This window comes from Caballeronia choica (genome assembly GCF_001544535.1).
GTDB classification, from domain to species: Bacteria; Pseudomonadota; Gammaproteobacteria; order Burkholderiales; family Burkholderiaceae; genus Caballeronia; species Caballeronia choica.
Genome location: NZ_FCON02000008.1, coordinates 56,594 through 112,711, shown reverse-complemented (window position 1 = coordinate 112,711; position 56,118 = coordinate 56,594). Strand labels below are relative to the sequence as shown.

The 56,118-nt window shown below is 63.2% G+C and carries 54 protein-coding genes and 1 tRNA gene (2 of these 55 only partly in view); 28 read left to right on the top strand and 27 right to left on the bottom strand.

Going from position 1 to position 56,118, the window contains the following annotated elements:
* The 3 genes in view from AWB68_RS05795 to AWB68_RS05785 are tightly spaced (at most 26 nt apart) and all read left to right on the top strand, a layout consistent with a single transcriptional unit that may run on beyond the window.
* Positions 1–584 carry the 3' portion of a fumarylacetoacetate hydrolase family protein gene (locus AWB68_RS05795; RefSeq protein WP_087643395.1) on the top strand. 115 nt of this gene lie to the left of the window's left edge, so only the last 584 of its 699 coding nucleotides appear in the window; the start codon falls outside the window, past its left edge; its stop codon occupies positions 582–584.
* A gap of 26 nt (positions 585–610) precedes the next feature.
* Positions 611–1,255 (top strand): maleylacetoacetate isomerase, encoded by a 645-nt coding sequence (gene maiA / locus AWB68_RS05790; RefSeq protein WP_087643394.1) that lies wholly within the window; start codon positions 611–613, stop codon positions 1,253–1,255.
* Complete coding sequence (locus AWB68_RS05785; protein WP_087643393.1) at positions 1,252–1,872, top strand: LysE/ArgO family amino acid transporter; 621 nt, start codon at positions 1,252–1,254, stop codon at positions 1,870–1,872. Before maiA ends, AWB68_RS05785 begins: the two co-directional genes overlap by 4 nt.
* Positions 1,873–1,956: 84 nt before the next feature.
* On the opposite strand, the gene ftsY is transcribed toward AWB68_RS05785, so the two are convergent.
* Positions 1,957–3,198: a signal recognition particle-docking protein FtsY gene (gene ftsY, locus AWB68_RS05780; protein ID WP_087643392.1), complete on the bottom strand. Its 1,242-nt coding sequence runs from the start codon at positions 3,196–3,198 to the stop codon at positions 1,957–1,959.
* Positions 3,199–3,490: 292 nt separating this feature from the next.
* Here ftsY and rsmD point away from each other — a divergent pair, with 292 nt between their 5' ends.
* The 3 genes from rsmD to AWB68_RS05765 all read left to right on the top strand — a co-directional run bounded on the left by rsmD (position 3,491) and on the right by AWB68_RS05765 (position 5,059).
* On the top strand, positions 3,491–4,129 hold the full coding sequence (gene rsmD, locus AWB68_RS05775) for a 16S rRNA (guanine(966)-N(2))-methyltransferase RsmD (protein ID WP_087643391.1): 639 nt from the start codon (positions 3,491–3,493) through the stop codon (positions 4,127–4,129).
* Positions 4,130–4,216: 87 nt separating this feature from the next.
* Entirely contained in the window at positions 4,217–4,720 is a 504-nt protein-coding gene (gene coaD / locus AWB68_RS05770) for a pantetheine-phosphate adenylyltransferase (protein WP_087643390.1), read from the top strand.
* Positions 4,721–4,801: 81 nt separating this feature from the next.
* Positions 4,802–5,059, top strand: a complete 258-nt coding sequence (locus AWB68_RS05765) for a YfhL family 4Fe-4S dicluster ferredoxin (RefSeq protein WP_087643389.1) — start codon at positions 4,802–4,804, stop codon at positions 5,057–5,059.
* Positions 5,060–5,066: 7 nt separating this feature from the next.
* Here AWB68_RS05765 and hisC read toward each other — a convergent pair whose 3' ends face one another.
* The 8 genes from hisC to AWB68_RS05725 form a co-directional block, all read right to left on the bottom strand.
* Complete coding sequence (gene hisC, locus AWB68_RS05760) at positions 5,067–6,137, bottom strand: histidinol-phosphate transaminase (RefSeq protein ID WP_087643388.1); 1,071 nt, start codon at positions 6,135–6,137, stop codon at positions 5,067–5,069.
* A gap of 21 nt (positions 6,138–6,158) precedes the next feature.
* The gene (gene pth / locus AWB68_RS05755) at positions 6,159–6,761 is read right to left on the bottom strand and encodes an aminoacyl-tRNA hydrolase (protein WP_087643387.1); all 603 of its coding nucleotides are present in this window, start codon (positions 6,759–6,761) and stop codon (positions 6,159–6,161) included.
* A gap of 133 nt (positions 6,762–6,894) precedes the next feature.
* Positions 6,895–7,518: a 50S ribosomal protein L25/general stress protein Ctc gene (locus AWB68_RS05750; RefSeq protein ID WP_087643386.1), complete on the bottom strand. Its 624-nt coding sequence runs from the start codon at positions 7,516–7,518 to the stop codon at positions 6,895–6,897.
* Between the two features lie 172 nt (positions 7,519–7,690).
* Positions 7,691–8,644 (bottom strand): ribose-phosphate pyrophosphokinase, encoded by a 954-nt coding sequence (locus AWB68_RS05745; RefSeq protein ID WP_087643385.1) that lies wholly within the window; start codon positions 8,642–8,644, stop codon positions 7,691–7,693.
* Between the two features lie 48 nt (positions 8,645–8,692).
* A tRNA-Gln gene (locus tag AWB68_RS05740) sits at positions 8,693–8,769 on the bottom strand.
* A gap of 54 nt (positions 8,770–8,823) precedes the next feature.
* Positions 8,824–9,705 (bottom strand): 4-(cytidine 5'-diphospho)-2-C-methyl-D-erythritol kinase, encoded by an 882-nt coding sequence (gene ispE, locus AWB68_RS05735; RefSeq protein ID WP_087643384.1) that lies wholly within the window; start codon positions 9,703–9,705, stop codon positions 8,824–8,826.
* A 21-nt stretch (positions 9,706–9,726) separates the two neighbouring features.
* On the bottom strand, positions 9,727–10,353 hold the full coding sequence (gene lolB, locus AWB68_RS05730) for a lipoprotein insertase outer membrane protein LolB (RefSeq protein WP_087643383.1): 627 nt from the start codon (positions 10,351–10,353) through the stop codon (positions 9,727–9,729).
* On the bottom strand, positions 10,353–12,233 hold the full coding sequence (locus tag AWB68_RS05725; protein ID WP_087643382.1) for a tetratricopeptide repeat protein: 1,881 nt from the start codon (positions 12,231–12,233) through the stop codon (positions 10,353–10,355). The genes lolB and AWB68_RS05725 overlap by 1 nt, the downstream gene beginning before the upstream one ends.
* Positions 12,234–12,318: 85 nt before the next feature.
* Here AWB68_RS05725 and mutM point away from each other — a divergent pair, with 85 nt between their 5' ends.
* Positions 12,319–13,149, top strand: coding sequence for a bifunctional DNA-formamidopyrimidine glycosylase/DNA-(apurinic or apyrimidinic site) lyase (mutM, locus tag AWB68_RS05720; RefSeq protein ID WP_087643381.1), 831 nt, complete (start codon positions 12,319–12,321; stop codon positions 13,147–13,149).
* 8 nt (positions 13,150–13,157) lie between these two features.
* A complete protein-coding gene (gene mutY, locus AWB68_RS05715; RefSeq protein ID WP_087643380.1) occupies positions 13,158–14,219 on the top strand; it encodes an A/G-specific adenine glycosylase in 1,062 nt (353 codons plus the stop codon).
* Here mutY and AWB68_RS05710 read toward each other — a convergent pair.
* The 11 genes from AWB68_RS05710 to kdsD all read right to left on the bottom strand — a co-directional run bounded on the left by AWB68_RS05710 (position 14,216) and on the right by kdsD (position 23,697).
* Positions 14,216–14,848 carry an LON peptidase substrate-binding domain-containing protein gene (locus AWB68_RS05710; protein WP_087643379.1) on the bottom strand — a complete coding sequence of 211 codons (633 nt, stop codon included), beginning with the start codon at positions 14,846–14,848 and terminating at the stop codon, positions 14,216–14,218. The genes mutY and AWB68_RS05710 overlap by 4 nt on opposite strands.
* A 37-nt stretch (positions 14,849–14,885) precedes the next feature.
* Positions 14,886–15,782, bottom strand: coding sequence for an RNase adapter RapZ (rapZ, locus tag AWB68_RS05705; protein WP_087643378.1), 897 nt, complete (start codon positions 15,780–15,782; stop codon positions 14,886–14,888).
* A gap of 75 nt (positions 15,783–15,857) precedes the next feature.
* Positions 15,858–16,826, bottom strand: coding sequence for an HPr(Ser) kinase/phosphatase (hprK, locus tag AWB68_RS05700; RefSeq protein WP_087643377.1), 969 nt, complete (start codon positions 16,824–16,826; stop codon positions 15,858–15,860).
* A gap of 165 nt (positions 16,827–16,991) precedes the next feature.
* On the bottom strand, positions 16,992–17,447 hold the full coding sequence (gene ptsN, locus AWB68_RS05695; protein WP_087643376.1) for a PTS IIA-like nitrogen regulatory protein PtsN: 456 nt from the start codon (positions 17,445–17,447) through the stop codon (positions 16,992–16,994).
* 376 nt (positions 17,448–17,823) lie between these two features.
* A complete protein-coding gene (gene hpf / locus AWB68_RS05690; protein WP_087643375.1) occupies positions 17,824–18,183 on the bottom strand; it encodes a ribosome hibernation-promoting factor, HPF/YfiA family in 360 nt (119 codons plus the stop codon).
* Positions 18,184–18,368: 185 nt separating this feature from the next.
* Positions 18,369–19,886, bottom strand: a complete 1,518-nt coding sequence (locus AWB68_RS05685) for an RNA polymerase factor sigma-54 (protein WP_087643374.1) — start codon at positions 19,884–19,886, stop codon at positions 18,369–18,371.
* A 154-nt stretch (positions 19,887–20,040) separates the two neighbouring features.
* The gene (lptB, locus tag AWB68_RS05680) at positions 20,041–20,808 is read right to left on the bottom strand and encodes an LPS export ABC transporter ATP-binding protein (RefSeq protein WP_200828639.1); all 768 of its coding nucleotides are present in this window, start codon (positions 20,806–20,808) and stop codon (positions 20,041–20,043) included.
* Between the two features lie 11 nt (positions 20,809–20,819).
* Positions 20,820–21,509, bottom strand: coding sequence for a lipopolysaccharide transport periplasmic protein LptA (lptA, locus tag AWB68_RS05675; protein WP_087643372.1), 690 nt, complete (start codon positions 21,507–21,509; stop codon positions 20,820–20,822).
* A 30-nt stretch (positions 21,510–21,539) separates the two neighbouring features.
* Positions 21,540–22,142, bottom strand: a complete 603-nt coding sequence (gene lptC, locus AWB68_RS05670; protein WP_087643371.1) for an LPS export ABC transporter periplasmic protein LptC — start codon at positions 22,140–22,142, stop codon at positions 21,540–21,542.
* Positions 22,143–22,144: 2 nt separating this feature from the next.
* Positions 22,145–22,681 (bottom strand): KdsC family phosphatase, encoded by a 537-nt coding sequence (locus AWB68_RS05665; protein WP_087643425.1) that lies wholly within the window; start codon positions 22,679–22,681, stop codon positions 22,145–22,147.
* Positions 22,682–22,713: 32 nt separating this feature from the next.
* Positions 22,714–23,697: an arabinose 5-phosphate isomerase KdsD gene (gene kdsD, locus AWB68_RS05660; RefSeq protein WP_087643370.1), complete on the bottom strand. Its 984-nt coding sequence runs from the start codon at positions 23,695–23,697 to the stop codon at positions 22,714–22,716.
* 160 nt (positions 23,698–23,857) lie between these two features.
* Between kdsD and AWB68_RS05655 the strand changes: the two genes are divergently transcribed.
* The 5 genes from AWB68_RS05655 (at position 23,858) to purU (ending at position 28,980) form a co-directional block, all read left to right on the top strand.
* A complete protein-coding gene (locus AWB68_RS05655; RefSeq protein ID WP_087643369.1) occupies positions 23,858–25,852 on the top strand; it encodes a monovalent cation:proton antiporter family protein in 1,995 nt (664 codons plus the stop codon).
* Between the two features lie 101 nt (positions 25,853–25,953).
* Positions 25,954–26,520, top strand: a complete 567-nt coding sequence (locus AWB68_RS05650; RefSeq protein ID WP_087643368.1) for an adenine phosphoribosyltransferase — start codon at positions 25,954–25,956, stop codon at positions 26,518–26,520.
* Positions 26,521–26,534: 14 nt separating this feature from the next.
* Entirely contained in the window at positions 26,535–27,149 is a 615-nt protein-coding gene (locus tag AWB68_RS05645; RefSeq protein WP_087643367.1) for a LysE family translocator, read from the top strand.
* Positions 27,150–27,238: 89 nt separating this feature from the next.
* Positions 27,239–28,084 (top strand): NUDIX hydrolase, encoded by an 846-nt coding sequence (locus tag AWB68_RS05640; RefSeq protein WP_087643366.1) that lies wholly within the window; start codon positions 27,239–27,241, stop codon positions 28,082–28,084.
* 26 nt (positions 28,085–28,110) lie between these two features.
* On the top strand, positions 28,111–28,980 hold the full coding sequence (purU, locus tag AWB68_RS05635; RefSeq protein ID WP_087643365.1) for a formyltetrahydrofolate deformylase: 870 nt from the start codon (positions 28,111–28,113) through the stop codon (positions 28,978–28,980).
* Between the two features lie 62 nt (positions 28,981–29,042).
* On the opposite strand, the gene AWB68_RS05630 is transcribed toward purU, so the two are convergent.
* Together AWB68_RS05630 and uvrA are read right to left on the bottom strand one after the other, a co-directional pair.
* Positions 29,043–30,128: an AI-2E family transporter gene (locus AWB68_RS05630; protein ID WP_087643364.1), complete on the bottom strand. Its 1,086-nt coding sequence runs from the start codon at positions 30,126–30,128 to the stop codon at positions 29,043–29,045.
* A gap of 124 nt (positions 30,129–30,252) precedes the next feature.
* On the bottom strand, positions 30,253–33,126 hold the full coding sequence (gene uvrA, locus AWB68_RS05625) for an excinuclease ABC subunit UvrA (protein ID WP_087643363.1): 2,874 nt from the start codon (positions 33,124–33,126) through the stop codon (positions 30,253–30,255).
* A 258-nt stretch (positions 33,127–33,384) separates the two neighbouring features.
* Between uvrA and AWB68_RS05620 the strand changes: the two genes are divergently transcribed.
* From AWB68_RS05620 to AWB68_RS05590, 7 genes are all read left to right on the top strand, one after another.
* Complete coding sequence (locus AWB68_RS05620) at positions 33,385–34,587, top strand: MFS transporter (RefSeq protein ID WP_087643362.1); 1,203 nt, start codon at positions 33,385–33,387, stop codon at positions 34,585–34,587.
* Between the two features lie 104 nt (positions 34,588–34,691).
* Positions 34,692–35,219, top strand: coding sequence for a single-stranded DNA-binding protein (locus AWB68_RS05615; RefSeq protein WP_087643361.1), 528 nt, complete (start codon positions 34,692–34,694; stop codon positions 35,217–35,219).
* 537 nt (positions 35,220–35,756) lie between these two features.
* On the top strand, positions 35,757–36,404 hold the full coding sequence (locus tag AWB68_RS05610) for a response regulator (protein ID WP_087643360.1): 648 nt from the start codon (positions 35,757–35,759) through the stop codon (positions 36,402–36,404).
* Positions 36,405–36,564: 160 nt separating this feature from the next.
* Complete coding sequence (locus AWB68_RS05605) at positions 36,565–37,236, top strand: response regulator (protein WP_087643359.1); 672 nt, start codon at positions 36,565–36,567, stop codon at positions 37,234–37,236.
* Between the two features lie 87 nt (positions 37,237–37,323).
* Positions 37,324–37,968 carry a response regulator gene (locus AWB68_RS05600; protein ID WP_087643358.1) on the top strand — a complete coding sequence of 215 codons (645 nt, stop codon included), beginning with the start codon at positions 37,324–37,326 and terminating at the stop codon, positions 37,966–37,968.
* A gap of 150 nt (positions 37,969–38,118) precedes the next feature.
* On the top strand, positions 38,119–38,886 hold the full coding sequence (locus tag AWB68_RS05595; protein WP_087643424.1) for an MIP family channel protein: 768 nt from the start codon (positions 38,119–38,121) through the stop codon (positions 38,884–38,886).
* Positions 38,887–38,910: 24 nt separating this feature from the next.
* The gene (locus AWB68_RS05590; RefSeq protein ID WP_087643423.1) at positions 38,911–43,320 is read left to right on the top strand and encodes an ATP-binding protein; all 4,410 of its coding nucleotides are present in this window, start codon (positions 38,911–38,913) and stop codon (positions 43,318–43,320) included.
* A 66-nt stretch (positions 43,321–43,386) separates the two neighbouring features.
* Here the strand turns inward: AWB68_RS05590 and AWB68_RS05585 are convergent, their stop codons facing one another.
* Positions 43,387–44,322, bottom strand: coding sequence for a LysR family transcriptional regulator (locus AWB68_RS05585; RefSeq protein WP_087643357.1), 936 nt, complete (start codon positions 44,320–44,322; stop codon positions 43,387–43,389).
* A 456-nt stretch (positions 44,323–44,778) separates the two neighbouring features.
* Between AWB68_RS05585 and AWB68_RS05580 the strand changes: the two genes are divergently transcribed.
* The 3 genes from AWB68_RS05580 (at position 44,779) to AWB68_RS05570 (ending at position 47,549) form a co-directional block, all read left to right on the top strand.
* Positions 44,779–45,933: a porin gene (locus AWB68_RS05580; RefSeq protein WP_087643356.1), complete on the top strand. Its 1,155-nt coding sequence runs from the start codon at positions 44,779–44,781 to the stop codon at positions 45,931–45,933.
* Positions 45,934–46,106: 173 nt separating this feature from the next.
* Positions 46,107–46,553 (top strand): CHRD domain-containing protein, encoded by a 447-nt coding sequence (locus AWB68_RS05575; protein WP_087643355.1) that lies wholly within the window; start codon positions 46,107–46,109, stop codon positions 46,551–46,553.
* 48 nt (positions 46,554–46,601) lie between these two features.
* Positions 46,602–47,549 (top strand): alpha/beta hydrolase, encoded by a 948-nt coding sequence (locus AWB68_RS05570; protein ID WP_087643354.1) that lies wholly within the window; start codon positions 46,602–46,604, stop codon positions 47,547–47,549.
* Here AWB68_RS05570 and AWB68_RS05565 read toward each other — a convergent pair.
* Complete coding sequence (locus tag AWB68_RS05565; protein WP_087643353.1) at positions 47,519–48,367, bottom strand: EcsC family protein; 849 nt, start codon at positions 48,365–48,367, stop codon at positions 47,519–47,521. The genes AWB68_RS05570 and AWB68_RS05565 overlap by 31 nt on opposite strands.
* Before the next feature lie 107 nt (positions 48,368–48,474).
* Between AWB68_RS05565 and AWB68_RS05560 the strand changes: the two genes are divergently transcribed.
* Positions 48,475–50,070, top strand: coding sequence for an MDR family MFS transporter (locus tag AWB68_RS05560; protein WP_087643352.1), 1,596 nt, complete (start codon positions 48,475–48,477; stop codon positions 50,068–50,070).
* 17 nt (positions 50,071–50,087) lie between these two features.
* The gene (locus tag AWB68_RS05555; RefSeq protein ID WP_087643351.1) at positions 50,088–50,558 is read left to right on the top strand and encodes a MarR family winged helix-turn-helix transcriptional regulator; all 471 of its coding nucleotides are present in this window, start codon (positions 50,088–50,090) and stop codon (positions 50,556–50,558) included.
* On the opposite strand, the gene AWB68_RS05550 is transcribed toward AWB68_RS05555, so the two are convergent.
* A complete protein-coding gene (locus AWB68_RS05550) occupies positions 50,555–51,829 on the bottom strand; it encodes an amino acid deaminase (protein ID WP_087643350.1) in 1,275 nt (424 codons plus the stop codon). The two genes, AWB68_RS05555 and AWB68_RS05550, sit on opposite strands and share 4 nt — an antisense overlap.
* A 131-nt stretch (positions 51,830–51,960) precedes the next feature.
* Here AWB68_RS05550 and AWB68_RS05545 point away from each other — a divergent pair, with 131 nt between their 5' ends.
* From AWB68_RS05545 to AWB68_RS05535, 3 genes are read left to right on the top strand one after another with little or no spacing between them, the layout of a single operon-like run.
* Entirely contained in the window at positions 51,961–52,848 is an 888-nt protein-coding gene (locus tag AWB68_RS05545) for a MurR/RpiR family transcriptional regulator (protein WP_087643349.1), read from the top strand.
* A 2-nt stretch (positions 52,849–52,850) separates the two neighbouring features.
* Positions 52,851–54,353: an N-acyl-D-amino-acid deacylase family protein gene (locus tag AWB68_RS05540; RefSeq protein ID WP_087643348.1), complete on the top strand. Its 1,503-nt coding sequence runs from the start codon at positions 52,851–52,853 to the stop codon at positions 54,351–54,353.
* A 33-nt stretch (positions 54,354–54,386) separates the two neighbouring features.
* On the top strand, positions 54,387–54,773 hold the full coding sequence (locus AWB68_RS05535; RefSeq protein ID WP_087643347.1) for a RidA family protein: 387 nt from the start codon (positions 54,387–54,389) through the stop codon (positions 54,771–54,773).
* Positions 54,774–54,839: 66 nt separating this feature from the next.
* Here AWB68_RS05535 and queF read toward each other — a convergent pair whose 3' ends face one another.
* Both queF and AWB68_RS05525 read right to left on the bottom strand, forming a co-directional pair.
* Positions 54,840–55,664, bottom strand: coding sequence for an NADPH-dependent 7-cyano-7-deazaguanine reductase QueF (queF, locus tag AWB68_RS05530; RefSeq protein ID WP_087643346.1), 825 nt, complete (start codon positions 55,662–55,664; stop codon positions 54,840–54,842).
* Positions 55,661–56,118 carry the 3' portion of a 5'-nucleotidase gene (locus AWB68_RS05525; RefSeq protein WP_087643345.1) on the bottom strand. The gene runs 448 nt beyond the window's last position, so 458 of the gene's 906 nt are visible here — the last part of the coding sequence; the start codon falls outside the window, past its right edge; the stop codon is at positions 55,661–55,663. Before AWB68_RS05525 ends, queF begins: the two co-directional genes overlap by 4 nt.

Sequence of the window (56,118 nt, the reverse complement as noted above, 5' to 3'; positions counted from 1 at the left end):
GTGAAATGGGTCACGATCCGGACCGCGAACCGCCGTTCTTCTTCAGCAAGCCGGCCGATGCGGTCCTGTATGTCGCGCCCGGTGCAACCGGCGAGTTCGACTATCCGTCGCAGTCGAAGAACGTGCACTTCGAGATGGAACTAGTCGCCGCGATCGGCAAGCAGGGCCGCGACATTCCCGCCGACCAGGCGCTCGATCACGTCTACGGGTACGCGCTCGGCCTCGACATGACGCGCCGCGACCTGCAAGCCGAAGCGAAAAAGCTCGGCCGTCCGTGGGATACCGCCAAAGGCTTCGATCATTCGGCGCCGCTCGGGCCGATCCATCCGGTGTCGAAGGTCGGGCATCTGGAAAAGAGCGCGATCTGGCTGATGGTCAACGGCCAACAAAAGCAGCGCTCCGACATCTCGCAACTGATCTGGTCGGTCGGCGAGACGATCGCGTATCTGTCGACGCTCTTCGAACTCTTCCCCGGCGACCTGATTTTCACCGGCACGCCGGAAGGCGTCGGCGCGGTCGCGAAGGGCGACCTGATGACGGGCGGCGTGGACGGCATCGGCGAGTTTTCAGTGCGTGTGGTCTGAGCATCGAACAAAAAAGAGGAGACACCTTGAAGCTTTACAGCTATTTCCGCAGTTCGGCGGCGTATCGGGTGCGCATCGCGTTGAATTTGAAGGGGCTCGACTACGAGTACGCGCCCGTTCATCTGCTGCGCGACGGCGGGCAGCAGCTCAAGCCGGAATATCGCGCGTTGAATCCGGATGGCATCGTGCCGACGCTCGTCGACGGCGACGAAGTTCTGAACCAGTCACTCGCGATCATCGAGTATCTGGAGGAAACGCATCCCGAGCCGCCGCTGCTGCCGCGCGCGCCGACTGATCGCGCGTTCGTGCGTGCGATCGCGTTGCAGGTCGCCTGCGAAATCCATCCGCTCGACAACCTGCGCGTGCTCAAGTACCTGAAGCATCAGGTCAAGACGCCTGAAGACGTGAAAGACGCGTGGTATGCCCATTGGGTCGAGATGGGTTTTACGTCGCTGGAAAAGCGGCTCGCCGGCGACCCACGCGTCGGCGCGCTCTGTTTCGGCGATACGCCGACCGTCGCCGATCTTTGTCTCGTGCCGCAGGTGTTCAACGCGCGGCGCTTCAAGATCGACATGAGCCGCTTTCCGACGCTCGAACGCATCGCCGATCACGCCGACCAGATCGACGCCTTCCAGCGCGCCGCGCCCGCGCAACAACCGGACGCTGAATGACGTTTCCCTATTTATCGAGTTACTTGTCCGGCGCCGGGCTCGGCGCCAGCCTGATCATCGCGATCGGCGCGCAGAACGCGTACGTGTTGCGGCAGGGATTGAAGCGCAGGCATGTGGGACTGGTCGTCGCGATCTGCGCGGCGATCGATGTGCTGCTGATCGGGCTCGGGATCGGCGGGATGGGCGCGCTGATCGCGCGGGCGCCGTTCCTGCTCGACGTGATCCGCTGGGCCGGCGCGATCTTCGTGTTCCTGTACGGCGCGCGCGCGTTTCTCGCGGCGTGGCGCGGGCCGGGGCACCTCGATGCCTCCGACGGCGAAACGCAGACGGCGCTCGGCGCGGCATCGACGGTGCTCGCGTTGTCGCTGCTCAATCCGCATGTCTATCTCGATACGGTGGTGCTGCTCGGCGGTATCGGCGCGCGTTACGGGTGGCCGCGCAACGCGTGGTTCGCGGCGGGGGCGATGTGCGCGTCGATCGTCTGGTTCACGACGCTCGGCTACGGTGCGCGCCTCTTGCAGCCGTGGTTCGAGAAAGATGTCGCGTGGCGCGTGCTGGACGTGATCGTCGGCTGCGTGATGTGGTGGATTGCGGCCGCGCTGGTGCTTTCGCACTGACTCAGTCGTACTGACTCGACGTATGTCGAAAGCGAAAAAAAATGGGCGCCCCGCAGGACGCCCATTTTTGTATCGACGCTCGGTTTACCCGAGCAATGCGTCGGCGAATTCGTCCGCGCTGAACGGCTGCAAATCCTCCACCTTCTCGCCGACACCGATGAAATACACGGGAATCGGCCGTTGCCGCGCGATCGCGGCAAGAATGCCGCCCTTCGCGGTGCCGTCGAGCTTGGTCACGATCAGGCCGGTGAGGCCGAGCGCATCGTCGAATGCCTTGACTTGCGCGAGCGCGTTCTGGCCGGTGTTCGCGTCGATCACGAGCAACACTTCGTGCGGCGCATCCGGCATCGCCTTCGCGATCACGCGGCGCACCTTGCGCAGTTCTTCCATCAAATGCAATTGCGTCGGCAGACGGCCGGCCGTGTCGGCCATCATCACGTCGATCTTGCGCGCACGCGCGGCGCCCACCGCGTCGAAGATCACGGCGGCGGCGTCGCCACTTTCTTGCGACATCACCGTCACGTTGTTGCGCTCGCCCCAGACCGTGAGCTGTTCGCGGGCGGCGGCGCGGAACGTGTCGCCGGCGGCGAGCAGCACCGACTGCTCGAAGCGCTGCAAGTGCTTCGCCAGCTTGCCGATGCTGGTCGTCTTTCCCGCGCCGTTCACACCCGTGATCATCATCACGAGCGGTTGGGCACGGCCGAGCATCAGCGATTTTTCGAGCGGCTTCAACAAGTCGACGAGCAGTGAGCGCAGCGCGATCTTGACCTGCATCGCATCGGTCAGGCGTTCGGCGCGCACTTTTTCGCGCAGCGCTTCGAGCAGGAATTCGGTTGCATCGACGCCCGCGTCGGACATCAGCAGGGCGGTTTCGAGTTCCTCGTACAGATCCTCGTCGATTTTCGCGCCGACGAAAATGCCGGTCAGGCTCGAGCTTGTCTTCGACAAACCGTGCTTCAGCCGCGAAATCCACGATTTCTTCGCGCTGGAATCCGGCGCGGGCGGCGGAATGATTTCATCGAGTTCTTCCGCGAGCGGCTCACGCTTCCATTGCGACGGCGTGCGGCCTTGCCAGTAGGCTTTCGGCTCGGACGCCTGCGTCGCCGGTTGTGCGCTCGCTTGCTCGACGGGAGCGGCCGGCGCCGATGGTTCCGGCTCGACCGGCTGCGCGGGTGTCACCGGCGTCGTTGCATGCCGCAGCGGTTCCGTTGGCGCGTGTGGAAGTTCCGGCGCCTCGACGACGGTGTCGGCGGCTTCGTCCGCCTGACTTTCAACCGGGGTATCGGTATCGGCCGGTTTTTTGAATCGTTTGAAAAAGCTGAACATGGTCTGCAAGGGTGGGTAGTGCGCGCGTTCTTCGGATGACGCCGGGCGCTCGACATCGGGGAGTCATGCAGCGAGCGCGGAAGGCGCGTATTTTATCAGGCGGCGCCTATGGCAGTCGCGAGCCTTTGGTGACAAGGCTCGCGGCTGTGGTAACGTTGGCTTTCATTGGGTCGGGTTCCGGCGTAATCGTGTCGGACTGGCGAAAGCCCCGCCCACGCGGGCGCTCCGAACCGGCGCCCGTACCTCAATTCATTGCGCTCACATGTCCCGTTCGTCGATTACCCGCTCGCCCATGTCAGCCACGTCAGCCGCGCCCGGCCGCGCGCCCGCCAAAGTACGGGAGCCACTGCCGTCGCGTGGCGGCAAGCCGCACACGATCCGCATCATCGGCGGCGACTGGAAGCGCACGCCGCTGCCGGTGCTGGATCTCGACGGCCTGCGCCCCACGCCCGATCGCGTCCGCGAGACGCTCTTCAACTGGCTCGGCCAGCAGCTCGACGGCCAGCGCTGTCTCGACCTGTTCGCCGGCAGCGGCGCGCTCGGTTTCGAGGCTGCGTCGCGCGGGGCGGCGCGTGTCCTGATGGTCGAACGCAGCGGCCGCGCGGTCGCGCAGCTGAAGGCGAACCAGGCGCGGCTCGCGGCGAAGAATATTGAAATCGCCGAAGCCGATGCATTGCGCCTCGCCGCAAACATGGCACCGAATTCCTTCGACGTCGTCTTCCTCGACCCGCCTTTCGGCGACAAACCGATGCTCGAACGCGCGCTGGACCTTTCCGTGCCGTTGCTTGCGCCAGGCGGCGCGCTTTACGTCGAATCGGGCGATGCACTGGACGTGTCCGCGATACCCGCGCTGGCAGGCTGGCGAATCGTGCGCGAAGGCAAGGCGGGCGCGGTCCGTTATCATTTGCTGCGTCGCGAAAATGAGGAATAATGCGCGTTCCAAAAATAACGCATCGGGCGCAATGACAGTTGCCGATGCGGCCGAGCGGCCCAATGTCACCATAAGAGGAGAAGGCCCATGGTAGTCGCCGTGTACCCGGGAACGTTCGACCCGCTGACGCGCGGACATGAAGATCTTGTCCGGCGGGCGTCGAGCATTTTCGACACGCTGGTCGTCGGAGTCGCCGACAGCCGCGCGAAGAAGCCGTTTTTCGACCTGCAGGAGCGGCTGGACATCGCACACGACGTGCTAGGTCACTATCCGAACGTGCAGGTGATGAGTTTCAAGGGGCTATTGAAGGATTTCGTGCGCAAGAACAACGCGCGCGTGATCGTGCGCGGCCTGCGGGCCGTCTCCGATTTCGAGTACGAGTTTCAGATGGCGGGCATGAACCGCTATCTGCTGCCGGACGTGGAAACGATGTTCATGACGCCGTCCGACCAGTATCAGTTCATCTCGGGCACGATCGTGCGCGAGATCGCGCAATTGGGCGGCGATGTGAGCAAGTTCGTGTTTCCGTCCGTCGAGAAGCGCCTGATCGACAAGGTCGGCCCGATCCCGCGGGACACCGCGGTGCCTTGAGCGCCGGGCGCGCGCGGCGCTGATGATCCTCACGGCGCGCGCGTTTAGTGCCGGTTTCGAACCGGCGGAAGAGAGTAAAGCATGTCTTTGATCATTACCGACGAGTGCATCAACTGCGACGTCTGCGAGCCCGAGTGTCCGAACGACGCCATCTCGATGGGCACGGAAATCTACGTCATCGACCCGAAGAAGTGCACCGAATGCGTCGGCCACTTCGACGAGCCGCAATGCCAGCAGGTGTGTCCCGTCGAATGTATTCCGCGTGATCCGGCGCATGTCGAGACGCCGGACCAGTTGATGCAGAAGTACCACGCGTTGATGGCCGCCAAAGGGCAATAAGCCCGATTTACGCGGCGATCAGCGCGCGCAACGCATCGATGAGCGCATCGCATTCGGCATCGGTGCCGATGGAGATGCGCAGATGCTGGTCGATGCGCGGCAGCTTGAAGTGCCGCACGAAAATCTCTTTCTCTTTCAGCGACGCGGCGAGCGTCGCGGCATCGTGCGCCGGATGGCGCGCGAATACGAAGTTCGCCGCCGACGGCACGATCTCGAAGCCGAGCGCCTTCAGTTTGTCCGCGAGCCGCTCGCGACTCGCGACCACCTTCGCGCAACTCTCCTGAAACCACGCATCGTCCTCGTAAGCCGCGATGGCTGCCGCCTGCGCCAGCCGATCCAGCGGATACGAGTTGAAGCTGTCCTTCACGCGCGTGAGCGCTTCGATCAGCGCGGCATCGCCGAACGCGAAGCCCACGCGCATTCCCGCCAGCGAGCGTGCCTTCGACACCGTCTGCACGACGAGCATGTTCGGGTACCTGTCGATCAGCTTGACTGCCGATTCCGCGCCAAAGTCGACATACGCTTCGTCGATCACGACCGGCGAGTCCGGGTTCGCCTTCAGCAACGCTTCGATTTCGGCGAGCCTTAGCGCCCGGCCCGTCGGCGCGTTCGGGTTCGGCAGGAGCACGCCGCCGCTCGGCGCCCGATAGTCGTCGACGTCGATGCCGAACGCGTCGTCGAGCGGGATCGCGTCGAACGCGACGCCGTACAACTGCGCGTAGACCGGATAGAAGCTGTACGTGATGTCGGGGAAGCGGATCGGCTTGTCGTGCTTCAGGAGCGCCTGGAACACGTGGGCGAGCACTTCGTCGGAGCCATTGCCCGCGAACACCTGCTCGATGCGCAGTCCGTGATGGGCGGCCACCGTCGCGCGCAGAGCGCGGGCGGTCGGGTCCGGATATTTGCGAAGCGTCTCGCCTTCATCGCCGAGTTCGCGCCGGATCGCCTCGACGACGCGCGGCGACGGCGGATACGGATTTTCGTTCGTGTTCAGCTTGATCGGGTGCGCCAGCGCGGGCTGCTCGCCCGGGACATACGGCGTCAGTCGATGAACGATGTCGCTCCAGAAACGGCTCACGTGCGGCTCTCCACGTTGATGTCAGGCATTGCGATGCAGGTTCATCATCGCGCGCTCCGTCTCGCCGGCGACGACGAATGGCATCACCGCGAGCGCGCGTTCGATCGACTGGTCGATCGGCTCCTGCTCTTCGCGACGCGGCGGTTTCAGCACGAAATTGGCGACGTCCGGCTTGGCGCCCGCGCGCGCGCCTTCGGGAATCAGGTCGCGCGGATGCCCGATGCCGATGCGCAAACGCCAGTACTGTTGCGATGACAGATGTGCGGAAATGTCCTTCAGCCCGTTGTGCCCGCCGCTGCCGCCGCCGAGCTTCATCTTGACGGTGCCGGGCGGCAGGTCGAGTTCGTCATGCGCGACAAGAATTTCGTCGGGCAGGATCTTGAAGAACTGCGCGACGGCCACCACCGATTGTCCCGATCGATTCATGAACGTCTGCGGTTCGAGCAAGTGGACCTCGTGGCCGTTCAAACGGCCCTTTCCATAATGACCGTGGAAGCGGCGCTCGTCGCGCAGGCTCGCGCCGGCGTCGCGGGCGAATTGATCCGCGAACCAGAAGCCGGCGTTGTGTCGCGTCGCGGTGTACTCGGCGCCCGGATTGCCGAGGCCGACAATCAGCTTGATCATGTCGAGTCGTCGCGAGCGGCAGGCGCCCGCGCAAATTAAAGCGAAAAAAAACCCGCCGGAGCGTCAGCACCGGCGGGTCACGTCGTCCCGTTCTTGCGAACGGTTCGAGAGGATAGGCTTATGTCAGCGAATCTTACGCTGCGGGCGTTTCGCCTTCGCCGGTAGCGGTGGTGGTCGAAGCATCCGACACCACTGCGGCCGGGATCGTCGCCGAAGCGATGACCGGGTTTTCCGCGTCGACGTGAGCGACGAGCGCGACGCCCTTCGGCAGAACGATATCCTTCGCGTGCATCGTCTGGCCGGCTTCGATGTTGGCCAGGTCGATTTCGAGGAATTCCGGCAGGTCGCCCGGCAGGCATTCCACTTCGAGTTCGTTGATGACGTGGCTGATCACGGCGCCCGACAGCTTGACCGCCGGATTCGTTTCCTGATTCATGAAGTGCAGCGGCACCTTGGTGTGCAGCTTCTTCTTCGAATCGACGCGCTGGAAGTCCACGTGCAGAACCATCTGCTTGAACGGGTGGTATTGCACGTCGCGCAGGAGGACCTGCTGCGCCTTGCCGCCCACTTCCAGGTCGAGAATCGACGAATGGAACACTTCTTTCTTCAGCGCGTGCCAAAGGGCATTGTGGTCGAGTTCGACCAGTTGTACGTCTTTGTCGGCGCCATATACGATGCCCGGGGTCTTGCCCGAGTTACGCAGGCGGCGGCTCGCACCCGTACCTTGCAAATTACGCTCGAAAGCGACTACTTTCATGATTCAACTCCATATGCTGCCCGCGACCAGGCAGTGAAAAAGGGGCTTTCCGTTATAGATCGGCCATTATCAAACAGCCGCGTCAGCCCCGAGAGCAACGGCACGAACCTTCGTCCGTTCGTACCGATCACGCAAAAACGCGAAGCTGGAGCTTCGCGTTTTGCCAATTCCTTTAACTTTCGGCGAAGAGCGACATCACCGAGTCGCCGCGCCGGATTCGCGAGAACGTCTCCGCGAGCAAACCTGCGCTCGACAGCAGGCGAATTTTCTTGCACGCCAGCGATTCCGCGGAGAGCGGGATCGTATCGGTGACGACGAGTTCGTCGAGTTCCGACGCCGCGATCCGTTCCCCCGCGCCACCCGACAGAACCGGGTGCGTTGCGTACGCGAAAACCTGGGTCGCGCCGCGTTGCTTCAAAACCTGTGCTGCCTTGCAAAGTGTGCCGGCGGTGTCGACCATGTCGTCCATGATCACGCAGGTCCGGCCCTCCACTTCACCGATGATGTTCATCACTTCAGCGACATTCGCCTTCGGGCGACGCTTGTCGATGATCGCGAGATCGGTGTTCAGTTGCTTCGCCAGTGCGCGCGCGCGGATCACGCCGCCCACGTCCGGCGACACCACCAGCAGATTCTCGTGATTCTGCTTGCGCAGGTCGCCGAGCAGCACGGGCGTTGCATAAATGTTATCGACCGGGATGTCGAAGAAACCTTGAATCTGGTCGGCGTGCAGATCCATCGTGATGACGCGATCGACGCCGGCGATTTCCAGCATGTTCGCCACGACCTTGGCCGAGATTGCGACGCGCGCCGAGCGCGGACGGCGATCCTGACGGGCATAACCAAAGTAGGGAATTGCCGCGGTGATCCGGCCTGCTGACGCGCGCTTGAGCGCATCGACCATGATCATCAATTCCATCAGGTTGTCGTTCGTCGGAGCGCAGGTGGATTGCAGAACGAACGCGTCCTTGCCTCGGACGTTTTCCTGAATCTCGACCATGATTTCGCCGTCGGAGAAACGGCTGACCATCGCTTTGCCGAGCGGGATTCCAAGGATCTTGACGACTTCCTGTGCAAGCGCGGGATTCGCGTTGCCAGTAAAAACCATCAGGCCGTCACTGCTCATCGTGCACCTGTTTCGGGCTGGGGGCGAGAGGAAAAACGCGAGAAATTATGGCAGGGGAGGAAGGACTCGAACCCTCGCATGCCGGAATCAAAATCCGGTGCCTTGACCAACTTGGCGACTCCCCTACACTAACCTTGAGTTTTGCCGGGAGGCGTAGGACAACCCGTCAAAACAAAACCTTATGACGCGAAAGCGAAGAGAGGATGAGAATCCAGGCTGGCTGTCACCACGCTTTTCCAGCTTGCCGGGAGTTTGGCTTGCGCCATCTCAGCTTCGGCTTTGCTACGAAAAGCAGCGAACACGCTTGCTCCAGATCCGGTCATTCGCGCCGGTGCAAGATTAGAGAACCACTCAAGCACCGTTGCTACTTCCGCGTACTTTTCCGCAACAACCGCCTGCATGTCATTTCGGCCGAAGCTGTCAGGCCAATCTGTGTCAGAACTATGTTGTGCAAGAAAGTCCGTCATTGTGAGGACTTTTGAGTCCCTTGTCAACGCTTTCTCAGAAAAAATCGCAGCCGTGGGGACGTGGACCGCAGGAGTCACCACCAGGAAATAGCGTTTCGGCAGGTCGACTGCTTCGAGCGCTTCTCCCACTCCTTCTGCGAATGCATTTTGCCCGAAAACAAAAAACGGGACGTCCGCACCCAGTTGCAGGGCGAGATTTTGCAGTGTCGCGCGCGGGAGGTCAACGCCCCAGAGGCGATTCAACGCCAAAAGTGTCGTTGCGGCGTCAGAACTTCCGCCACCGACGCCCGCGCCCATCGGAAGCCGCTTGTCGATTTCGATTTCGACGCCGTATTTGCTTCCCGTGTGGCTTTGTAGCAGCCTCGCAGCGCGCACGACGAGGTCGTCGGCTTCCGGGACGCCCGGAACGTCGCTCTTGCGCGTGATCGTGCCGTCGTCGCGACGGGTGAAGTTCAGAACGTCGCCCCAATCGAGCAGTTGAAACACCGTCTGGAGCGCGTGATACCCGTCCGGACGACGGCCGGTGATGTGCAGAAAGAGGTTCAGCTTCGCGGGTGCGAGGCAGTCGCGTAGCGACTCGTTCGATAAGGACATGCGTTCGGCGTTGAGCGGCGGTTATTGGTCGATCACGAGCTTGATGTCGAGCGGCGGATCTTCGCGGGTGAGATTCACGCGCTTCACGCCCGCAGCGGGTGCGTCGGCGTAGGCGAGATAGTCGATCGTCCAGCCGTCCTGCTTGATCTCCTTGAGCCGCCCGTTGCCGGACGATGCATCCATCGTCGTCTTGGCGCGCGAGGTCGGGGCCGCCGATGGCTGCAGCCAGTACCGCAGGCCTTCGACCGGCAATGCAAAGCCGAGCGTGCTCTGCATCAGCGTGGAGACGTTGTCGGCGTTGAGCGGCTGGCGATTCGGCAATTCGAGCGTCGCCGACGATGGCGACGACGTCACGATCGCAAGCGTCTGTCCGAGCGGGTTGCGCAGTTGCAGCGTGACGGTATCGCCCGTTTCCTGCCATTCGAAATTGCCGTACGCGTTGCGTGGCTGGCCGTTCTGGTCGTTGTACTGGATGGCGAAGCGTCCGTGATACGCGCGGCTTGTCTGCGTGGTGATCGAGGTCGCCGCGTTCGACGTGTTCGGCACGTTCGGCTTCGTGGCGCACCCCGAGAGGACGACGGCGGCGGTGGCCGCCAGCGCAAGCGCGCCGCGGCGAAGCGGCGCGCCGGCGTTAAGGTTGAATGCCATCAAAGATCGTTCACCTGAAGTCGTTTGAGCGTTTTGACGAGCGTGTCGTTGTCCGGTTCAAGCTTTTGCGCCTGCCGCCACGTCGCGCGCGCCTGGTCCTGCTGGCCCGACTTCCATTGGACCTCGCCGAGATGCGCGCCGATTTCAGCGTTCGGCTGCAGGTCGTACGCTTGTTTCAGGATCTTGGCGGCTTCCGCGGAATTGCCCTGGCGGAATTTGGCCCAGCCGAGGCTGTCCATGATGAACGCGTCGTTGGGCGCGAGCGCGACGGCCTTTTCGATCAGCTTCTCGGCTTCGTCGACGCGTTGATTGCGATCGACGAGTGAATAGCCGAGCGCGTTATAGGCCTGCGGATTGTCGGGCTGCGTGCGCATCAGGTTGCGCAACTGCGCTTCCATCACGTCGTAGTGGCCGTTCTTTTCGGCGGCCATCGCGTAGTCGTAGGTGATATCGGGGTCGTCGGGGAACGCGGCCGCGGCCTTCGCCAGATTCGCTTCGGCCTCCGGATAGCGTTTGGCTTCAAAGAGCAGCGCGGCATCCGTGCGGGCCAGCAACGCGATGTCGTGCGGATCGGAGCTTTGCAGGCTCGCGAGCAACTGGCGCGCTTCGTCGAGCTTGCCCTGCTTGGCCATCAACTGCGCGCGCGTGATCTGCGCGGGCAGATACTGCTGGCTCGTGCGTGGAATTTTGTCGAGCCACTGGCTGGCAGCGGCATCGTTTTTCTGTTCCAGCGACAACTGCGCGAGATAGATGTAAGCCTGACCCGGATCGGCGCCCGGCGTGCTTTCGGCGGCCTTCGCGTACTGGTTCAGGTAGTCCTGCGCCTTGTCGAACTGCTTCTTCTGGATATTGATGAGCGCGAGCGCCATCAGCGGCGTCAGGTCTTTCGGATCGTTCTTGCGCATGATTTCGAACTGCTTTTGCGCATCATCGAGTCGGTCCGACGACAAATACAACTGCGCGAGCGCGAGCCGTGCGTCGTGCGACTTCGGATTCTTCTCGACGTATTTCTCGAACGACGCGATGCCTTCCTTGCGTTCCTCCGGTCCCATGCGCGCGAGCGTCAGCGCGGCCGGCAGGTAGTCGGGCTTCAGTTGCAGCGCCTTTTCGAGCGATGCCTTCGCGCCCGGCTGATCGTCGGCGATGAGTTGCTGGCGGGCGATGGCGAGTTGCGTCTCGGGACGCTGCAAGTCGTTCTTCGTCAGGTCCTTGAGCACGTTCAGCGCGCCGACGCGGTTCGGCCCGCGTGACAGCAGCGATTGCAGCGACAGGATCGCGTCGCCGCGCTGGGCTTCGGGCACTTTGGCGAGTTCTTTCGCGAGCGTCGGCGCGGCCTCGTCGGGCTTGCCGGACACGATCAGCAGCGACGCGCTCAATTGCGCCGCGCGATCCGAATTCGGCGAGAACTGCTGCCACAACTGGACGGCGGTGAGCGCGTCGTTCGGGCTCTGCGCCGCGATCGCGATTTCCGTCGCGCGCTGGGCGAAGCGCGGATCGTGCGTGTCGCGGGCGAGCGCCAGATACGTCTGGTAGGCGGGCGCCGGCTGGCCGCGTTGCAGCGCGACTTCGGCTGCCAGGACCTGAAACACGATCTGGCTGGACAGCGCGACATCCGGAAGATCCTGCGATTCCTTGCCGGTGGGCGGCGCGGTCAGCAGGTCGGAGGCGTTGACGGCGGACTGATCGTCGGGCGCCGGGACGGGGCTTTGCGCGGGCGTTTGCGCGGGCCCTGGCGCGGAGACCTGCGCGCAGGCCGGCACGAACGCGAACACTGCCGTCGCCAGCGCGACTGCGGCCGCGATGCGCGACACCGGCGTCCCGCAACCTTGTGCGAGCGCGGTCATTCGCTTGGAAAACAGCTTCATGACGAACAAGTTCATGGAATTCCGATTGATGTTTCGGTCGATTGTAACGCGGTCGCTACAATACCGGCACATCGCCCAGCAAGTTGCAGACCATCGAAATATGCCAGAGTTACCGGAAGTAGAAGTCACGCGCCGCGGCATCGAGCCTTATGTGGCGGGGAGGCGCGTCGAACGCGTCGACGTGCGCACGCCCGCGCTGCGCTGGCCGGTGCCGGCGAATCTGGCGAAGACGCTCGGGCATCTGAAAATCGAGAAGGTGGAGCGGCGCGGCAAGTATCTGCTGTTCGAAACCGTCGACGGCTGGCTCATCGTGCATCTCGGCATGACGGGTACGCTGCGCGTATTGCGCAATGTGCCGCGTCCGCCCGACGCCGCGAAGCACGATCACATCGATCTCGTCTTCGACGAATTCATCCTGCGTTTTCGCGACCCGCGCCGCTTCGGAGCGGTGCTCTGGCACGCACGCGAAGACGGCGATGTGCTCGATCATCCGCTGCTCGCGAGTCTCGGCGTCGAGCCGTTCACGCCGGAGTTCTCGGGCGCGCTGCTGTTTCGCAAGACGCGCGGGCGCAAGGTCTCGGTGAAGCAGGCGCTGCTTGCGGGCGAGATCGTCGTGGGCGTGGGGAATATCTATGCGTCGGAGAGCCTGTTTCGCGCGGGCATCCGGCCGACCACCGCCGCGGGCCGCGTCTCGCTCGTGCGCTACGACCTGCTGGCGGACGCCGTGCGCACCACGCTCGCGGCGGCGATCGAAAAGGGCGGCAGCACGTTGCGCGATTTCGTCGGCAGCGACGGCAAGTCGGGCTACTTCCAGCTCGACTATTTCGTCTATGATCGCGCGGGCCTGCCGTGCCACGTGTGCGGCACGGCGATCAAACAAATCGTCCAGGGACAGCGTTCGACGTATTTCTGTCCGCGCTGCCAACGCTAATTTCTCCGATGCTCGCACTCGCCGATTTCTCCACGCGCCTGATCGCGTGGCAACGCGTCCACGGCCGGCACGACCTGCCGTGGCAGAACACGCGCGATCCGTACTGGATCTGGCTGTCGGAAATCATGCTGCAGCAGACGCAGGTGTCGACGGTGATTCCGTACTACGCGCGTTTTCTCGCGCGCTTTCCCGACGTGAACGCACTCGCCGCCGCGCCGCTCGACGACGTCATGACGCTCTGGGCCGGCCTCGGCTATTACTCGCGCGCGCGCAACCTGCATCGCTGCGCGCAGGTCGTATCGGCGGGGTACGGCGGTCATTTTCCGCGAACGGTCGATGAACTCGCGCAATTGCCGGGCATCGGCCGCTCGACGGCGGCGGCGATCGCGTCGTTTGCATTCGGCGCGCGGGCGACGATCCTCGACGGCAACGTCAAGCGCGTGCTCGCGCGCGTGTTCGGCGTAGACGGTTTTCCGGGCGAAAAGCGCGTGGAAACCGCGCTGTGGACACTGGCGGAATCGCTCCTGCCGGACGCTGCCCATGAAGACGACGTCACCGCCTACACGCAGGGCTTGATGGACCTCGGCGCGACGCTTTGCGTGCGCGGCAAGCCCGACTGCGGGCGCTGTCCGTTCGCGGCGGATTGCGTGGCGAACGTCACCGGAAGACAGCGCGCACTGCCGGCGGCACGGCCGAAAAAGACGGTGCCGACGAAGAAGACATGGATGCTGGTGCTGACCGCCGGCGATGCGGTCCTGCTCGAAAAACGTCCGCCGACGGGGATCTGGGGCGGACTCTGGAGCTTGCCGGAAGCCGCCGATGAAGATGCGCTCGCGGCCGTCGCGCACAGTTTTGGCGGTGCGGAGCAACTGCAGCGGCTCGCGCCGTTTACGCACACGTTCACGCATTTCAAGCTGGATATCGAACCGCGTCTCGCCGTGTCGCGCGGTTCGCACGCCCAGGCCGCGGACGCCGAAACCGCCTGGGTTCCCCTCGCCGACATCGATTCGTTCGGGCTTCCCGCGCCGGTGCGGAAACTCCTGGGCGCGCTGCAGGGCTCGCTGATCTAAAGCAGTTGATGGTGCTGCATATAGTGATGCACGACATCGATGCGGGCTGCCGCATCGTCGAGTTCCATCAGCTTTTGCCGCGCGCGCATCGGAATCGGCAAGATTTCGGACAGACGGTTGGACACCCACGACGGGTCGTCGAAGAGAAACGGTTCGGCAAACGGAAGGTTCTGCGGGTCGCGCGCCTTGATCGTATCGATGATGCGCTCCAGCACCTCAGCGCATGCGCCGAACTTCGCGAGCGCCTCGACGCCCTGCAGCGGCTGATCCTCGCCGATGGTTTCCGCCATCCCGACGAGCAGGTTGCTCGGCTCGACGCGATGCGAAAGCAGCCGGAAGCGCTCGGTTCCGCGCGCCTGCACGAGCAGGAGACCATACGTATCGACATCGCATTCGGTGATCTCGGCCAGACACCCGACGCTCTCCGGCACCGACGGATCGCCCGGCGATGCAATCTCGTGACCGCTTTTCAGAAGACAAACGCCGAACGGCGTTTTTTCGCGCAGGCACTCGCGCGCCATGTCGAGATAGCGCGCTTCGAAAATCTTGAGCGGCAGCAGGCCGCCGGGAAACAGCACGGTGTGCAGCGGAAACAGCGGCAAGTCGGCGATGACGGGATTGGCAGACATATCGCGCGCCTCCAGTTTTGACCGCCCGGCGCGGCGATCAGGTTGGCATGTGCGCCGCGTTGCCATCGAAAGCGATGGGCGCGTCGCGATGCCGCACGATCACATTTGCCTGGTCGCCGAAGCGCGCGGCGAGCGCCTGGGCGATGAATACCGACCGATGCTGGCCGCCCGTGCAGCCGATCGCGACGGTCAAATAGCTACGGTTGTCGTCGCGAAATTGCGGCAGCCACTTGGCGATGAAGGTGCCGACGTCGTCGATCATCTGATGCACCATCGGCTGCGCCGACAGGAATTCGATGACCGGCTGGTCGAGTCCCGTCAGCGGGCGCAGTTCGCGGTCGTAATACGGATTCGGCAGCGTGCGGACGTCGAAGACGAAATCGGCGTCGAGCGGCACGCCGCGCTTGAATCCGAACGACTCGAACATCAGCGTGAGCCCCGCCGACTCCTGTTCGATGAAGCTCTTCACCCAGGCGCGCAAGACGTTCGCGCGCAGGTTGCTGGTGTCGATCTGATGGCCGAATTCGGCGAGGCCCGCGACCAGTTCTCGTTCCTGCTCGATGGCTTCGGCGAGCGACGTGAGAAGGCCGACGTCCGCGTCGTGCACGGGCGAGCCCGACAGCGGATGGCGGCGGCGCGTCTCCGAAAAGCGCTGGATCAGCGACTGCGTGCTCGCGTTGAGGAACAGCACGCGCAGGTCGTGGGCGCTCGAAAGGTCGTGGATGATCGCCGGGACTTCGTCGAGCGACGCGCTCGAGCGCGCATCGATCGCGACCGCGAGTTGCGCCTGGCCTTCGCTTGCGAGATACGCGGCGAGTTCCGGCAGGAAGCGCGGCGGCAGGTTGTCGACGCAGTAGTAGCCGCCGTCTTCGAGCGCGTTCAGCGCGACGGACTTGCCGGAACCGGAAATGCCGGTGATCAGGATGATGCGCATGGAATTCGACTCGTTCGCTTTATCTTAGCACCTGCAATTGTGCGCGGATTTGCCGCAGAGCCGCGCGCGTGACGGTCAGATCAGCTTGCCGGGAAACTGGCTGTCGGGGTCCTGCATCGCAAGCCGTTGACGATCCATGAAGTCCCGCAACGTATCGATCCCGCGCAGTTGCAGGATCGTGTTGCGCACCGCGGCCTCGACCAGCACCGCGAGATTTCGGCCGGCCGCGACCTGGATCGTGACCTTGCTGATCGGCAGGCCGAGCACGTCGACGGTCTGGCTTTCGAGCGGCAGCCGCTGGAATTCGCCATCGGGCCGGCGCACGAGCTGCACGATCAGCTTCAGCTTCATCTTCCGCCGTACGGCGGTTTCACCGAAGATCGTCTTGATGTCCAGCAGCCCCAGGCCGCGCACTTCCAGCAGGTTCTGCAGAAGCGGCGGGCAGCGCCCTTCGACGAAATCCGGACCGAGGCGCACGAAATCGACGGCGTCGTCGGCCACCAGCCCGTGGCCGCGGCTGATCAGTTCCAGTCCGAGTTCACTTTTGCCGAGGCCGGAGTCGCCGGTGAGCAGCACGCCCATGCCGAGGATGTCGAGGAACACGCCGTGCAGCGTGGCGCGCGGCGCCAGGATGCGCGACATGTAGAGCCGCAGACTGTCGATCACAGCCGCCGCCGACATGCGCGTGGTGAAGAGCGGCGTGGACGAGCGCGTGCAGCGCAGGACGAGTTCCGGCGGCGCGCCGACTTCGCCGGCCACCACGAGAAACGGCGGCTCGAGCGCGATCAGTTCGGCCATGTTGCGCGAACGGTCTTCGTCGGATTGGCGCTGGTAGTAGTTGATCTCGGCGTCGCCGAGAACCTGGATACGGTTCGGGTGAATCAGGTTCAAGTGGCCGACGAGATCGGCACTCGATGTCGCGTTCGCGACTGTCTCGGTCGAAAAACCGCGTTCCCAGCCTTCGTGACCCGTGAGCCAGCTGAGTTTCAGCGCGGCTGCGTTATCGTCGAAAATGCTTTGGGCGTTGATGCTGGACGTATCCATGAGACCGGAACTCCGTTGGAAGCCGGGAGCGGACTGGGGTTTGCGGGCCCGGCGCCCGAGCCCATCGCGTTCCGCTCCATCGAACCGATTGTGCCCCAGAAGCACGTGCCTTGCGAGCAGGCGGCCGGCCACCCGTTCACGCCATGTGTGCTTCTCGAACTAGTTTTACGGCTGCCACTGTGTGAGCACCTGATAAAGCGCTTCACGATTCTCTTCTTTGTTCAGGCGCTCGCGCGCCTGGGTGTCGGACAGCAACTGGGCGATCTCCGACAGAATTTCGAGATGCTGCTGGGTTGCCTGCTCGGGCACGAGCAGGAAGATGAGCAGCGAAACGGGCTGGCCGTCCGGCGATTCGAACGCGATCGGCTCCGCGAGTCGCACGAAGGCGGCGAGCGGCTGCTTCAGACCCTTGATGCGTCCGTGAGGAATGGCGACGCCTTCGCCGAGACCGGTCGAGCCGAGGCGCTCGCGCGCGAAAAGATTGTCGGTGACGGTGCTGCGGGCGATGCCGTTCTGGTTCTCGAAGATCAGGCCCGCTTGCTCGAATACGCGCTTCTTGCTGGTGACGGTCAGTCCGAGCACGACGTTTTCGAGGGGAAGAAATTTGGCTAAACGATTCATGTTGGCAGGCTGATGCGTGGCCTGAATTCTCCTCATCGTGGCGACTGGTCGAAAAGCGCTCACGGCGATGTTGGAAGGGAACGCGCCCACCGGCGCAGTCCGATGTGGAATTCGATAATAACCGGTTCATTATATGACAGCGCAACCGGCGATGGTGCAGCGCGACATCGGTTTCCGCAACAATCTGCGGCTGCCAAACTATCTCTAAATCAACGACTTGAATCCAATTTGCAACAAAAAAGCCGCCTGAATTCAGGCGGCTCGTGCCGGGCTTGCACCTTGTCGCGGCCGGTTCGCGAATTTCGAGTGATTCCTCGAATCACCGCTGTCGCCAGGGCGAAGCTGACAAATCAGCCGAACGCCAGACCGGGTCAGTTCACGGCGACGGTGCTTCCAGTTCCTGCGTTTCGGCGCGGTACTTCATTGCATCGTGGGCATGGCCCTGGATCTTGTCCTTGTGCTTGATGACCTGCCGATCCAGCTTGTCCACCATCAAATCGATCGCCGCGTACATATCAACGTCACAACTCTCGATGAAAATGTCTTTGCCCTTTAGATGCAAGTTGATTTCGACCTTCTGACGCTTGTCCTTTTCTCTATGATTGTCGACCGAGAGGACCACATTGCCGTCGATCACTTGATCGAAATGACGGAGCACCCTGTCGAGTTTGGTGATCACATACTCGCGCAACGCGGGCGTCAATTCGAGGTGGTGTCCACTGATCTTCAGATTCATAGTTGCTCTCCAAGCTAGTGGCCGTAGAAGCGCGGCAACGCGGCTGATACCGGTCGGCTCTGCGTCCCGTTGCTACGCCGTCCGGGCGTACGTGAAAAACGGGTCGCATCGGCCGGCTCGTCCGCGCTTCCCGCGATGCGGCCGGTAAAGGCCCGCTGCGAAATGCAACGGGCTACAGAGACGGGTCATAGAGACTTGCGCAGATTCACTGCGGGGATCTTCAGCGCTTCGCGATACTTCGCGACGGTACGCCGCGCGACCACGAAGCCCTGTTCTGCCAGCAGTTCGGCGATGCGGCTGTCTGAAAGAGGAGTTTTGGGGTCTTCCGCTCCTATCAGTTGCTTGATGAGGGCCCGGATCGCCGTTGACGATGCCGCGCCTCCTGTGTCAGTCGAAACGTGCGATCCAAAGAAGTACTTAAATTCAAGCGTCCCGAACGGGGTGAGCATGTACTTGCCGGTCGTCACACGTGAAACCGTCGACTCGTGTAAACCCAGCGTATCAGCAATCTCCCGCAAAACCAAGGGCCGCATGGCAATTTCGCCATGTGCGAAAAAGTTCTTCTGGCGCTCCACAATTGCCTGCGCAACACGCAGAATCGTCTCAAACCTCTGCTGAATATTCTTGATCAGCCAGCGCGCCTCCTGAAGCTGCTGACGCAGCGATCCGCTGCCCGGATCGCCACGGTTGTTGCGAAGAATGTTCGCGTAGAGATGATTGATCCGAAGACGCGGGACGATCTCCGGATTCAGTTCCGCGGTCCATCCGCCGGCGCTCTTGCGCACGAGAATGTCCGGGACGACGTAGTCCGCCTCGCTCTTGCCATACGCGGCGCCCGGGAACGGCTCCAGCGACTTGATCAGCGCGTGCGCGTCGCGCAGGGCGTCGTCGCTGGCCTTGAGCTGTTTGCGCAAACGCGTGAAATCGCGTGCCGCGAGCAGTTCCAGGTGATGCGTGACGATGTCGAGCGCGAGCGTGCGGGTCGGCGATCCATCGAGCCGCAGCAACTGCAGCTTCAGACATTCCGATGCCGAACGCCCGCCGACGCCCGGCGGATCGAAGCTCTGCAGCAACGCCAGCGCGGCGCTCAGTTCATCGACATCGACTTCGAGTTCCTCGGGCAAATCGGCCTGCACTTCCTCCAGCGACGACGTGAGATAGCCGTCCTCGTCGAGCGATTCGATCAGGAACGTGATCAGCGCGCGGTCGCGTTGATTCGCCTGGGTCATGCGCAACTGCGCGGTCAGGTGGTCGCGAAGGGTGGTGGTCGATTCGTGGATTTGCAGCGGCGGGAGATCGTCGTCGTCGGAACCGGTGTTCGAGCGGCCGTAGTCTTCCAGATTCCATGAGTTCGAATCCGCGCCGCCGTCCGCGCCGAGGCCGTTGTATTCGTCGACGCCCTGCGGCTCGCCGCTTTCCGAACGCTCGGTGGTGGATGTGCTGCTTGTCGAGCCGTTGTTCATCAACGGCTCGGGCGGCGCGCTGGATGTATTCGCCGACGTGATGAGCGAACCGTCGGCGGCGACGCGCAGCGGACTGGCGATCCAGTCGTCCTCGTTTTCGAGGAGCGGATTCTGCGCGACCGCCATCGCGACCTCTTGTTGCAGTTCGAGCGTAGACAACTGCAGCAGCCGGATGGACTGCTGCAGTTGCGGGGTCAACGCAAGATGCTGCGATAGGCGGAGTTGGAGGCTGGCTTTCATGGCAAAGTTTTATTTCATTGTAGAGAGTTTGCCACGCGCGCGAAACCTCGCGGGGATTCACAAAAACAGTCGTGCCGCCTCGCGGGCGGCACGTAAGAATTGCAGCTCCGGCATGTCGCAGCGCAGTATAAAAGTGGCGCCCGCGCCGAACCGGTCACATGCGGAAGTGCTCGCCGAGATAGACGCGGCGAACGCTCTCGTTCTCGATGATCTCGCCCGGTGCGCCCGCCGCGAGCACGCTGCCGTCGCTGATGATGTAAGCATGATCGCAGATGCCGAGTGTCTCGCGCACGTTGTGGTCCGTGATCAGCACGCCAATGTTGCGCTGCTTCAAAAACTTCACGATTTTCTGGATTTCCAGCACCGCGATCGGATCGACCCCCGCAAACGGCTCGTCGAGCAGGATGAAGGCCGGATTGGTCGCGAGCGCGCGGGCGATTTCGACGCGCCGTCGCTCGCCGCCCGACAGCGACAGCGCCGGGTTTTCCCTCAAGTGAGCGATCTGGAGTTCGTCGAGCAGCGCTTCGGCGCGCTCGGTGATGGCGTCTTTTGAAAGCCGCTTGCCGGACTCGCTCGTTTGCAGTTCCAGCACGGCGCGGATGTTCTGCTCGACCGTGAGCTTGCGGAATACCGACGCTTCCTGCGGCAGGTACGACAGCCCGAGTGTCGCGCGCTGGTGGATCGGCAGCAGGCTGATCGAGGTCCCGTCGAGGGCGATTTCGCCGGCATCGAGCGGCACGAGGCCGACGATCATGTAGAACGACGTCGTCTTGCCCGCGCCGTTCGGACCGAGCAGCCCGACGACTTCGCCGCTCTTCACGTCGAGCGACACGTCCTTCACGACCGTGCGCGAGCCGTAGCGCTTCTTCAGATTGCGGACGGCGAGCGAGCTCGTTTCACCGGCCGGCTTTCGGTGGGGCATGGCGGGTGAGTTCACTGCTGCGGCGTTCCTTGAATGGTGGTGGACGGGACCAGGGTGGCCGAGCCGCCGTTGAGCGGCGCGGCGTTGCCGTTGCGCGGCGACAGCATCGCGCGCACGCGGCCGGTCGGGTTGCCCGGCCCGGCGACGTCCGCGCCGGCCTTCGCGGTGTAGAAGTCCTTCTGGCCGTCATAGGTGATGACGCTGCCGTGCACTTCGTCCTGGATCTTCGTCAGGCCCACGAGGCGGCGCACGACCGCGCGCGTCGTAAGCGTGGTGAGGTCCTGCTTGCCGTCGTAGTCGATGCGCACCGCATTGCCTTCGATGTATTCGTCGACGCCATCGCGCTTCTGGCGGAAATACGACAGGTTCTTGCCCGTCGACGTGCCGGTCGCGTACTGATAGCCCTGCGGGTCCTGGGTCACTTCGACGCGATCGGCCCTGATGATGATCGTGCCTTTGGTCGCGACGACGTGGCCGATGAAGATGTTCTTCTGCTTCAGGTCGTCGTAGGACATGTTGTCCGCTTCGATATTGAGCGGCTTGTCGCGGTCGGCGCGTTCCGCGTGCGCTGCCGGGGCGAAGCCCGCGAGCGGCAGCGCGACGAGTGCGGCCGCGAGCCCGAGTTGCACGGCGCGTGCGACGCGGCGCGAATGCGCTCTGCACAGACAGCCGGAATCGGGACGAGGGAACGTTTCGTTCATGCAGTCACACTTGGGATGGGATTACCGGGATTATTTGGAAGAGCCGCCGTTGATATCGGACGAGGCGATCGCGCCGCGCACGTTACCAAAGAGCTTCATTTCCCGGGTCACGTTGTTGTAGTTCATGCCGTTGGCCGTCATCACGGACGGACCGCGCTGAAGTTTAACCGGCTTTTCCGTTTCGATGACATCGTCGTTCACGAGGATCCGGAAATGCTCGGAATCGGCCTGCATCTGCGGATCGCCGAAGCCCGCGGCCCGCAGGATGCGCGCGTTGTCGTATAGATCGACGATCGAGACATCGCCGTTCACCGTCCCGCGCTCGCTCGTCCCGGTGACCTGCGGCTTCTGCGGCTGGAACATGCGCATCGCGGGAAGCGTGAGGTCGCTGTTCTCGTCGTCCTCGTAGTGGACCATCGACTTCGCCGTCAGGCGGTACTGCGTCGTGCCGGTGGTATCGAGTTCGGAAACGGAGAAGTTCTCGGCGAAATAGTCGGCGGTGTGCCGTTTCGGTTGCTCGGGTGCGACGGGCGCCGACGGCAACGTGGCCTGCAACAGCCAGTAGGTGACGCCGGCGAGCGCCGCCATCGCGACCAGCGGCAGGAGCGAAGTGAGGCGGGCAGGGCGCGCCATCGTCAGGCTCCCATTGCGGCGGCGAGCATTTCGTCGTAGCGATGCTGCGCGCGCACGATCGCGTCGCACACTTCGCGCACGGCGCCATGGCCGCCGCGCGATTCGGCGACCCAATGCACGCGGCGGATCACTTCCGGATGCGCGTTGGCGGGCGCGGCCGCGAAACCGGCGAGGCGCATGACCGCGAGATCGGGCCAGTCGTCGCCCATGTAGCCGCATTCGGACGCCGCGATGCCGGTTTTCTGCAGCAACTCGGCGAGCGCGACGGTCTTGTCGTCCACGCCCTGATAGAGATGCGTGATCGCGAGTTCCCGTGCGCGCGCCGCGACGATGCCGGACTGGCGCCCGGTGATGATCGCCGTCTGCACGCCGATCGACGCGAGCAGCTTCACGCCGTAGCCGTCGAGCGAATTGAACGACTTCATCGTGTCGCCTTCGGCGGTGAAGAAGAGGCTGCCGTCGGTGAACACGCCGTCGACGTCGAAAATCATCAGCTTGATGCGGCTCGCGCGCTCGGCTGCGCTGCCTGCGGCAGGCATCTCTGCGTGCGCGGCGGAAGGCTTCTGCGCCATCAAATTACCTTCTTGGAGAAAAGGTCGTGCATGTTCAGGGCGCCGATCAGCGTCGCGTTCTCGTCGACGACCAGCATCTGATTGATGCGATGGCGCTCCATCAGTTCCACCGCTTCGACCGCGAGATGGTCCGGCCCGATCGTGCGCGGGTGGTGCGTCATGACTTCGGCGAGCGGGAGCGTCCGGAAATCGCCGTCGCGCTGCAGCACGCGGCGCAGGTCGCCGTCGGTGAAAATGCCTTCGACGTGACCGTCCGCGCTCACCACCGCCGTCATGCCCATGCGCTTGTCGGTGATCTGGAACAGCGCGTCGGCGACGGTGGCGCCGAGCGGCACTTGCGGCACTTCGTCCCCCGTGCGCATCACGTCGCGTACATAAGTGAGCAGGCGCCGGCCGAGCGCGCCGCCCGGATGCGAGCGCGCGAAGTCGTCGGGGCCGAAGCCGCGGGCGTCGAGCACCGCGACGGCGAGCGCATCGCCGAGCGCCATCGCGGCGGTCGTGCTGGCCGTCGGCGCGAGGTTCAGCGGGCAGGCTTCCTTTTCGACGCGGGCGTTCAGGTGCACATCGGCGAGTTGCGCGAGACTCGATTCGGGGCGGCCGGTGATCGCGATCAGCTTGGCGCCGAGGCGCTTGATGAGCGGCAGGATCGCAACGAGTTCCTCTGTCTCTCCGGAGTTCGACATGGCGATGAAGATGTCGTCGGCGGTGACCATGCCGAGGTCGCCGTGGCTCGCTTCGGCCGGATGCACGAAGAACGCCGGCGTGCCGGTGCTCGCGAGCGTCGCCGCGAACTTGCGCGCAACGTGTCCCGACTTGCCGATGCCGGATACCACCACCCGCCCGCGGCAGCCGAGCAGGAATTCGACGGCGCCGCTGAAGTTGTGGTCGAGGAGATCGGCAAGCCCGCGCACGGCGTCGGCTTCGATGTCGAGTACGTTGCGAGCCAGCGCGAGTGCCCTGTCGCCATTGATTTTCGCTATCATGCGCGGAGTATAACAAAGGCGTTTCTTCGCCGCGCCGGACTACCGGCGGTTCCCCGCCGCTCATCCGCCCCCCGAAAGGCCTGCCGCAGAAGGCCATCCACGGGAACGACGCGCGCTTCTGGCGCGAGCCGTTCCGCCGACGAACGAGGACGCTAGCCGGATGACATCGCCGCTCGAAATGACTCTGTTGTTGCTGCTGTGCTCAGTGGCGGGAGTCGTCGTGTTCCGGTTTTTGAACCTGCCGCCGATGCTCGGCTACCTGGCGGTCGGTATCGTCGTCGGGCCGCACGCGGCGCGCATCGTGCCGGACAGCGCGGGGGCGCAGCATCTCGCCGAATTTGGCGTCGTGTTCCTGATGTTTTCCATCGGGCTCGAGTTCTCGTTGTCGAAGCTGCGTTCGATGCGGCGCATCGTGTTCGGCCTGGGCGCGAGCCAGGTCGCGGGGACGATCGCGTTCGCGCTGCTATTCGGCTGGGTTGCGAGCTTCTGGATGCAGATGTCGTGGCAGACGAGCTTTGCGCTCGGCGGCGCGCTCTCGATGTCGTCGACGGCGATCGTCAGCAAGCTGCTCGCCGAGCGGCTCGAACTCGAATCGGAGCATGGCCGCAACATCTTCGGCGTGCTGCTGTTCCAGGATCTGGCCGTCGTGCCGCTGCTGATCATCATCGCGGCGTTCGGCAACGGCAACTCGTCGCAACTCGCGATGTGGCTCGGCATCGCGGCGGTGAAGATCGTCGTCGCGTTGACGGTGCTGCTCTTCATCGGCCAGAAGTTCATGACGCGCTGGTTCGATCTCGTCGCGCGGCGCCGCTCGCAAGAGCTGTTCATGCTGAACCTGCTGCTCGTCACGCTGGGCGCTGCGTTCATCACCGACAAATTCGGGCTGTCGCTTGCGCTCGGTGCGTTCATCGCAGGCATGCTGATCGCCGAGACGCCGTACCGGCATCAGGTGGAGGAGGACATCAAGCCGTTTCGCGACGTGCTGCTCGGCCTCTTCTTCGTGACGACCGGCATGCTCCTCAACCCGCGCGTGATCTGGGAACATCCGCTGCTCGTGCTCGGCTTCCTCGTCGTGCCGATCGTTCTGAAGGCCGTGATGATCACCGGCCTCGCACGGCTGTTCGGCGCACCGCCGGGCGTGGCGATGCGCACGGGCCTGAATCTCGCGCAGGCGGGCGAGTTCGGTTTCGTGCTGCTGAACCTGATCCTCGATTCGCATCTCGTCTATCCCGTGCTGCTGCAGGCGATTCTCTCCGCGATGCTGCTCTCGATGCTCGCCGCGCCGTTCATCATCCAGAACGCCGACCGCATCGTGCTGCGGCTCTCGTCGACGGAATGGATGCTGCAATCGCTGCAGATGACCCGGATCGCGACGCAGAGCCTGAAGCAAAGCGGCCACGTGATCATCTGCGGCTATGGGCGCGCCGGGCAGAATCTCGCGCGGATGCTGGAGCATGAAGGCATCTCATACGTGGCGCTCGACCTCGACCCGGATCGCGTCGCGGCGGCCGCGGCGGCGGGCGAATCGGTCGTGTTCGGCGATGCCGGGCGGCGCGAGTCGCTGCTCGCGGCGGGCCTGCATCGCGCGGCTACGATTGCGATCACCTACGCGAACACACCCTCGGCCATGCGCGTGCTGCACAACATCCACGAGCTTCAGCCGACCTTGCCGGTGATCGTGCGCACCGTCGACGACGCCGATCTCGAGAAGCTGATCGCCGCGGGCGCGACGGAAGTGATTCCCGAGATCGTCGAGGGCAGCCTGATGCTGGCGTCGCATACGCTGGTGCTGATGGGCGTGCCGATGCGCCGCGTCGTGCGGCGCGTCGAGGAGATGCGCGACGAGCGCTACAGCCTGCTGCGCGGCTATTTCCGCGGCGCCGACGATCTCGACGACGAAGATGGCCATGAGCAGGTCCGGCTACAATCGGTGCCGATCGACGAGAACTCGGAAGCGGTCGGCCAGACGCTCGATTCGCTCGGGCTGGTCGGCGACGGCGTCGAGGTGACGGCGATCCGCCGCCACGGCATCCGGGGCGTCGAGCCGGACCCCGAGACGAAGCTGCGCGCCAACGACATTGTGGTGTTGCGCGGCATGCCCGAATTGCTCGCGCAGGCCGAGGAGCGGCTGTCGCGCAATCGCCGCGCGGCGTGACCGGCCTGCCCATCGTTCACGAATTCACGAATTCACGAATTCACGAATTCACGAATTCACGAAGGCGCGCGTTCAGAGCGCCAATTTTCCCCGGAGATGTCATGTCCAGCATTCCATCCACCATCACGCCCGACGCCGCGCAGTTCATCAAGGACCGCGTGCGCACGATCGACGGCTGGCCGCAGCCGGGCGTGCAGTTTCGCGACATCACGCCGATCCTGCAGGACCGCCGCGCGCTGCGCACGCTGATCGACCTGTTCGTGCAGCGCTATATCGATGCGAAGCTCGACACCATCGCCGGGCTGGATGCGCGCGGCTTCATCATCGGGCCGATTCTCGCGTATGAACTGAGCCTCGGCTTCGTGCCGATCCGCAAGAAAGGCAAGCTGCCCTACAAGACGCTGTCGCAATCGTACGAACTGGAGTATGCGAGCGCGACGGTCGAAATCCACGAGGACGCGGTGAAGCCGGGCGAGCGCGTGGTGATCGTCGACGATCTCATCGCGACCGGCGGCACGATGATGGCAGGCACGCAACTGCTGAAGCGGCTTGGCGCGGTGGTCGTGGAAGGCGCGGCGATCATCGATTTGCCGGATCTCGGTGGCTCGAGGCTGCTGCGCGATCGCGGCCTGCCGCTTTACACCGTCTGCGAATTCCGCGGGCACTAAAACGATAAGACGCCATGCCGAACTTCCTGCTGTTTCTCGCCGCCTCGATCGCGATCACCGTCGCGCCCGGTCCCGATAACCTTCAGGTGCTCGCACGCGGCATCTCGCAAGGCCGTGCGGCCGGGCTCGTCGCCGCGCTTGGGTTCGCCGCCGGCGTGAGTTTTCATACGACGCTCGCCGCGCTCGGTGTCGCTGCGCTGCTGCGTTCGTCGCCGATGGCGTTCGAAGCGGTGAAGCTCGCGGGGGCTGCCTATCTCGTGTGGATCGGCATCAAGGCACTGACGAGCCGGGGGCTCGCCACCGCGCACGAGCGCCCGAGCCAGCCGCTCTCGACCGTGTTCCGGCAAAGCGTGATCGGCAACCTCCTGAATCCGAAGGTCACGCTGTTCTTCATCGTGTTCCTGCCGCAGTTCGTGAATCCGCACGGCGGCCAGAGCGTGATGCTGCAGATGTTCGAACTCGGCGCCGTGTTCATGCTGCAGACGGTTGTCGTGTTTTCGATGTTCGGCCTCTGCGCGGGCATGATCGGGGCGTGGCTGAAGCGCCGGCCGCGCGTCGGCGTCTGGCTCGATCGGCTGGCGGGCGCCACGTTCATCGCGCTGGGGATTCGCGTCGCGTTGCGGGATTGATTGCCGGCTCGTCCTGCCTTGCCGCACGCAGCCTCGCGTTACAATTCCCGGCTTTGCCCGGACGCCGCTTCGGCGTCGCCGGAGATCCCATGTCCCTGCCTTCGATCGTCGCTGCCCGCCGCTTTGATCCCGCCGCGCATGTGCCGTTTTTCATCGGCGACGAGCGCGTCGGCTGGATTCGCCGCGGCGATGTCGCGCTGCTCGCGCGCTGGCCGGACGTCTTCGATACCGACGCATCCTCGGTCCGCCTGTCGCGCTCGTTCGATACCGTCGACGCCCGCAGCGCCGCGCTCGGCGCGGTCATCGGCATGCTCGCCGCCGACGGCCGCATCCCCGGCTGGCGCGACGAAACCTACGCGATCCGCAACGATTTCGACGCCGCGCCGCTCGCGTTCATCGAGCGCGCCGCCTCGCGTTTCTTCGGCACGATGACCTACGCGGTGCATCTGAACGGCATCGTAGAATATGACGATCGCGCGCCGCAGTTGTGGATCGCCCGCCGCAGCGACACCAAGGCGACCGATCCCGGCATGCTCGACAACGTGGTGGCGGGCGGCATCGGCTGGGGAACGGGCATCGAGGCGACGCTTGCCAAGGAATGCTGGGAAGAAGCCGGCATGACGCCCGACCTGGCCGCGCGAGCCGTGCGCGGCGGCACGTTCCACGTGCTGCAGACGCTTCCCGAAGGCACGCAGGCGGAGCAGATCTTCGTCTTCGATGTCACGCTGCCCGCCGATTTCGCGCCGCGCAACCAGGACGGCGAAGTCGGCGAGCACCGTCTCGCGCGCATCGATGAAGTCGCGCGGTGGATCGAGGAGGGCGCGCTCACCGTCGACGCGAGTCTCGCCACGCTCGATTGCCTGCTGCGGCGCCGCTGGATCGACGAGGACGCCTGCGAAGGTATCGCGTCGATCTATACCGCGCCCGCGCTTTGAACATCACGCCAAGGAGTTACCGGTTCATGTCGACCGAACATAGTTTCATTCTGAAGTTGTCGTGCCCGGACCGGCCCGGCATCGTGCATGCGGTGTCGGGCTTCCTGTTCAACCTCGGCGGCAATATCCTCGATTCGGCCCAGTTCGGCGACAGCCACACCGGCGAATTCTTCATGCGCGTGCATTTCCAGCAGGTCGGCGGCGATCCGGGGCTGGAGGCGCTGCGCGCGTCGTTCACCGAACTCGCCGACGAGTTCGGCATGCGCTGGGAATTGCATGACGCGTCGGTGAAGCCGCGCGTCGTGATCATGGTGTCGAAGATCGGGCACTGCCTGAACGACCTGCTGTTCCGCTACCGCACCGGGCAGTTGCAGATCGAGATTCCGGCCATCGTCTCGAATCACAAGGATTTCTACCAGCTTGCCGCGAGCTACGACATTCCGTTCCATCACCTGCCGCTGACGTCGTCGACGCCGCAGGCCAAGGCCGCGCAGGAAGCGCGCGTGCTGGAGATCGTCGAGCAGCATGATGTCGATCTCGTCGTGCTCGCGCGCTACATGCAGATCCTGTCGCCGCAAATGTGCGAGAAGCTCGCCGGCCGTGCGATCAACATTCACCATTCGTTCCTGCCGAGCTTCAAGGGCGCAAAGCCGTATTACCAGGCGTTCGATCGCGGCGTGAAGCTGATCGGCGCGACCGCGCATTACGTGACGACCGACCTCGACGAAGGCCCGATCATCGAGCAGGAAGTGGAGCGCGTCGATCACAGCATGACGCCGGATCAACTGACCGCGATCGGCCGCGACGTGGAATGCGTAACGCTCGCGCGTGCGGTGAAGTGGCATGTCGAGCACCGGATCGTGCTGAATGGCAGCAAGACGGTGGTGTTTCGTTAAGTCGCCGGGCGCAAATGCAAAGGCCGCCTCGTCAGGGCGGCCTTTTTCATGTGTGGCGGCGTTCAAACCAGCCGCAGATAGATCAGCTCGCGCTTGATATACGCATAGAAAATCGGTGCGGCGATCACGCCCGGCAAGCCAAACGCCGCTTCCATCGCGAGCATCGCGAGCAACAGTTCCCACGCGCGCGCCTCGATCTGCCCGCCGATGATCCGCGCATTCAGGAAATATTCGAGCTTGTGAATCAGGATCAGGAACGCGAGCGAGGCGATCGCCGTCCCGATCGACACCGACAGCGAAATCGCCACGATGATCGTGTTCGAAATCAGGTTCCCGATCACCGGCAGCAAGCCGACGATGAACGTCACCAGGACGAGCGTCTTCGATAGCGGCAAACGCTCGTGAAAGATCGGCAGCGCGATCAGCAGATAGATCGCGGTGAACACGGCGTTGATCGCGGAAATCTTGAACTGCGCGAAGACGATGCGCCGGAAAGCGTCGGAAAAGCGCGTAACGCGGGTGACGAGCGCCGTGGAAAGCGGCAGGCGAGGCGCATGCTTGGGCGCGCCCACCGCGATGATCGCGCCGATGATCATGCCGATCAGAATATGCCCGAAGCCGCGCGCCATTTCCTTGCCGCCCTGCTGGAGCTGCTCGGCGTGCTTGTGCATCAGTTCGGTCGCCTTGTCCTTCATTTGCCCGGCGTCGACCGGCAGATAGTTCGCCACCCAGCCCGGCACGCGCAGGCGCGCGTGCGAGGTGATCGTCATTAACTGGTCGAGGAGCTTTTGCACACTCGGCACGTCGTTCTCGAAATGCTCGATGGTGGCGATCGTCGCGCCGGTCAGGCCCCCGATAATCACGGCCGACAGCAGCACGACCGCCACCAGCCGCGCGCGCCCGCTCGTCATCCGCTTTTCGATGAACGGCGCGATCATGTGCACGAGCTGGTACACGAGCATGCCCGCCAGAAGACCGCCGAGCAGCTTCAGTTCGAGCACGAGGAACATGGCGAGGAACGCCGCGAGATAGCTGCCGATCTCCACCGCCGACAGGTTCGGCAAGCTCATGTCGCTCGTCAGCCTGACCGGCCGCGCGGGCAGGTCCCGGACTCGCCGCTCCTCGGTCGCTTCGTTGCGCTTTGCCATGACCGCTTCCCGTCTCCTGACGCCAACCGTGTTCATCACCGCCGCAGCCCGGGGGCGCGGCTCATTGTCCTGGTTTGTTCATGTGCCTCGCGGCCAGCTTCGCCCCCCGGGGCGGCAGCGTGACTCAGGCCGCCGACTTGGGCCGTTGCAAGAGCGGTGCCAGATACCTGCCGGTGAAGCTCGCCTTTGACTTCGCGACCTGCTCCGGCGTGCCCTGGGCGATGATCTGCCCGCCGCCGGCTCCGCCTTCCGGACCGAGGTCGATGACCCAGTCGGCGGTTTTGATCACGTCGAGATTATGCTCGATGATTACGACAGTATTACCTTGATCGCGCAGCCGATGGATCACTTCGAGCAAAAGCGAGATGTCGTGGAAGTGCAGGCCGGTGGTCGGTTCGTCGAGGATGTATAGCGTCCGACCGGTATCGCGCTTGCTCAGTTCCAGCGAAAGCTTGACGCGCTGCGCCTCGCCGCCCGAGAGCGTGGTCGCCGACTGGCCAAGGCGAATATAGCCGAGACCCACGTCCAGCAACGTTTTCAGCTTGCGCGCGACGACCGGCACGGGCTTGAAGAACTCGTGCGCCGCCTCGACGGTCAGGTCGAGCACTTCGCTGATGTTCTTGCCCTTGTACTGGATGTCGAGCGTCTCGCGGTTGTAGCGCTTGCCGTGGCAGACGTCGCACGGAACGTAGACGTCGGGCAGGAAGTGCATTTCCACCTTCAGCACGCCATCGCCCTGGCAGGCCTCGCAGCGTCCGCCCTTGACGTTGAACGAGAAGCGGCCGGGATCGTAACCGCGTTCCTTCGAGCCCGGCACGCCCGCGAAAAGTTCGCGGATCGGCGTGAAGAGGCCCGTGTAGGTGGCCGGATTCGAGCGCGGTGTGCGGCCGATCGGCGATTGATCGACGGCGATCACCTTGTCGAAATGCTCCAGCCCTTCGATCGATTCGTACGGCGCCGGCTCGGTCGCCGAGCCATATAGATGTTGTGCGACCGCGTGGTAGAGCGTGTCGTTGATGAGCGTCGACTTGCCGGAGCCGGAAACGCCCGTCACGCAGGTCAGGAGGCCGACCGGCAAGTCGAGCGAGACGTTCTTCAGATTGTTGCCGTAGGCCTCGATGATGCGCAGAAAGCGCTCGTCGGGCGCGGTGCGATCGGCGGGATAGCTGATCCTGCGCTTGCCGGCGAGGTACTGGCCGGTCATCGAGTTCGGATCGTTCTGCACCTGCATCGGCGTGCCTTGCGCGACGATCACGCCGCCGTGCTCGCCCGCGCCCGGCCCCATGTCGACCACGTAATCCGCCATGCGGATCATGTCCTCGTCGTGCTCGACGACGATCACCGAATTGCCGATGTCGCGCAGATGCTTGAGCGTGCCGATCAGGCGATCGTTGTCGCGCTGGTGCAGGCCGATCGACGGCTCGTCGAGCACGTACATCACGCCGGTGAGGCCGGAGCCGATCTGCGACGCGAGCCGGATGCGCTGCGCTTCGCCGCCGGACAGCGTTTCCGCGCTGCGTTCGAGCGACAGGTAGTCCAGCCCGACGTTATTCAGGAACGACAGCCGCGCGACGATTTCCTTCACCACCTTGTCGGCGATCTCGCGCTTCGCGCCTTCGAGACGCAGCGTCTGGAAGTAGCCGAGCGTGTCACGCAGCGGCCAGCCGCTCACTTCGAAGATGCCGCGCGCGTCGTCGCCCGAGCCGACTTTTACGTTGCGCGCCTCGCGCCGCAGGCGCGTGCCTTCGCACGCCGGGCAGGGTTGGTTGTTCTGATACTTGGCGAGTTCCTCGCGCACGGCGGTCGAATCGGTCTCGCGATAGCGCCGCTCCAGATTCGGGATGATCCCTTCGAATGCGTGCTCGCGTATCGACGTCCGGCCGCGCTCGTTGATGTACGAGAACGGAATCAGTTGCTTGCCCGAACCGAACAGCAGGATCTTGCGGACCTTCTCCGGCATGTCCTCGAATGCCTGTTCGATGTCGAACTCGTAGAACGCCGCGAGGCTCTGCAGCATCTGGAAGTAGAACTGGTTGCGCCGGTCCCAGCCCTTCACGGCGCCCGCCGCGAGCGAAAGCGACGGATGCGCGACAACCCGCTTCGGATCGAAGAACGTGATCTGGCCGAGGCCGTCGCATTCCGGGCACGCGCCCATCGGGTTGTTGAACGAGAAGAGGCGCGGCTCCAGTTCCTGCAGCGAATACGAGCAGACCGGGCACGCGAACTTCGAGCTGAAGAGCTTCTCGCGGTCGGTATCCATTTCGAGCGCGATGGCGCGGCCGTCGGCGAGACGCAGCGCGGTTTCGAACGATTCCGCGAGGCGCTGCTTCATGTCCGGGCGCACTTTCAGCCTGTCGATGACGACATCGATCGTGTGCTTGTCGTTCTTCTTCAGCTTCGGCAGCGTATCGACCTCGTAGATCTTCGCGACGCCTTCGTTCGCCGTGCCGCCGCCCGAGCGAATCCGAAAGCGGATGAAGCCCTGCGCCTGCATTCCCTCGAAGAGCTCGACGTGCTCGCCTTTCCGGTCGGCCACGACCGGCGCGAGGATCATCAGCTTCGTTTCCTCGGGCAAGGCCAGCGCGGCATCGACCATCTGCGAGACGCTTTGCGCTTCGAGCGGGATGTGGTGATCCGGGCAATACGGCGTGCCGACGCGCGCAAAGAGCAGGCGCAGGTAGTCGTGAATCTCGGTGACGGTGCCAACCGTGGAGCGCGGATTGTGCGAAGTCGCTTTTTGCTCGATCGAAATGGCGGGCGACAGGCCCTCGATCAGATCGACGTCCGGCTTCTCCATCAGTTGCAGGAATTGCCGGGCATAGGCCGACAGACTTTCGACATAGCGGCGCTGGCCTTCCGCATACAGCGTGTCGAACGCCAGCGACGACTTGCCCGACCCGGACAGGCCCGTAATCACGATCAGCTTGTGCCGCGGGAGGTCGAGACTGACGTTCTTGAGGTTGTGGGTGCGAGCCCCACGAATACGGATTTCTTCCATGAACCGGGCGGAAAGTGAGGGGGCTAAACCTGCTACTATAACGACTTTTAAAGGGCGCCGTACCCGTGCCCTTCAGCGTCGGCGAAGCGCCGCAAAGGCTCTGGCGCGGCGCGAATCGACGAGTGGCGCGCCAGTGCAGTGCGTCCCATATAGTGCCGTTTCGAGTCATCACAAGGCGGCCGCGCCCGGCTTCATGACGTTGCTTACGTTACGTTTTGCGCCCGGGTCAACAGGTAGCTCAAACATTTCCCGTTTCTGATGTCCAATCCGTCTGCCACGTCTTCACGTCTGAGTGCGCCCGAATTGCGCGCGACCGTGTCGCTCGCCGCGATCTTCGCGTTGCGGATGCTCGGCCTCTTCATGATCATGCCGGTGTTTTCGATCTACGCGAAAACGCTGCCCGGCGGCGACAACGTCCTGCTCGTCGGCATCGCGCTCGGCGCGTATGGCGTCACGCAGTCGATGCTGTACATCTTCTACGGCTGGATCTCCGACAAGCTCGGCCGCAAGCCCGTCATCGCGTTCGGCCTGATCGTGTTCGCGATCGGCAGCTTCGTCGCGGCCGTCGGACACTCGATGACGTGGATCATCGTCGGGCGCGTGATCCAGGGAATGGGCGCGGTATCGTCGGCGGTGATCGCGTTCATCGCCGATCTCACGTCCGAGGAAAACCGCACCAAGGCGATGGCGATGGTGGGCGCCAGCATCGGCGTGTCGTTCGCGGTGGCGATCGTGGGCGCGCCGATCGTGTTCCAGTGGGTCGGCATGAGCGGGCTCTTCACCGTGATCGGCTTTCTGTCGATATTTGCGGTCGGCGTGGTGCTGTGGGTAGTGCCCGATGCGCCGACACCGCCCGTGCACGTGAAGGCGCCGTTCGCCGAGGTGTTGCACAACGTCGAGTTGCTGCGACTGAATTTCGGCGTTCTCGTCCTGCATGCCACGCAGACCGCGCTCTTTCTCGTCGTGCCGCGCATTCTCGAGGCGGGTGGCCTGCCGGTTGCCGCGCACTGGAAGATTTACCTGCCCGTGATGGGGCTCGCGTTCGTGATGATGGTGCCCGCGATCATCGCCGCCGAAAAACGTGGAAAAATGAAGAGCGTCATGCTGAGTGCAATCGGGCTTATCCTGATCGGCCAGTTGTTATTGGGCGTCGCTCCTCATACGCTATGGTCGGTGGCAGCAATTCTGTTCGTGTACTTTCTTGGCTTCAACGTGCTCGAGGCATCGCAGCCTTCGCTCGTGTCGAAACTGGCCCCCGGCACGCGCAAGGGCGCGGCAGCCGGCGTGTACAACACGACACAGTCGATCGGGCTCGCGCTGGGTGGCGTGATCGGCGGCTGGCTGCTGAAAGTGGATGGCCAGAGCGCGGTGTTCTTCGCGTGTTCCGCGCTGGTGTTCGCGTGGCTCGTCGTGGCCGCGAACATGAAGGCGCCGCCACGCAAGGTCCAGCGCACGGCTTGAGCGCAATTTCAGTCAATCGGATTCAGTCCGGGGCGCGGCGACGAGGGTTTTCCGGACATTGCGTCGCGTTTCGGCAGTAAAGCATCGAATCAACAGGAGAAATCATGGCATCCGTCAACAAGGTCATTCTCGTCGGAAACCTGGGCGCCGACCCGGAAACCCGCTACCTGCCGAGCGGCGACGCCGTGGCCAACATCCGTCTCGCGACGACCGATCGCTACAAGGACAAAACGTCCGGCGAAATGAAGGAACTCACGGAGTGGCATCGCGTGTCGTTCTTCGGGCGGCTTGCGGAGATCGTGAACGAGTATTTGAAGAAGGGATCGTCGGTGTATATCGAGGGCCGTATCCGTACGCGCAAGTGGACGGATCAGTCGGGACAGGAAAAGTATTCGACGGAGATCGTCGCCGACCAGATGCAGATGCTCGGCGGCCGCAGCGGTGCGGGCGGCGGCGGTGGCGGAGAGGAGGGTGGATATAGCCGTAGCGCGCCCGCGGAGCGCAGCGGCGCAGCACGCGCACCGGCGGGTGGCCGCAGCGCAGGGGGCGGCGGTGCGGGAGGCGGATCGACACGCCCGAGCGCGCCGGCCGGCGGCGGCTTCGACGAGATGGATGACGATATTCCGTTCTAAAGCTTTACGATTATTTAAAAGAAGCCCGCGACGTATCTGTCGCGGGCTTTTTTTTGATCGGGACTTGACGGGCTTTTGCGCTTTCCTAATTTTCATTCTCATGAATTTGAGAATTCTTTGAGAATCAGTCTTCATTGCTAGTTTCAAAGCTACGCTAAAACAAAAATGAATTTTTGACATTTATTGCCAGTTTCGTCTCCGATTTTCCAAGATCGCGGCTACGCAAGCCGAATAGTCATTTGCCTATAGGGCGCGCCTCTGGCGCCACCTATATTGGCGCCTTTCCGGCTAGACCTGCCGGAGAATATCAAAGGGAAATAGGACAAATCGTATGGAGAATGTATTTTCCACCGTCTACGCTCCTGAAAATAAGCGACAGACGGTTTCATTTGAAATATCGGTTTATCAGTATCCCGAATGACTTAAGCAGTATTTTTTGGCGGTACTGATGAAGCAGTTAAAGACGCAAATAAGCACGGAATATCGGCTGGAATTCAGATTCAAGCATAAACAAAATAAAAAATTCGGAGGGCCGCTTTGAAATTGCGTGTCGTTTTGGCTGACGATCACCCTTTTGTGTTATTGGGCATACGGGCGACGTTCAGCGCGGATGAGAGCCTGGAAATAGTGGGCGAGGCAGTCAATGCGAGCGCGCTGGTGGCCCTGCTCGAAACGACCCATTGCGATGTACTGGTCACGGATTTCGCGATGCCGGAGCAAGGCTCGCAGTCCGAGGACGGGCTGCGCCTGATCCGGCGCGTGTGCCGCGACTGGCCGCACATTCGAATCGTCGTGCTCACGAGCATGAGCAACGTGGCGATCCTGCGTTCCATCCTGAACGCCGGCGCAATGAGTCTGTTGAACAAGGTCGAGTCAATGGAAGAATTGGCGGCGGCCGTGCGATTCGCGGGCGTCGGGCGCCGGTATCTCAGCACGTCGATCGTCGCCGCACTGGCGGTCGCAGGCGCGGAGACCGATGCACTCGCAGACGGGCCGCGTCTTTCGCCGCGCGAAATCGAGGTCGTGCGCATGTTCGCGAGCGGCATGTCGATCACCGAGATCGCGCGCTCGCTTGACCGCGACGTGAGAACGATCAGTCGTCAGAAGCGCGACGCGATGAGCAAGCTCGGAGTGCGAAACGACCCCGGTTTGTTCGCGTTCGCGCGTGCGCACGGCTTGACCTGACCTCGAATGGAAAATATTACCGATTTTAGGACGCATCTTATATTGAAGAATGCGCCGATGACTGATGCTTGCGTGCGTTATTTCCAACGGCGTTCAAGCCTTCTGTTGCTATGGATTACTAAGGAAATCCAGAGAAACGCCCGGAAAAAGGAGCGGGTCAATGCATGCTTTCACTAAAAAGATTCGCCTGGCGGTAGCCGACGATCATCCACTGGTCATTCTCGCTATCGAGAAGCTGATCGCGAATATTGCGAACATCGAGATCGTGTGCCGGGCACAGGATTCAACTGAATTGGGCGAGGCGCTCGCGAAAGTCGAATGCGATGTCGTGATCATGGATTTTTTCATGCCCGGCGGAAAGCACGGTGACGGCATCGACCTGATCAAGCACATCGCGGGCAGGCATCCAAAGGCGGCGATCGTTGTTTTGTCGATGATGACGGACGCGGACTTGATCGCGCAGGCGCTTGAAGCGGGCGCCAATGCGGTCGTCAGCAAGCAGGACCGGCTTGAGCTGATTTATGTGGCCATCGTTACGGTGCTCGCGCAGGAGGACTATCTCGGGCCGTCGGTGCGCGCGCTTCTCGCCGATGCCAACGTCGCGAACCGCGTCGACCTGATCCGCAAGAAGCTGACGCGGCGCGAACTCGATGTCATCGCGCGCTATGCGCAGGGCGGCAATGTGACGGAAATCGCGAAGGAACTAGGTCGCAGCGTGAAGACGATCAGCGCGCAGAAATGTGCGGCCATGCGCAAGCTCGATTTATCGACGGATGCAGAACTGTATCGATTCGCGTTCGACAGCGGGTTGGTTCAGCCGCGCCGGGCGTGATACGTCGATTCGTTCGATCTACGCCCGGGCATAACCAAGGATCTCCGAAACGAGACCGCCGCCCCGGCGAAAAAATCAAAAAGAACGATGGATACAAAAATCAGAGTCATCGTTGCGGATGATCATCCGATAGTCCGCGAGGGAATCTGCGCATGCCTGCGACAGGACCGTCGAATCGACGTTGTCGCCACTGCAAGCGACGCGAATTCCCTTGCGACGCAAATCGCAGATATTCCCTGTGATTTCGTGCTCTCGGATATCGGCATGCAAGGCGTGAATGGCGAGAGCAATTCCATCGCATTTCTCAAGCGCCTGGTGAGGCAGGTGCCGCGGCCTTACATCGTCGCAGTGACGATGATCGCGCATCCGCAAATGGTCGCGGGCTTGTTTCATCTGGGCGTGGATGGAGTCGTCGATAAGCGGGATACGGCGCAGTCGCTGACCGAAGCGATTACTGCGATCACCGGCGGCAGGCGTTTCGCGTCGCCGCACGCGTGGGAAGTCTTGTCCGCCGTTCAAGACGGGGCCTCCGCCGGCGCGGGCACGCTGAGTGCCCGCGAGTGGGACGTCTTTCGACTGTATGCGAGCGGAATGACCATACCGGAGATTGCGCGCGAATTCGGGCGCAGTAGCAAGACCGTCGCCACACAGCGGCGTTGTGCGATGCGCAAGCTGGGCCTCCGCTCCGAGCTCGAACTGATCGCCTATTTGCAGCAGATCGGACTGGCATGAAACGCTGCTCTTCGGGATGTCCTGCGTCAAGACTCAGACCTATCTCGGACTCTTCTGATTTCAGGTGTGGATCATACGCGTCAGACTTGCATTTTCCGCGTATCTGATGTCTGCACCAACGCCTTCGGCATCCACAGTGGCACTGCCCTCATCCATGAAGCAAGGAGCAACGTGATTAGAAGATTGACTGCCGAATGCGCGGGAACCTTCTGGCTCGTTCTCATGGGATGCGGATGCAGCGTGTCGGCTGCGGGGTATTGGGCGGCCGAACCCGGTGTGCTCGGGCAGGCGCTCGTGTTCGGCCTCGCCGTCACCGTTGCCAATTACATCTTCCGTCCAATCTCCGGCGCTCATTTCAATCCCGCTGTCACAGTCGGCTTCGCCATCGCGAATCGCTTCCCCGTTCGCGATCTCGTGCCCTACATCCTGGCGCAGGTGACAGGCGCGATCGCAGGCGCCGCCTTGCTCTATGTCTTCGCTGGCGCGCGGTCCGGCTTTGACGTCTACGGCTCCGGTTTCGGCGTCAATGGATACGAAAGCCATTCGCCCGGTAACTATCCGCTGCACGCGGCGTTTCTTGCCGAAGCGGTGATGAGTTTCATTTTTGTCCTGGCGAATCTCACGATGGCGCGAAGCCGGCCATTTCGCCTGGCCGGTCCATTGATCGTCGGGTTGACACTGGCTTTGATTTACGCGGTGACGATCCCGATAACCGGTGCGTCGGTGAATCCGGCGCGATCCACGGGGCCGGCACTTATCGCCGGTGGATGGGCGCTCGATGAGTTGTGGCTTTTCTGGGCAGCGCCCCTCGCCGGCGGCGTGCTTGCCGGTCTGTCCTATCCGGTGCTCTTTGGCGGCGATGCGAGTTCCGGCTCGAGCACCGCCGAAAGGACACTCAACGACTCGCCGCTGCGATAGCGCGCATCGATGGTATCGGAGGCCATGCCAACCTTGAATCAGCTCTTCTCCACGTCACGGCTAACGCGTCTCTGGACCCGGCTTCTGCTTCTGTCGATCCTGCTCCCGGCGAGTCTCTTTGCGCATGCCGACCCGAGCCGCGCGGTCAATGCCGCCCGCCCGCTGAAGGACTACGCGGTCCTCACGGTCGGCGTGCTCGCCGCCGCGGCGGATCCGTCCGCAACGATCGCGCGCGGCGCGCCGTCCGGCATGAGCATCGACGTATTGCGCGAACTCACCGGGCCGAATGTCCGGTTCGACGCGCGCGCTTATTCCTCGATGGCCGAGATGATCGACGCGGCGTGCGCGGGCGACGTCGATATTCTGGCGAACGTGTCGCGTGCCGCGGACCGCGCTGGCTGCCTGACTTTCACCGTCCCGTATTCCTACGACCAGGCGATCCTGATTGCGCGAACTGCCGATTTCTCGACGATTTCGCGTGGCGGCATGCGGCAAGCAGTCGTGGCGATCGAAGAGGGCTACGCGCTGGAGCGGCTGATCCGTGAACGGTTTCCCGATGCAAAGATTCGCGCCTATCGTGACGGCCGGCAGGCGCTTCAGGCCGTTGCTCAGCGCACAGCCGACGTCTATCTCGGACTCGCGCCGGGCGCGAGTCGCTTGCTCGACGCTTTGGAATTCAGCACGCTCGGCGTCATACGAACCGACAACGGTGAACTGAACGAGTCGCGCTTCGCTGTTCCCGCCGGACGCGAGTCGTTGCGCAACGACCTGAACGAACGCCTGCTCAAGCTCGATTCGGATCGGTTGCGCAGTATTCGCTCTGAATCGAACGAGAAAGTCCATCCGGCTTTCGGTCCAACTCGTCCGTTCGTCATGAGCGCTCAGGAGCGGCACTATCTTGGGTCATTGCCGCCCGTCACCGTCGGCTTTGATGCCGCCTGGGCGCCGTTCAGCTACGTCGATTCGAATGGCCACGCGAGCGGAATCGGAGTGGCTTATCTCGCGTACCTGTCGAAGACGCTGGGCGTGACCTTCGACCGTCGCGGATATGCGGATCCGGCTGCCGTCGAGCGCGCGTTCGCTCGCGGCGATGTCGACATGATCCTCACCGCCGAGCGTAATCCCGCCAGACTTTACGGCGGCATTCCAACCCAGGCGCACGACCGCTATCCGCTTGTCATTGTCGGGCGGCACGGGCAGGCTGCCGTGAAAAACCTCGACGATTTGCCGCTGCAGCGGATCGCAGCGAGCGAACGACTCGCCACCGACGGCGAACTCGCGAACCTCGCGCCGCGAGCAAAGTTCGTCTTCGTGCGGAATCTGGACGCGGCGCTCGATCGTGTCGCGAACGGCGAAGCCGATGCCGCGGTGGGTGATCTCGCGGCCGTGGATCTGGCCCTGTCCTCGCGTTACGGCGATCAACTCAAAATACTCGGGCCGGCGGGCAAGTCGGAAAGCATCGGATTTGCATTGCGCCCCGAATCAGCCGCACTGGTGACGCTCGTCGACCGCGCCTTGAAGGCGATGCCCGAGGCCGAGAAGCAGAAGATCAACATCGCCCGGCAGGTGGCGCTCGCCGAGCCGCAACGCGGCTGGAGCGTCAATGCGCTGCGCCTTTTGCCCGCGCTGATCGCAATCGGCGTGGTGCTGGCCATCACGCTGCGCGCGTTCTTGCTCCTGCAGCGCGAGATGAGCCGGCGCATCGAAACCGAGGAGCGTCTCGCCACGCAACTGAGCTTTCAACGCACGATGATGGAGGTGGTGCCGTATCCGCTCGTCGCGAAGGACCTCGACAATCGGTATATCGCGGTCAATCGCGCGTTCGAGGAGGCGCTGGGGGTGCGGCGCGATCAAATCATCGGGCGCACGGCACTCGAAGTCATGCCGTGGGGCGCGGATCACAGCAAGCAGATGCATGAACTCGCGGCCCTGAGCATTGCGAGCGAGACACGCCAGCAAGTCGAACTGGAGTTTTGCGATCGCCACGGTCAGTCCCGTCATGGACTCTTCTGGACCGGCACGTTCACGGCTGCCGATGGCGCGATGGCGGGCATCGTCGGCACGATGATCGACATCACCGACATTCGCGACGCGGAAATGCGCGCGCGCGAAAACGAGCGCCGTCTGCACGACGTGACGCGCTCGCTGCCCGCCGTCGTGTTTCAGTTGCGTCGCACGTCCGACGGCACCTACAGCTTTCCGTACATCGGCGGCGATACGCGGCCGCTGTTCGGCGTCGACCTTTCGGCGCTCGGCGAGGATCAACTGGCGTGCCTGTCGCAGATTCATCACGAGGACAAGGGCACGCTTCGCGAAGTGATCGAACGCTCGGCGTCGACGCTGGACCCGGTCCACGCCGAATTCCGCTCGACCGTGGACGACGGCAACCGCTGGGTGCGTGCGGTTCTGGCGGCGCGCCGGGAGGATGACGGCGCCGTCGTGTGGAGTGGCTATTGGGTCGATGCGAGCGTCGAGCGCGCGCGGGCCGACGAGCTTGCACGGGCACGCGATATCGCGGAGGCCGCGTCGCGGGCCAAGGACGACTTTCTCGCCATGATGAGCCACGAAATACGTACGCCGATGAACGGCGTGCTGGGGCTTGTCGAAGTGTTCGAGAACACGCCGCTCAACCGGGACCAGGCGCAGATGCTTGGCATGATCCAGGATTCGGCGAGCGCGCTGCTGCAGATTCTCGACGACCTGCTCGACTATTCGAAGATCGAGGCCGGGCGACTGAACATCGAGTCGATGCCAATCGACCTGCGCGAGCTCGTCGACAACGCCGTCGGCTTGCTCGCGAGCCGTGCGCACGAAAAGGGCTTGAGGGTGCGCGTCGACGTCGCGCCCGAGGTGGCCGCGAGCGTGCGAGGCGACAGCGTCCGCTTGCGGCAGGTGCTGTTCAACCTGATGAGCAACGCGATCAAGTTCACGATGAAAGGGGAGGTCGCGATCTCCGTGCAGATGGCCGAGGATGGTAACGGCGGGCAGGTGATCGAACTGTGCGTGGAAGATACAGGCATCGGCATTGCCGCAGAAGCGCAGGCAAGTCTCTTCGAGCCGTTCGTGCAGGCGGAGACTTCGACCACCCGACGCTTCGGAGGAACCGGCCTCGGCCTGACGATCTGCCACAAGCTCGTCGAACTGATGGGCGGCACGCTTCATCTGCAAAGTGAAGTCGGCGTCGGCACGCGGATGACCGTGCGGCTTGCGATGCCGGTCGATACGGCGCAATACCAGATCGACGGCTTGCGCGGCAAGAACGGCATCATCGCGCTCGACGACATGCGCGTCGCTCGCGCGCTGGTCGACTATGGACGGGCGCTCGGTCTCGTGCTGCGCGTGCTGCCAGCCCGCGACGAAGCATTAAAGCGTGCGCAGACGTTCGACGGCGTCGACCTCGTGTTCCTGAGCGACGCGCATAAGGATTCCCTGCCGGTGAAATCGCGCGTCATCCACGTCACGGAAAAGCCGAAGCCAACGGGCTATCGCATTCTCGACGACGACATCCGCGTGAGCGTGAATCCGATCTCCTGGCGCGGTCTCGGCGCCGCGTGCGTGGCCGCGCTGACCGGGCTGCCGCAGATCGTCTCGCGCGCGACCGGCGGCGTCGGGGCGAACATGCAGGCGCCGGATCGCGACCGGGCGTTGAAGAGCGGCAGGCTCGTGCTCGTCGCCGAGGATCATCCGGTGAATCAGGAACTGATCCGGCATCAACTTTCGCTGCTCGGCTTCGCTTGCGATGTCGCGCACGATGGCGTGGAGGCGCTCGCCGCGCTCAGGAACACGCGCTACGGCTTCCTGATCACCGACTGTCATATGCCGAACATGACAGGCTACGAGCTTGCGCGGCGTGTTCGGGCGAGCGAACTCGGCACGGCAAGGCGCCTTCCGATCCTCGGCGTCACCGCGAGCACCGCGCCGGAAGAACTCAGGATGTGTCGCGAGGCGGGCATGGACGACTGCCTCATCAAGCCGACCCGGCTCGCAACCCTGCGCGATCACTTGAACCGCTGGCGTGTGTCGGACGGCCCGGTGCCGCCGGTCGAGGCGAACGTGCAGCAGGTGCCGGTGGTTTCGGTCGCGCCGAAGTCCGATGACGACCTCGACCTGACGTATATGACTCAGCTTTGGGGCAGCGAGTCGACGGTGAAGGCCCTTCTGGATTCGTTCGTATCCTCATTCCGCGACGACCTCGCAGCGTTGAAGCCGTTGCTTGACAACGGCTCGGTCGAGCATCTACGCGAATGGCATCATCGCGTGTTCGGTGCTGCGAGCGTCCTGCAATACCGGCCGCTGCTCGCGGCACTCGACGCGTTCAGAAGTGATCTCCGCGACAAGACTCGGGCGCGGGTGCGCCAGGATGGCGTCGCGTTGATTGCCCGCTGTGAGATTCTGCTCGAACGCATCGAGGGACAGTGCGCCGCGATAGCCTAGCGAAATAGTCCAACAGACGTGTTGACTGAACGCGGCCTCCGGGCCGCGTTTGCTTTTTTGCGCCGATCAACCCGCCACAACGGACTGAAACTGCGTTGGCGCCGCGTCGCTGCGGAAGTACGCGAGCGTGAAGTCGACGAACGAGCGTGTCTTGGCCGACACATGCCGGCGCCCCGGATACACGAGCGACACTTCCTTGTCCGCATGCTTCACCGCGAAGCCCGGCAGAAGACGCACCAGCGCGCCGCTTTCGATGTCGCGCGCGACATGGCTTTCGGGCAGCACGGTGATACCCATTCCGGACATGGCCGCCTGACGCAGCATCTGCGAGTTGTTCACCGTGTATGCCGGGTCCAGCGACACGTCTTCATCGACGCCCGATGGGCCCGTGAACGACCACGTCGATCCATGAATATCCGACGACGGCGCAAGAAACGTGTGCTTCGCGAGGCTGGCGGGACGCGCCGGCGTGCCGTGCGTCGCAAGATAGACCGGCGCGGCGACGACCACCGGCGTCACCTTGAACAACGGGCGATTGATCAGCGTGCCGCTGTTGACGAGGCGCGGCACGACGATGCCGACATCGAAGCCTTCGTCGACGAGATCCACTGGCCGGTGCAGCAACGTCAGCCGAAGCTTCACGTTGGGAAAGCTGTCGCGATACGCGCTCAGGAGCGGCGTGAGTCCATGCAGCGAAAACGACGCGGAGGCGACGAGCCTGAGCGTGCCGGACGGATCGGTGGAACTGCTCGAAATGGCGGCCTCGATCTCGTCGACCTGATCGAGCACCGCCTTGCAGCCGAGCGCGTAGGTGTGCCCGGCCTCGGTCAGCGAGACACTGCGCGTGGTGCGGTTCAACAGGCGCGTGTTGAGGTGGGTTTCGAGCAGCGCAACATAACGCGTGACGACTGCATTCGACAATTCGAGGCCCGCTGCAGCCCGCCCGAACGAGCCGGCTTCGGCAACCTTCAGGAAAACGCGCATGGCTTGTAGGTGATTCATGGTCCTGCCCGGTGAGATGCGCGCTGGCGGGAAGGGCGCGACGGATTGAGGGCGACGCACAAGGAAAGCGCGGCGCCGGTCTCGCGCGCGATGGTATGACGGTGTGCGGCTAAGTTAAATACGAATAGTCCGAAGTTGTGCCGTTGTCTCTATCCGGACACTGTCGCATGTGCGCAACTCCGGTAATTATTTCGGATTACGGATGTTATTTCGAGATAGACGTAAGCCTATGGGAAGTCAGTGTTTCCCCGTATCAAAATTGGATTTTTCGACTTATTCGAAATGATTATTGTGCTTCCTTTGGTGGTTGCCCTAAACGGCCGCGCCATAAACTTTGGGCTGCCGAATAACGGTGTCCGGACAAACCGGAGGCGCGGTGCTCAGAGCCTTGACGAAGAGCAGCAGCGCCGCGTTTAGCAACCAATCGAGTCGCGAGACTCATTCAAAGGATCACACATGAAAAAGACTCTGATTGTGGCGGCCGTATCCGCTTCTTTCGCGACTGCCGCGAGTGCGCAGAGCAGCGTGACGCTGTACGGGATTGTCGATGCTGGGTTCACCTATGTGAACAACGTGCAGAATACTGGCCCGGGTCCGGATCGCCAGGTTTCCAACTTCGACATGTCGAGCGGTAACCTGCAAGGCAGCCGTTGGGGTCTGCGTGGTCAGGAAGACCTCGGCGGCGGCATGAAGGCTATCTTCGCGTTGGAGAACGGCTTCGACATTACCAATGGCCGCGCCGGTCAAGACGGCCGTCAGTTTGGCCGTCAGGCTTACGTCGGTTTGACGACCAACGGTTTCGGCACGGTGACGCTCGGCCGTCAGTACGACTCCGTCGTGGACTACCTCGGCCCGTTGACGGCTAACGGCAGCTGGGGCGGCACGTTCTTCTCGCATCCGTACGACAACGACAACACGGACAACTCGTTCCGTATCAACAACTCGATCAAGTACCAGAGCGCGAACTACGGCGGCTTCTCGTTCGGTGGTCTGTATGGTTTCTCGAACAACTCGGAAGCCTTCGCGACCAACCGTGCGTATAGCGCCGGCATGCAGTACGCGAACGGCCCGCTCAAGGTTGCCGCAGCCTACCTGCAGACGCAGGGCGCGAACGGCAACGCGGGCGGTGCAATCACCGAAGCGAACGCTGCGAACCTCGGGTCGGGTAACGGTAACATCGGCGCGGCAGGCACGATCAGCACGAAGCGTCAGCGCACGTACGGCGTAGGCGCGAGCTACTCGGCCGGCGCACTGACGTTCGGCGGCGTGTGGACGCAAAGCCGTTTCGACGATGTCCTGGCTTCGGATGCCGATGCCAACTTCAACAACTACGAGTTGAACGCGCGCTACAACCTCACGCCGGCTCTCGCGCTGGGCGGCGAATACACGTACACCAGCGCGAACCTGCACGGCTTTGGTCAGTCCGAGAAAGTCAACTACCACCAGGTGGGCCTGCAGGCCGACTACCTGCTGTCGAAGCGCACGGACATCTACGCGGAAGGCGTGTATCAGAAAGCGACGGACAAGGGCCGTGCGAACATCTATGGCGTGAATTCGTCTGCGAGCGGCAACCAGGTCGTCGTGTCGACGGGTATCCGTCACCGCTTCTAAAGCGGCTTGATCTGTAAGCAGTAAGCGAAAGGGCACCGCGAGGTGCCCTTTCGCATTGCATCGTGCGTAGTCAACTCGCTAACCAGAACGATCTCGCCCCAAATGCACTACCATGGACCGGAAGACCAGCGACAGACAGACACACACGCGCCATCCGGCACCAGGAGAGCAAGATGACATCAATAATCAGACCACGCATCGCCTTGGCGACTGCGCTGCTCCTTTCTGCGTTGACAACCACCGCATCCTTCGCCGATACGGTCGACCTGAAGGCCAATCTGCAGCCGTCGAGCGAAGTGCCGCCTCGCGTGAGCAAGGGCCACGGCGTCCTCGATGCGCAATTCGACACATCGACCAAGATGCTGACCTGGACCGCGACGTACGATGAGCTTTCAGGCCCGGTCACGATGGCGCACTTCCACGGACCCGCGCCGGTCGGACAAAACGCGAAGGTGCAGGTGCCTGTCGACAAAAGCGTGCTCGCGAGTCCGATGAAAGGAAAAGCCACGTTGACCGATCAACAGATCACCGATCTGATGGCTGGCCAGTGGTACTTCAACATCCACACGGCTGAGAATCCATCTGGCGAGATTCGCGGACAGGTCATGCCGGCGAACTGAACTCATGTCGTATCGCCCGACTGCGCCACGACACCTTGGAATTCCACAATGAGTTGGCAAAGCGCGCTGGCTTGCTGGATCGTGCGTCGCCGGTTGCGGCCCGAGACCGCGAAGCCCGTGATCGATGTTGCACGTGCGCGGGCGTACGCGGCACGACGCGTCTGGACGCCGAAGCTGCCGGCCGGCTGGCACCTGACCGAACGCAACGACGCAAACGACTTTCCCCTGCGAGGCGAATGGCTCACCGCCGACGCCGAGCCGCGACAAACCACGATCCTCTACTTCCACGGCGGCGGCTATTACTTTTGCTCGCCGCGCAGTCACCGGTCGGTGGTCTTTGCGCTCGCTACGCAAGCGAACGCGCGCACCTTCTCCCTCGACTATCGGCTGGCGCCGGAGCACCGCTTTCCGTGCGCGCTCGACGACGCCGTCTCCGCCTACCGTCGCTTGCTTGCCGACGGCGTTCCCGCGCAGTCGATCGCCATCGCTGGCGATTCCGCCGGCGGCGGTCTCGCGCTCGCGACGCTGCTTGCGTTGCGCGACGGCTCCTACCCGCTGCCAGCGTGCGCCGTTCTGTTTTCACCGTGGACGGACCTGGCGTCGACGGGCGGATCGCTCGTGACGAACGACGGCCGCGACCCGATGTTCCACGGCGCGGCGCTCGCGCGCGCGGCGAAGGTGTACCTGGGCGACGCGGACCCGACGAATCCCTACGCGTCGCCGCTCTATGGCCGCTTCGACGATTTGCCGCCGCTCCTGATCCAGGTGGGCGACACGGAAGTCTTGCTCGACGACGCCACACGCGTCGCGGAAAAAGCGCGTGCGGCCGGCGTGATCGTCGACTTCGAGATCTGGCCGAACGTGCCGCACGGCTTCCAGTTGTTCGCGCCGTTCATGCCGGAGGCGAACCGTGCGGTGGCCCGCGCCGCCGATTTCATCCGCGGCGCGACGGCGAACGCGACGGCTCAGCGGCTGCCGGAAATCTCGATCGTCTGATACGCGCGCTCGATCGCCAACTGGCCGTATTGCCGTTCCAGCCGTCGCACGGTGAAATGGCCGTGGGCCATTTGCTGGAAGTGGTCGATGAACACGGTGTTGACCATCGCGCCGAGCACCGCGCCGATGGCCGGAATCGACTTGGCCGCGACCTGTTCGCTGACCTGCACCGAGAATCGCGACGCCACCGTATGCAGGAACTTGATGAGCGCCGTCGATCCGTGGCTGCTCAAGCCCTTCGCGGCGATCTCGTTGGTCGCGCGCGACACCGACTGCGCCAGCGCGCCGCGCACGATGAAATAGCCGATGTCGGCGGCGTCGTCGCTTTTGGTCGGGCCGCCCATGCCGAGCACCATCATGCATTGCAATTGCGTGTCGATGCGGTGGATGTCCTCGCCCTCGCTGCGGGCGATGTCGCAGATCGAGCGGAACATCAGCGTGGTCGTGACGGGCAATTCGACCGGCAGCGCGAACAGGCCGAACGCGCCGCCCGCGGCGCCGGTCGTCGCGACCGCGAGTTTGTGCATCAGGTTGTGCGGCTTGTCGGGCGGCGGCGCCATCAGCGAGTCGTGCGGCCCCGTCTTGCCGAGCGTGCGCAGCGCCAACTGGAGGCATTTCTTCAGCGCGACCTGCGTGGCCTCGTCGATCTTTTCCTGCGCGACGTTCGGCATCTTCGCCATCAGCTTTTCGATCGGCGCGCCGACGACACCCGCCAGCTTCATCGTCAGCGACGGACTTTCGAGCGCTTCCTTCGCGTGGCGAAGCGCTTCGAGATCATCGGTGGAAAGGGGCGTGGTGACGATTGGCGTGGGTTCCATTTTGGCGTCTTGAAAAACGTGAAAGAGTGGATTGGTGAACAGATTAGCGCCTTTTCACATGCTAAAATTCAATTTCCGTTGACTTGTCAATCATTGCGGTAGCAAAAATGGCCGTTCATACAGCCGCGCAGCACTCCAGCTCCCAGGTCCTTCCGTTCCGCGAATCGCTGATGGCGATGCTCGGCATATCGTTTGTGACGATGCTGGTCGCGCTCGACCAGACTGTCGTCGGCACGGCGCTGCCGACCATCGTCGCCGAACTCAAGGGCTTCGACCTCTACGCGTGGGTCGCCACCTCGTATCTGCTGACCTCCGTCATCACCGTACCCATTTTCGGCCGCCTTGGCGATTACTACGGACGCAAACCGTTCGTGATTGCATCGATCGTCGTGTTCACGGTGGCGTCGGCGCTGTGCGGCCTCGCCAACAGCATGATGTTCCTCGTGCTCGCGCGCGGGTTGCAGGGCATCGGCGGCGGGATGCTCGTCGGCACCGCGTTCGCCTGCATCGCCGACCTGTTCCCCGACAACGTCGTGCGCCTGCGCTGGCAGGTCCTGATCAGTTCGGCGTTCGGCATCGCGAACGCGGTCGGGCCGTCGCTCGGCGGGTTTCTCACCCAGTATTACGGCTGGCGGTCGGTGTTCTATGTGAATCTGCCGGTCGGCGCATTGTCGCTGTTCTTCGTCTGGCGCTTCCTGCCGCATCTTCGGCACGTCGCGCATGAAGGCAAGATGCGGCTCGACTGGCCCGGCGCCGCACTGATCGCGGTTGCGCTCGGTTCGCTGCAGATGTTCGTCGAGACCGTGCCAAAGCAAGGCCTGAACGCCGAGACGATCACGCTGATCGTCGCGAGCATCGCGAGTTCGGTCGCGCTGTGGGTGTGGGAAAAACGCTGCGATTACGCGATTCTTCCTATCGACATGTTCCGCAACAAGAGTCTCGCCGCGCTCTTCACGCTCGCGATTCTTGGCGGCTTCACGATGTTTTCGCTGCTTTTCTACGCGCCGCTTCTGTTCCAGGGCGGTTTCGGCATGTCGCCGAAGGACGCCGGGCTGATGATCACGCCGCTCGTGGTGTTCATCACGATCGGCAGTATCGCGAACGGGCGCATCGTCACGCGGGTGAAGAATCCGAATGCGATGCTCTACGTCGGCTTTGCGCTGCTCGTGCTGGCGTGCCTTGGCGTCGTGATCGCCACGCGCGCGATGCCGCGTCCCGTGCTGATGACGTTCATGCTGATCGGCGGACTCGGACTCGGCTTCGTGATGCCGAACCTGACGGTTTTCGCGCAGCAGACGGCGGGCCGCCAGCATCTCGGTATCGCGACGGCGCTGCTGCAATCGCTGCGCATGATCGGCGGGATGATCGGCACGGCGCTGACCGGCACGCTCGTCACGCACCTTTACGCGAGCGGCGTTCAGCTCGCGCTGGAGAAGGACCACGCGACCCACTGGTTCGCCGATCTCTCGGATCCGCAAATCCTGATCAATCGCGAAGCGCAGGGCACGCTGCTGTCGCAACTCGGAGCGGCCGGGCACAACGGCGCGCTGCTGCTGGAAGCGGCCCGCGAGGCGCTCGTCGCCGCGATTCACATCGGGCTTGCGCTGGCCGCGGTCGTCGCGGTGATCGCGCTGTGGCAGTCGCGGCGCGTGCCGCCGGTTCGCCTCAAAGGCCACGTCGAACCGACGATCATGGCCGAATGAATCGCAGGGAAGAGAGCATGGAAGAACAGGACCGCATCGCCGTCGTGCAGCAGTTCGGGCGCACGTACCGGGCGTTCATGTCGGCGTTCGAAACGCAGGTCGGGCAGCCGATGCCGCGCTGGCGCATTCTGCTCGCGCTGCACGAGCACGCGGGCGAGTTGTCGCAGAAGAAGCTGGTCGAGCGCCTGCGTGTCGATCCGGGCGCGCTCACGCGCCAGTTGAAGGCGCTCGAGGCGCTCGGGTGGATCGCGCGCAGCGTCGATCCGCGCGACAACCGGATTTCCAACGTGGTGTTGACGGAGCAAGGCCGCGCAGCCACCGAAGCCGGCCTGCCGCGCAGGAACGCGTTCCTGCACGACACGATGGCCTCGCTCCCGGACGATGCGATCGCGGCGTTGTCCGGCGCGCTGCGGATGCTGGAGCAGCGCATCCAGGACGTGACGGCGTCGAGCGCCGCCGCCAACGCCACCCCGAACGACGACGTCTAGAAGAACGTCTCGATCACTTCCGTCACGCGGAACTTCGGATCGACGACCAGCACCTGACGCCATTTGTCGAAGGTCAGGCACGGATGGGAGATGTCGAACGCGATCATGTCGCCGACCTTCACATCGTCGCCCGGCTTGATCCGCAGATACGCATGCTGGTCCATCAGGCCGAAGATTTCCCAGCCGTCGGCGGCGGAGACGTCGCGCGGTGCCTCCGTGCCCGGCCGATAGTGCCGCGCCGGCTCAGGCATGCCGGCATCGAACGCGGAATCGCGCTTGCCCAGGCCGATGATCGCGCGATCCGGCTCCGGAATCGACTGCACATACGCCCACAATTGCAGCGCCGGCTTCAGTCCTTGCCCCATTTTCTTCGCGATCGGATTGCGCGCGAAAATCTCGTTCTGCGCCTTCTTGTAGATGCCGACGTCGTGCGTCAGATAGCAACCCGGGCGCAGCACGACTTCGATCACGTCGCTGTTCGCCTTCGCGAATTCGTCGGCGACCACGTCGTACCATGCCGAGCCCGCGCCTGACAGAATCGCCGGCTTGCGCGTGATCTTCCCTTCGGTCACGAGCGCGCGCGTGATCGCCACCGCGCTTTGCAGGAATTCGCGCACCTTCGATTCGTCCTGCAACACGCCTTCGTACAACTCCACGCCCGCCAGATGAATCGTGCCCGGCCAGCGGGCGATCGCCGCGAGAACGGCTTCGCGTTGCGCGTCGTCGCGCACGCCGGTGCGCCCGCCCGGCACGCCGAGTTCGATCAGCACGTTCAACTGCTTCTTGACGTCACTGAAGAACGCGCCGAGCAGATCGACGCCATCCGCTGAATCGACCAGGCAGAAGAACTCGAAATTCGGATCGGTCAGCAGTTCCGCGATCATGCCCATGTTGCGCTTGCCGACCAGCTGGTTGGCGAGCAGCACGCGATGCACGCCGCCGCGATACGCCGCGCGCACCTGATGCGCGGTCGCGAGCGTAATGCCCCACGCGCCGGCTTCGAGCTGGCGGCGGAACAACTGCGGCGCCATCGTCGTCTTGCCGTGCGGCGCGAGCTTCACGCCGTATTCCGCGACGAACGCCTGCATCCACTTCAGGTTGTACTCGATGCGGTCGGCGTACAGCACGGCGGCCGGCAGGCTCACGTCCTCGTCGAGCAGATTCCATTCGAGACGCCCCGCGTCACCAAGCTGGATGCCCGTGCCCGGGACCATGCCGAGACCCTTGCCGAACGGGTCGATTGCCGCGCTTTGATAGTTTGTAACTTTCATGTCCTGCACTCCATCGTTCGTTTAAATAGAGTTCTGTCGATACTTAACTGGCGCCAAGGTTGACGACCACATGGTACCGAAAGTACGATGCGTGATAAATTGTTATTTAGTACCAAGCCGTAGAAACCCCAATGAACGCGTCCATCGAACCGCTCGGTTTCGACATCGTCGCCCGGATTGCCGAGCGCGCGCCCGACCTGCGCTCGGCCGAACGCAAGGTGGCGGCGCTGATTCTCGACGATCTCACCGGCGCGTCGCGCGCGAGCATCGGCGCGCTCGCGGAGAAGGCGGAAGTGAGCATCGCGACCGTGACGCGGTTCGCGAAGGCGGTCGGCTGCGACGACGTGCGCGAACTGAAGTTGCGGCTCGCGCAGGCGGCGGCGGTCGGCCAGCGTTTCCTGAAGCGCGAACCCGACGACCTGCCTGACTCGCTCGCCACCCGCATCTTCGAGGAAGTGCAGACGACGCTCGCCCACAACCAGGGCGCGCTGCGTTCGGCGCCGATCGAAGCGGCGGCCGATGCGCTCGGGCAAGCCTCGATGATCTACGTGTTCGGCATGGGCGGCGGTTCCACCGCGCTTTCCGACGAGATGCGCTTCAGGCTCGTGCGGCTGGGGCGGCCGGTGGCGTCGTACCAGGACGGCTTGCTGCAGCGCATGGTGGCGGCGACGCTTTCCAGGGAGCACGTCGTGGTCGCGCTTTCGGTGACCGGCCAGACGCCGGAGATGGTCGAAAGCTGCCGTCTCGCGCGTGAATACGGCGCCCGCGTGATCGCGCTGACGGCGCCTGCGTCACCGCTCGCGCAACTCGCCGACTGGCTGATCCCGATCATCGCGATCGAAACCGATTTCATCTACAAACCGTCGTCATCGCGTTACGCGATGATGATGGCGCTCGACCTGCTCGTCACCGAACTCGCCGTCAAGCAGGCGAGCCACAGCCGCGAACTGCTGCGCCGCATGAAACACGCACTCGATGCGCATCGGGGCGGCGGCGAGCGTCAACCCCTGGGAGACTGAACATGGATTCGCAACCGCAAACCGGCACGGAAGCGGCCGATACGCTGATCGTCGGCGCGCGCCTGATCGACGGGACCGGCGCGCCGGCGGTCGATCGCGACGTCGCCATCCGCGACGGCCGGATCGTCGCGATCACGCCGCCGGGCGGCCTTGCCGGCTGGACCGCCGACGCAATCGTCGAAGCAGCAGGACGCGTGCTCGCGCCGGGTTTCATCGACGTCCACACGCACGACGACACCCACGTGATCCGCTCGCCGCAGATGCTGCCGAAGCTGACGCAAGGCGTGACGACGGTGATCGTCGGCAATTGCGGCATCAGCGTGTCGCCGGTGACGCTCAATGGCGAGCCGCCCGACCCGATGAACCTGCTCGGCGATGCCGGTGCGTTCCTCTATCCGACGTTCGCCTCTTATGTCGAAGCGGTCAACGAGGTGCGGCCGGCGGTGAACGTCGGCGCGCTGATCGGGCATACCGCGTTGCGGAATAATCATATGGATCGGCTGGACCGCGCGGCGACGCCATCGGAAGTCGAAGGCATGCGCGCGCAACTCGAGGAAGCGCTCGATAACGGCGCGCTCGGCTTGAGCAGCGGACTCGCCTACGGGTCCGCGTTCAGCGCGCCGCCGGAAGAGGTGAAGGCGCTGGCCGAGCCGTTGTCGAAGGCGGGCGCGCTCTATACGACCCACATGCGCACCGAATTCGACGCGATCCTCGAAGCGATGGACGAGGCGTATCAGGTCGGCCGCCATGCGCGCGTGCCGGTCGTGATTTCGCATCTGAAGTGCGCGGGGCCGTCGAACTGGGGACGCAGCGTCGAGGTGCTGAAGTCGCTGGACCAAACGCGCGATGGACAGCCGGTCGGCTGCGACTGCTATCCGTACAACCGCAGTTCGTCGACGCTCGACCTGAAGCAAGTGACCGGCGACATCGACATCACGATCACGTGGTCGGAGCCGCATCCCGAGATGGCGGGCAAGCTGATCAGGGAGGTCGCGGCCGAGTGGGGCGTGAGCCAGCAGGAAGCGGGCAAGCGCCTGCAGCCGGCGGGCGCGGTGTATCACAACATGTCGGAGGACGACGTGCGGCGCATTCTCTCGCATCCCGCGACGATGGTCGGCTCGGACGGCTTGCCGAACGATCCGCTGCCGCATCCGCGCTTGTGGGGCGCTTTTCCGCGCGTGCTCGGGCATTACGCACGCGATACGGCGCTGATTTCGCTGGAGGAAGCAGTGCGCAAGATGACGAGCTTGTCGGCGCGGCGCTTCGGTCTGGCGGAGCGCGGCGAGGTGAAGGTGGGCTATCACGCGGACCTGGTGCTGTTCGACGCGGAAAAAGTCCGCGACACAGCAACGTTCGACGACCCGCAGCAGCCGGCGGATGGCATCGATGCCGTGTGGGTGAACGGGGTTTTGACGTACAGCGAGCGGGCGGTGACCGGCGAGCGTGCGGGGCAATTCGTGGCGCGCGGTTCGGCATCCAGACTGGATGCGGACGGCGCTTTTTGAGTTTCGAGTTTTCAGCTTTAAAGGAGTTTAGCGATGAAGCGATATGGTGTGGAAGGCGGGAAAGGTCAGGGCGGCGCGCATATGCCGTTTGCACGGGCGGTCGAAGCGGATGGATGGCTGTTCGTTTCGGGCCAGACGCCGATGGAAAATGGCGAAGTGATCAATGGCGGGATTGTCGAGCAATCGCACAAGTGCATTCAGAATGTCTTCGCGATTTTGAAGGAAGCGGGGTATGGCGCGGAGCATGTGGTTCGGTGCGGCGTCTGGCTGGATGATCCGCGGGATTTCGCTTCGTTTAACAAGGTGTTCAAGGAGTATTTCGGAGAAAATCCGCCGGCGCGCGCTTGCGTGGTTTCTTCGATGGTGATTGATTGCAAGGTCGAGGTGGATTGCGTGGCTTATAAGAAGGCGGGCGGCTGACGTTTGCTGCCTTGTCTGGCATTATCAGCATTACCCGGAGCCGGGTAATGCTGATATAGAGTCCATTTACTGCCGCGCCAGCCGCGCATTATCCGGCATCGGCAAATTGAAATTCGTCCTAAACGGATTGATATCCAGCCCACCGCGCCGCGTATACCGCGCATAAACCGCAAGCCGTTCAGGCCGACATTCCCGCATGATATCCATGAAAATCCGCTCGACGCATTGTTCATGAAACCCGGTATGTTCCCGATAAGAAACGATATACCGCAGCAAACCCGCATGATCGATTTGTCCGCCGTAATAGCGAATCTGCACACTGCCCCAATCCGGCTGCCCGGTCACTGGACAATTCGATTTCAACAAGTTCGAAAACAGCGTCTCATCGACCGGCGCTTCATCATGAACCGCTTTGAGTAACGAAGGATCGGGCGAATAAACGTCAGTATCCAGATCCAGCCGATCCAGCGACAACCCGTCGAATTCCTCCATCGCGAGCTTGCCGAAATCCGCGGGCCCTGCCAGTTGCACCGAAACATTCACCCCGCAAATCGCCGACACATCGCGCTTGATTGCCGCACGCACGTCATCGATGGAATCGAAAGCCGTCTGCGCGAACGAGCCTAAATAAAGCTTGAACGACTTCGACTCGACGATATTCGGCGATTCCGCCGGCACGAAAAAAGTCGCGACCGCGATCTGCGGTTTCCCGCGCCGGTTCAGCCACGACAACTCATACGCATTCCAGATATCCGTGCCGAAAAACGGCAGCCGCGCCCCGATGCCGATCGCATCGCGCGCGCTCTTGCGTTCGATCGGGAACAGCAGCATCGGATCGTACTGTTCGGTGTAGACGACGGCCTTGCCGAGCGGAGATTGGTCGGGTGTCATGATGCGTTCGATATGCCACTCAGCACGTGCCCGGTCGCGGTCACGACGCGGGCCGATTCGCAGTGGCGAATTTGGTCGTCGAAGAAGAAATCGGGTTCGAACTCACGCAGGAACGCGCCTTTGTCGAGTCCGCCGAGGAACATCGCTTCGTCGATTTCGATGTTCCAGGCCATCAGCGTCCGGATCGCGCGCTCGTGCGCGGGAGCGGAACGCGCGGTGACGAGCGCGGTGCGGATGTGCATCGGCGCGGCGTCATCGGCGATTTTTTGCAGCTTGTGTAGTGTCTCAAGCAACGGCTTCAAAGGCCCGCCCGCGAGTGGCGAATGCTTCTTGGTCGTTTCGTGCTCAACGAATGCGGGCAGCCCCTGTTCTTGAAACACCCGCTCGGCTTCGTCAGAAAACAACACGGCATCGCCGTCGAAAGCGATGCGGATTTCGTCAGGATACTGGTTCG

What these genes read in the sequence shown, in the direction of transcription:
- AWB68_RS05785 (WP_087643393.1), top strand. Translation starts at nt 1,252, where the DNA reads ATGACGTTTCCCTATTTATCGAGTTACTTGTCCGGCGCCGGGCTCGGC.
- ftsY (WP_087643392.1), bottom strand. Translation starts at nt 3,198, where the DNA reads ATGTTCAGCTTTTTCAAACGATTCAAAAAACCGGCCGATACCGATACC.
- rsmD (WP_087643391.1), top strand. Translation starts at nt 3,491, where the DNA reads ATGTCAGCCACGTCAGCCGCGCCCGGCCGCGCGCCCGCCAAAGTACGG.
- coaD (WP_087643390.1), top strand. Translation starts at nt 4,217, where the DNA reads ATGGTAGTCGCCGTGTACCCGGGAACGTTCGACCCGCTGACGCGCGGA.
- AWB68_RS05765 (WP_087643389.1), top strand. Translation starts at nt 4,802, where the DNA reads ATGTCTTTGATCATTACCGACGAGTGCATCAACTGCGACGTCTGCGAG.
- pth (WP_087643387.1), bottom strand. Translation starts at nt 6,761, where the DNA reads ATGATCAAGCTGATTGTCGGCCTCGGCAATCCGGGCGCCGAGTACACC.
- AWB68_RS05750 (WP_087643386.1), bottom strand. Translation starts at nt 7,518, where the DNA reads ATGAAAGTAGTCGCTTTCGAGCGTAATTTGCAAGGTACGGGTGCGAGC.
- AWB68_RS05745 (WP_087643385.1), bottom strand. Translation starts at nt 8,644, where the DNA reads ATGAGCAGTGACGGCCTGATGGTTTTTACTGGCAACGCGAATCCCGCG.
- ispE (WP_087643384.1), bottom strand. Translation starts at nt 9,705, where the DNA reads ATGTCCTTATCGAACGAGTCGCTACGCGACTGCCTCGCACCCGCGAAG.
- lolB (WP_087643383.1), bottom strand. Translation starts at nt 10,353, where the DNA reads ATGGCATTCAACCTTAACGCCGGCGCGCCGCTTCGCCGCGGCGCGCTT.
- AWB68_RS05725 (WP_087643382.1), bottom strand. Translation starts at nt 12,233, where the DNA reads ATGAACTTGTTCGTCATGAAGCTGTTTTCCAAGCGAATGACCGCGCTC.
- mutM (WP_087643381.1), top strand. Translation starts at nt 12,319, where the DNA reads ATGCCAGAGTTACCGGAAGTAGAAGTCACGCGCCGCGGCATCGAGCCT.
- mutY (WP_087643380.1), top strand. Translation starts at nt 13,158, where the DNA reads ATGCTCGCACTCGCCGATTTCTCCACGCGCCTGATCGCGTGGCAACGC.
- AWB68_RS05710 (WP_087643379.1), bottom strand. Translation starts at nt 14,848, where the DNA reads ATGTCTGCCAATCCCGTCATCGCCGACTTGCCGCTGTTTCCGCTGCAC.
- rapZ (WP_087643378.1), bottom strand. Translation starts at nt 15,782, where the DNA reads ATGCGCATCATCCTGATCACCGGCATTTCCGGTTCCGGCAAGTCCGTC.
- hprK (WP_087643377.1), bottom strand. Translation starts at nt 16,826, where the DNA reads ATGGATACGTCCAGCATCAACGCCCAAAGCATTTTCGACGATAACGCA.
- ptsN (WP_087643376.1), bottom strand. Translation starts at nt 17,447, where the DNA reads ATGAATCGTTTAGCCAAATTTCTTCCCCTCGAAAACGTCGTGCTCGGA.
- hpf (WP_087643375.1), bottom strand. Translation starts at nt 18,183, where the DNA reads ATGAATCTGAAGATCAGTGGACACCACCTCGAATTGACGCCCGCGTTG.
- AWB68_RS05685 (WP_087643374.1), bottom strand. Translation starts at nt 19,886, where the DNA reads ATGAAAGCCAGCCTCCAACTCCGCCTATCGCAGCATCTTGCGTTGACC.
- lptB (WP_200828639.1), bottom strand. Translation starts at nt 20,808, where the DNA reads ATGCCCCACCGAAAGCCGGCCGGTGAAACGAGCTCGCTCGCCGTCCGC.
- lptA (WP_087643372.1), bottom strand. Translation starts at nt 21,509, where the DNA reads ATGAACGAAACGTTCCCTCGTCCCGATTCCGGCTGTCTGTGCAGAGCG.
- lptC (WP_087643371.1), bottom strand. Translation starts at nt 22,142, where the DNA reads ATGGCGCGCCCTGCCCGCCTCACTTCGCTCCTGCCGCTGGTCGCGATG.
- AWB68_RS05665 (WP_087643425.1), bottom strand. Translation starts at nt 22,681, where the DNA reads ATGCCTGCCGCAGGCAGCGCAGCCGAGCGCGCGAGCCGCATCAAGCTG.
- kdsD (WP_087643370.1), bottom strand. Translation starts at nt 23,697, where the DNA reads ATGATAGCGAAAATCAATGGCGACAGGGCACTCGCGCTGGCTCGCAAC.
- AWB68_RS05655 (WP_087643369.1), top strand. Translation starts at nt 23,858, where the DNA reads ATGACATCGCCGCTCGAAATGACTCTGTTGTTGCTGCTGTGCTCAGTG.
- AWB68_RS05650 (WP_087643368.1), top strand. Translation starts at nt 25,954, where the DNA reads ATGTCCAGCATTCCATCCACCATCACGCCCGACGCCGCGCAGTTCATC.
- AWB68_RS05645 (WP_087643367.1), top strand. Translation starts at nt 26,535, where the DNA reads ATGCCGAACTTCCTGCTGTTTCTCGCCGCCTCGATCGCGATCACCGTC.
- AWB68_RS05640 (WP_087643366.1), top strand. Translation starts at nt 27,239, where the DNA reads ATGTCCCTGCCTTCGATCGTCGCTGCCCGCCGCTTTGATCCCGCCGCG.
- purU (WP_087643365.1), top strand. Translation starts at nt 28,111, where the DNA reads ATGTCGACCGAACATAGTTTCATTCTGAAGTTGTCGTGCCCGGACCGG.
- AWB68_RS05630 (WP_087643364.1), bottom strand. Translation starts at nt 30,128, where the DNA reads ATGGCAAAGCGCAACGAAGCGACCGAGGAGCGGCGAGTCCGGGACCTG.
- uvrA (WP_087643363.1), bottom strand. Translation starts at nt 33,126, where the DNA reads ATGGAAGAAATCCGTATTCGTGGGGCTCGCACCCACAACCTCAAGAAC.
- AWB68_RS05620 (WP_087643362.1), top strand. Translation starts at nt 33,385, where the DNA reads ATGTCCAATCCGTCTGCCACGTCTTCACGTCTGAGTGCGCCCGAATTG.
- AWB68_RS05615 (WP_087643361.1), top strand. Translation starts at nt 34,692, where the DNA reads ATGGCATCCGTCAACAAGGTCATTCTCGTCGGAAACCTGGGCGCCGAC.
- AWB68_RS05605 (WP_087643359.1), top strand. Translation starts at nt 36,565, where the DNA reads ATGCATGCTTTCACTAAAAAGATTCGCCTGGCGGTAGCCGACGATCAT.
- AWB68_RS05600 (WP_087643358.1), top strand. Translation starts at nt 37,324, where the DNA reads ATGGATACAAAAATCAGAGTCATCGTTGCGGATGATCATCCGATAGTC.
- AWB68_RS05590 (WP_087643423.1), top strand. Translation starts at nt 38,911, where the DNA reads ATGCCAACCTTGAATCAGCTCTTCTCCACGTCACGGCTAACGCGTCTC.
- AWB68_RS05585 (WP_087643357.1), bottom strand. Translation starts at nt 44,322, where the DNA reads ATGAATCACCTACAAGCCATGCGCGTTTTCCTGAAGGTTGCCGAAGCC.
- AWB68_RS05580 (WP_087643356.1), top strand. Translation starts at nt 44,779, where the DNA reads ATGAAAAAGACTCTGATTGTGGCGGCCGTATCCGCTTCTTTCGCGACT.
- AWB68_RS05575 (WP_087643355.1), top strand. Translation starts at nt 46,107, where the DNA reads ATGACATCAATAATCAGACCACGCATCGCCTTGGCGACTGCGCTGCTC.
- AWB68_RS05570 (WP_087643354.1), top strand. Translation starts at nt 46,602, where the DNA reads ATGAGTTGGCAAAGCGCGCTGGCTTGCTGGATCGTGCGTCGCCGGTTG.
- AWB68_RS05565 (WP_087643353.1), bottom strand. Translation starts at nt 48,367, where the DNA reads ATGGAACCCACGCCAATCGTCACCACGCCCCTTTCCACCGATGATCTC.
- AWB68_RS05560 (WP_087643352.1), top strand. Translation starts at nt 48,475, where the DNA reads ATGGCCGTTCATACAGCCGCGCAGCACTCCAGCTCCCAGGTCCTTCCG.
- AWB68_RS05555 (WP_087643351.1), top strand. Translation starts at nt 50,088, where the DNA reads ATGGAAGAACAGGACCGCATCGCCGTCGTGCAGCAGTTCGGGCGCACG.
- AWB68_RS05550 (WP_087643350.1), bottom strand. Translation starts at nt 51,829, where the DNA reads ATGAAAGTTACAAACTATCAAAGCGCGGCAATCGACCCGTTCGGCAAG.
- AWB68_RS05545 (WP_087643349.1), top strand. Translation starts at nt 51,961, where the DNA reads ATGAACGCGTCCATCGAACCGCTCGGTTTCGACATCGTCGCCCGGATT.
- AWB68_RS05540 (WP_087643348.1), top strand. Translation starts at nt 52,851, where the DNA reads ATGGATTCGCAACCGCAAACCGGCACGGAAGCGGCCGATACGCTGATC.
- AWB68_RS05535 (WP_087643347.1), top strand. Translation starts at nt 54,387, where the DNA reads ATGAAGCGATATGGTGTGGAAGGCGGGAAAGGTCAGGGCGGCGCGCAT.
- queF (WP_087643346.1), bottom strand. Translation starts at nt 55,664, where the DNA reads ATGACACCCGACCAATCTCCGCTCGGCAAGGCCGTCGTCTACACCGAA.